This is a genomic window from Rahnella sp. RcJ3 (genome assembly GCF_009498575.1).
Lineage (GTDB): Bacteria > Pseudomonadota > Gammaproteobacteria > Enterobacterales > Enterobacteriaceae > Rahnella > Rahnella aceris.
Genome location: NZ_QSNX01000018.1, coordinates 1 through 42,520 on the forward strand (window position 1 = coordinate 1; position 42,520 = coordinate 42,520).

The following is a 42,520-nucleotide window of genomic DNA, read 5'->3' on the forward strand; positions in this document are numbered from 1 at the left end:
AGTGAAACGCCGTAGCGCCGATGGTAGTGTGGGGTCTCCCCATGCGAGAGTAGGGAACTGCCAGGCATCAAATAAGTAAAGTTCGCTTTTACGCGGATTGTTATAAGAATTAGCGTGCTGATATGGCTCAGTTGGTAGAGCGCACCCTTGGTAAGGGTGAGGTCCCCAGTTCGACTCTGGGTATCAGCACCAGTAATAAGCGTAGAGTTCGGTAAATTACAGAATTTGCCTGGCGGCACTAGCGCGGTGGTCCCACCTGACCCCATGCCGAACTCAGAAGTGAAACGCCGTAGCGCCGATGGTAGTGTGGGGTCTCCCCATGCGAGAGTAGGGAACTGCCAGGCATCAAAAAAAGACAAAAGCCCTGCACATTGTGCAGGGCTTTTGTCTTTTTGTTCTACGGATCAGCGATTAAGCACGCAATATTCAAACAAAAGGCCATCCTCAGGATGGCCTTTTCTATTTCTGCGCTCTACTCATTAGTGATTAGAGCTTTGCGAGATCCCGATCCCTGTTTGTGACCGCACAAACTGAGGGTAGAAACGCTCCCTTTCTTTCTGTCCTTCCAGTGAGTTATCTGTAATCGAGAAGAACCAGGTACCGGCAAAAGCAACAATCATCGAGAACAGCGCGGGGTATTCGTAAGGATAAATGGGCTTAGCATGTCCTAAGATCTGGACCCAGATAGTTGGCCCAAGAATCATCAATATGACTGCTGTAAGTAAGCCGAGCCATCCGCCAATCATTGCCCCGCGCGTTGTCAGTTTAGACCAGTACATTGAGAGCAGAATAATGGGGAAATTGCAGCTCGCAGCAATGGAGAACGCTAATCCAACCATGAATGCAATATTCTGTTTTTCAAACAGAATACCCAACGCGATGGCGACGATACCAAGCAGAACAACGGTGATCTTCGAAACCCTTAACTCATCACGTTCTGTTGCTTTACCGTCCTTGATGACGCTCGCATACAGATCATGAGAGACCGCCGAAGCCCCTGCCAGCGTTAAGCCCGCGACCACCGCTAAAATGGTTGCGAAAGCCACGGCAGAGATAAATCCGAGGAAGAAACTTCCACCGACCGCATCCGCTAAATGCACGGCTGCCATATTATTACCGCCGAGTAATATACCGCTGGCATCTTTAAACGCCGGGTTTGAGCTGACCAGAACAATAGCACCGAAACCGATAATGAAGGTCAAAATGTAGAAGTAACCGATAAAGCCAGTAGCATAGAACACGCTTTTCCTGGCTTCTTTGGCATCATTGACGGTGAAGAACCGCATCAGAATATGGGGTAAACCGGCGGTACCGAACATCAGTGCAAGCCCCAGAGACAGAGCGGATATCGGATCTGAAACCAGTCCTCCCGGGCTCATGATTGCAATCCCTTTAGAGTGGACGGCGACCGCCTGAGTAAAGAGGGTATTAAAGTTGAAGCCGACAGATCTCATGACCATAATCGCCATGAATGTCGCACCGGCCAGCAACAGGATAGCTTTGATGATTTGTACCCAGGTCGTCGCCAGCATTCCGCCAAACAACACGTAGAGTACCATCAGGATCCCAACCAGGATCACTGCGACATGATAGTTAAGCCCAAACAATAGCTGGATTAACTTACCGGCACCGACCATTTGTGCGATCAGATAAAGCGCAACAACCACCAGCGAACCGCAGGCTGAAAGCAGCCGGATTGGTTTTTGTTTCAACCGGTATGACGCGACATCTGCGAAGGTATATTTCCCCAAATTACGCAGGCGTTCGGCAATCAGGAACAAAATGATTGGCCAGCCGATCAGGAAACCGATGGAATAGATCAGGCCATCATAACCGGAGGTATAAACCAGTGCGGAGATACCCAGGAAAGAAGCGGCAGACATGAAATCGCCAGCAATTGCCATACCGTTTTGCAGGCCAGTAATGCGGCCGCCAGCTGTATAGTAGTCCTGGCGGGACCGTGTACGCTTTGCTGCCCAATAGGTGATATATAAAGTCGCGCCAACAAACAGCACGAACATTACGATAGCTTCAATATTAAGAGGCTGACGTTTAACTTCCCCGGCGATGCCCTCCGCAGCAAGCAAACTGAACGGGAAGGCGAGGGATAGCATCAGTAAAAGAAGAGAGCCGCGACGTGCGATCATGGCTGCACCTCGCGGATAATATCTGCCGTCAGGCGGTCAAACTCGCCGTTCGCGCGAATGACGTAAATTCCTGTCAGCACGAAGGAAATCACGATCAGCCCCACGCCCACGGGAATGCCGCGGGTGATGGTGGCACCGTCATAGAGAGGTGTTCCCAGCCACTGTGGATCGAACGCAATCAGTAAAATGAAAGCGACATACAGAACCAGCGTGATGCCTGACAGCAGCCAGGCAAAACGACTGCGTTTTTGCACCAGTTCCCTGAAGCGCGGATTACTTACAACTCTCTGATAAATGAGATCATTCATCTCAGTGACTCCTGTGAGGCATTGATAGAGTTCACCGCGCCAGGGCGGTGAAAAATTACGACGGCACTTTCATTGATTGTTTTTCTTCCAGCAATTTATCGACTACGCCCGGATCCGCCAGCGTAGAGGTATCTCCCAGATTGCTTGTGTCTCCGGCTGCAATTTTGCGCAGAATACGACGCATAATTTTGCCGGAACGGGTTTTTGGCAACGAATCAGTCCAGTGAAGAATGTCAGGCGTGGCAATGGACCCTATCTCTTTACGCACCCAGTTGCGTACTTCGGTATAGAGTTCCGGTGACGGTTCTTCGCCGTGATTCAGTGTGATGTAGGCGTAAATAGCCTGACCTTTAATGTTATGCGGAATACCCACAACGGCAGCTTCTGCAATTTTAGGGTGAGAAACTAATGCTGATTCAATTTCAGCCGTCCCAAGGCGATGGCCGGAAATATTGAGCACGTCATCAACACGGCCTGTTATCCAGTAATAACCGTCTTCGTCACGACGCGCACCGTCACCGCTAAAGTACATATTTTTAAACGTGGAGAAATAGGTCTGCTCGAAACGTTCATGGTCACCAAACAGTGTACGCGCCTGACCCGGCCAAGAATCGGTGATGACCAGATTGCCTTCGCATGCTCCTTCCTGAGGAACGCCTTCGTTGTCTACCAGAGCAGGCTGAACACCGAAGAACGGCCGCGTTGCCGAACCCGCTTTCAGCTCAGTGGCACCCGGCAGCGGGGTTATCATGAAACCGCCGGTTTCGGTTTGCCACCAGGTATCGACAATCGGGCACTGGCTGTTACCAATAGTCCTGTAGTACCACTCCCAGGCTTCCGGGTTAATCGGTTCGCCAACTGACCCCATGATCCGCAGTGAAGCACGGCTGGTGCCCTCAATGGCTTTATCCCCTTCAGCCATCAGTGCGCGGATCGCCGTAGGTGCGGTATAGAGGATATTTACCTTGTGTTTATCAATAACCTGCGCCATACGGGCCGGTGTCGGATAATTTGGTACACCTTCAAACATCAGGCTGATGGCTCCGCACGCCAGCGGGCCGTAGAGCAAATAGCTGTGGCCCGTTACCCAGCCGACATCGGCCGTACACCAGTAGATATCGCCATCATGATAGTCAAAGGTGTATTTGAAGGTCAGGGCCGCATAGACCAGATAACCGCCCGTGGTATGCAATACGCCTTTCGGTTTACCCGTGGAGCCGGAGGTATAAAGGATGAAAAGCGGATCTTCTGCTTTCATTTCTTCGGGCGGACAATCTGCAGAAATGCCTTCAATTGCATCATGCCACCAGATGTCACGACCCTCTTTCCATTCCCCCTGTTTGCCGGTGCGTTTGAAAATGATGGAATGTGTGATGCTGGTGACCGACGGGTTTTTCAGCGCATCATCCACATTTTGTTTCAGCGGAATGGTACGTCCGGCGCGCAGACCTTCGTCGGCGGTAATCACCAGTCTGGCATTGGAATCGATAATGCGACCGGCAACAGCTTCCGGGGAGAAACCGGCGAAGATAACGGAATGCACAGCACCGATACGGGCACAGGCCAGCATCGCGACAGCCGCTTCCGGTACCATAGGCATGTAAATAGCGACAACATCCCCTTTCTTAACGCCCAGGCCCTTTAAGACGTTAGCAAACTGACAAACATCATGATGAAGCTGTTTGTAGGTGACATGTTTATTCTCGGCTTTCGGGTCATCACCTTCCCAAATCAGCGCGGTCTGATCGCCTTTGTCGCTTAAATGACGATCCAGACAGTTAGCTGCAAGATTCAGAGTGCCATCCTCAAACCAGCGAATATCGACATTCCCCGGCGCAAATGAAGTGTTTTTCACTTTTGTGAAAGGCTTAATCCAGTCGAGCACTTTGGCCTGTTCACCCCAAAATGCGTCAGGATCTTCGACAGACTGTTGATAATACTGCTGATATTTCTCAGGTGTGATCAGGGTACGCTCTGCTATGGAGGCAGGAATAGGGTGCTTATAAACATGGCTCATGGTTTTTCTCCTTTAATTTGTTAATGATATGTCAATAAAAGGTTGGGTGTAGTTTGCGGTATGCCTTTGTTTGTTTTCTGGGGGACAGATCACGCAAGCGGAGAAAAAACAGCAGGATATATTCATTCGTCATGCGGAGCAGTCCACATAAGTCTGGGAAGTTCAGGAGAGAGTGGGAAAGAGATAAAGTTAAAAAATATGATTCTTAATGTGATTATTTGGTTAAAGAAAGCTTAACTCAGGGTTTGGTGTGGAAATTTTCTTATCTATTACGGAACATTTAATATCAGATATTTTAACCTCTGAGTTAATTTCCTTTCATAAATCGCATGTTTAAAGATTAATCTGAGAGTAAAACTCTTAATATTTGCAATTGGCAAATTATTATAACGTTAAATTTAAAATATCAGTATATTGATCTGGCAAGAGAGGGGTGCTCTCTTCGGTACAGCGAAAAATATCGCTTAATAGCTGCTTAATGCTTAATAGCTACCGTTAAATCTCAAGGACTTATTATGTTTAACGCCAAAAGAAAGACACTGGTTATTGCTTTATCTGCCTTTATTTCTGCATCAGCTTTTGCAGATGATACAACGCCTCCGACAGGAGCTGATCAAGGTTCAGGCCGTATTCATTTCACCGGGACGGTTATTAACGCACCTTGCTCAATTGCCGCAGGTGATGAAGACATTAATGTAAACATGGGGCAGGTCGCGAATAAGGTGCTCGAAAGCGGCAATAAATACTCTCAAAACGTGAATTACACCATTCATTTGCAAGATTGTGACCTGACCGCACAGACGGCGGGCACTGTTCAATATCCGGCTATGTCCAAAGTCGCCGTTTCTTTTGCGGGTACGCCTGACAGCAGCGCCGCTGAACTACTGGCCAACACCGGCAGCGCGAAAGGCGCAGGCATCCGCCTGATTGACGCCAACGGTGACCTGCTGAAAGTGGGAGACACCTCTAAAGATATTAACCTGGTCACAGGGAATAATGAGCTGGTATTCGCCGCACGCGTGGAAGCCAATTCTCAGCCTGTTTCAACCGGTACGATCGTTTCTCAGGCAACTTATGCCCTGAACTACAAATAAATATCGCTGCTATTTAGGGGAGTTTTCTCCCCTTTATTTTTTGGCTGTGCCAGCGCCAGGGATTGGTGTGGATTACTATTTTAGTAAGAAGTGATTTTATTATGTCGTTTGCGATGAATAGAACATCGGCTGAAATCAAGAATGTCCTGTGGTTTATTTTTCTTCTGTCAGGATGCTTTATTTCAGTCAGAAGCTTCGCAGTAGAATTTAACGTTAACTTCATTGATTCTGCCGATCGCAATAATGTCGATCTGTCACGATTTCAGGTAGCCGATTATATCGCGCCCGGTGAATACCTGCTGGATGTGGTGCTCAATGGCCGCACGTTCGGCGAACAAAGCGTGATTCACTATATTCCCACTGCGGATAAGAAAAATAGCCGCCTGTGTTTACCGCCGGTGCTGGTGGATAAATTCGAACTCACTAAAGACGCGCGCGAAAAGCTGACTTTGTGGCATCGCGGTGAATGCACATCTCTCGATCAGCAGCAGGAAGTCACCGCACGTTACGATCAGGAAAAACAAACGCTGAATATCAGCATTCCCCAGGCCTGGCTGACCTTTCACGATCAAAACTGGGTGCCGCCCTCACAGTGGGATGATGGCGTCAACGGTGCATTGCTCGACTACAACCTGCTCGGCAGCCGATACATGCCGCAGTCCGGCGACAGCACCACCAGTTTCAGCAGTTACGGCACCACCGGTTTTAACCTCGGGCCGTGGCGCGCCCGTGCCGATTATCAGTATTCTTCGTCGCGCACGTCCGGCGCGCCCGCCAGTGATAAATTCACCTGGACGCAAACCTATCTGTATCGTGCGCTGCCTTCTGTGGGCGCACGCCTGACCGGCGGGCAGACCTATTTAAGCTCAGATATTTTCGATTCATTCCGTTTTCTCGGTGTTTCACTCAACAGCGATCAGCGCATGTTGCCTCCGTCGCTGCGAGGTTATGCGCCGCAAGTCACCGGCATCGCCAAAACCAATGCCAAAGTGAGTATCAGTCAGAACGGGCGGGTGATTTATCAGACCAACGTGTCACCGGGCCCATTTGTGGTTCAGGATCTGACCGAAGCGGTACAGGGCGCACTGGATGTCAAAATCGAAGAAGAAAACGGCAGCGTGACGACTTATCAGGTGACCACCGCGACCATTCCGTTCCTGACCCGCAAAGGCCAGGTGCGTTTCAAAACCGCAATGGGCAAACCGACCACCGGCAGCAGCAATCACGTCTTGCAGCCGGGTTTTTACAGCGGCGAAATGTCCTGGGGTGCGCTGAATGATTTCTCGCTTTACGGCGGTCTGATCAGCACCACCGGTAACTATCAGGCGCAGGCCATCGGCGTCGGGCAAAACCTGCAAAAACTCGGTGCCGTATCTTTTGATGTCACGCGTTCCTCGGCGACCGTACCGGTGGCAGGGAAACAAACCGGGCTGAGTTACCGCGCCAACTACTCCAAGCGGTTTGACTCGACCGGCAGTCAGATTACGTTTGCCGGATACCGCTTCTCGGAAAAAACGTTTATGTCGTTCAGCCAGTACCTCGACAAGGTGAACGGCGACGGTTATTCCCGCGATGACAAACAAACCTACACCGTGACGGCAAATCAGTACCTGCCGTGGCCGGCGATCACGCTCTATCTCTCTGCTACCCACAAGGTCTACTGGAATGAGAGTGCGAGTAACAATTACAGCGTGTCGGTCAGCAAGGTTTTCGATATCGGCCGCTTTACCGGCATTTCTGCGACGTTTTCCGCCAGCAAGCTGAACTACCGCGATACCGATGAAAATCAGATGTTTCTGTCGCTCAGTTTGCCGTTGTCTTCCGGGCAACAGATCAGCTACGACGCGCAGCAGGATTCGCAAAGTGGTTACTCGCAAACGGCGTCGTATTACAACAGCCAGGATCCGAACAATAGCTGGCGCGTGGGCGCGGGCGGGAGCAGCCCGGATCTGCAAAAAGGTAACGGTGTGTTCCGCGCCAACTATCAGCATATGTCGCCGTACGGTCAGTTCGGTGCGAACGGCAGCGTGAAAAATAACGATTACCGCTCAGTGAATGCCAACTGGTACGGATCGTTTACTGCGACAGCGGCAGGCGCAGCATTGCATCAGAGCAGCGCCGGCAGCGAGCCACGCATGATGGTATCAACCGGCGTGAAAGGCATTCCGATCAGCGACGGTGCGTCAGTGACCAACGATTACGGCATTGCTGTTGTGAATGGTGTGTCCAGCTACCAGACCTCCGATATCCGCGTTGATGTGAATAATTTGCCGGATGACGTGGAAGTTTACAGCTCGGTGGTCAGCAAAACCCTGACGGAAGGCGCAATAGGCTTTCGCAAAATCCGCGCCATTAAAGGTGAACGTCTGATGGCGGTAATACGCCTCGCTGATGGCAGCCACCCGCCGCTGGGCGCCGCCGTTACCGACAACAGTTCCGGGTTTGAAGCGGGCCTGATTGGCGACAGTGGTCTGGCGTACCTGGCCGGAGTATCCGGCGAGAAATCCCTGACTGTTCGCTGGGGAGACGGGCAGCAATGTCAGATCCAGGTGCCACCTCAGCCCGTGACATATTCAGGGCAGGTATTGCTGCCCTGCACTTAATAATTTAAACGCTTTCAACAAAGCAGATCAGGAAAGGAATAATCCGATGAACAGGTATTTTTTGCGTTTTGGGGCAGCATTACTGCTGATGATTGGCATGACTTATCCGACTTTCGCCGCCGTCAATCTGGACCGGACACGCATCATCTATAACGCCAGTGATAAATCCGTCAGCGTGATGCTGGAAAACCAGAGCAAAGATCTACCGTATCTTGCGCAGGTCTGGCTGGAGAACGAGCAGGGCGAAAAAATCACCTCTCCGCTGGTGGCGTTGCCGCCGATGCAGCGCATTGATGCTGGCCAGAAAAGCCAGATCCGCATTTTGCAGTTACCCGAAACCGCCGGTCTGCCGAAAGATCGCGAATCGCTGTTTTACTTTAACGTGCGTGAAGTGCCGCCAAAAAGTGACATGGCGAACGTGATGCAGGTGGCGATCCAAAGCCGCGTGAAGCTGTTTTTCCGTCCGGTGGAGCTCAGGAAGCTGGTGAAAGGTCACTGGCAGGAACAGCTTCAGGTTGCCCGTCTCAGTGATGGGCTAAAACTGACCAATCCGACACCGTTTTATATCACTGTCGGCTATCTGGGCAAAGACAACAAAGGCAATATCCCTGGTTTTGACAGCGTGATGCTCGCACCGTTCGCCAGCGAAAATCTCACCGGCAAGCAGTACGTTAGCCAGCAATACAGTCTGGGTTACATGGATGATTACGGCGGTTTGCAGGTGAACGAGTACAACTGCCAGACACAACAATGTCAGCGCATCAGCAAAGACGCAAAACGCTAAGGAGTGGTGATGGCTGGTATTGACAGATTTCAGGCGGGTCGGATGGTATTTCTCCTGCTGCTGTTGTTTTTTTCCCGCAGTGCACTGGCGCTCGATTGTGTCGAAAAAGGTACCGGTATTGTGGACAAACCGGCTATTCCCGTCGGGCAACTGGCGATCCCGGCGAACGTGCCAGCAGGCACGAAAGTCTGGGAATCCAATGACATCAATGTCACGGCCTATTGCGACAATGTGCTGGGTTCGATCATTGATGTGGTGCATTTCTACTTTAATCCCAAATCACAGTCGATTGGTGAAGGGTTGCTGCTGGGCGTCAGTTACAACGGGCAGGATCTGGAGCAGAACGAACAGCGTCTGAGTACCAACAGTACGCCGATCAAAAAAGGTCAGAATGTGACGGTGAATGTCACGTTCCGTCTGTATATCAAAGTCAGCGGAAATGCGCCTTCCAGCGGACATTATCAGGGGGCCGACCAGTTTACGGTTTTCCAGCTTGACGGCAGCCGCGGGATTAACAAAACGCCGGGCGCAAAAAATCTTAAATACAACCTTTCAGGATTACAGGGGATCCGCTTTCTGGCCTGTGGCTCTGACCTGAAAGTCTATCCTGAGTCTCAGATTGTCGATTTTGGTGCGATTCAAAGTACCACGTTGTCCCGATCGTCCGGCGTTTCACTGCCGTTTGCCATTAAAGCGGTAAAACAAGGGTGCCTTGACAACTTCTCGCTGCAGGCGGAGTTTTCCACCGCCAGCCCACTGCTGGACAACACCGCGATTGACCTGTCCAACGGCGCGAAGCTGATGCTCTATAACGACCAGGATAAAGCCATCACTTTCAACCGCTATGATGACTTTGCTGAGCTGAACAATGTGAATGAAGTCACCAAAAACTTTACGGCAAAACTGAGTGCGATTCCGGGGAAAACGCTTTCTCTCGGGCAGTTTGACGCATCCGTGATCGTCAAGATCAACTACTACTGACGACGGCTTAAGGAAAGGAGGAAGGCTATGCTAAGAACGGCAAAATTGCGGGCGCAGGCGCTCGAGGAACCGGTTTATAAGGTCCAGGCACCGGAGCTCATCGCAGAGACTCACATTCATGCCCTGCTGCAAACCCTGCGTGAAGATGCTGGACTGAGTAAGACAGAACTGGCCAGACGGCTGGGCATCACGCCACCAGCGATTACCCGTCTTGAGAAGCGGCCGGCTCAGGCCAGTTTTTGTACCTTGTCGCGTTACGCCCAGGCTTGCGGGTTTCATCTGTACCTCTACTATAAATAAGTGAGTTGCTAAATGTATTTGTATTCAAAGACTTTTTTTGAATACACACAATGCAATCGGAGACTGGTTGCTTTCAATCAACAGGGTGCTGTTATCGTATTTCTTCAGTACCAGCGTGTCAGTATGGCCGGTCAGAAAAAAACTGTTTATCAGCAGGAGAGACGAAATCTGCCAGTCCATATTGTCTACACTGTCGATATTAATCTGACTGCTGGTGAGCGAATACGTACTGGAGTTTGTGCTAACGTGAATATAGTCATAATAAATGTTTCTCAGCAATGTTTTCCGTTGAATAACAATCCCATTTTTGTCATACAAATAACCCGTTCCACTGAGTGAAACTAAAATTTTGTGGTTGTCAAGAAAACTGAAGTAGAGTGCGGCCACCAGTTTTGCGGTTTGATTATCATATTGTGCTTCTATGATCATATTTCCACGGCAAGGTATATTAACAGGGAATGCTTCCCGGTTCTTTTGGACGAAAAAACCATACAGGGTAAAGAGTAATATAAATACAGCCGGGATGAACGGGAGGAGGATGCTCTTCTTTCCCTGAAAAATACGTTTTCTATCACTGAACATGCGTGGTCCTGTCATTTGTATAATAGCTTATGCAAATGTTAGCTTTATAATTATCATCGGTAATGCACTGCGCCATAAAATCACGTACTGAGCCAGTATTGATGGGCGAGGTAAAACGCTCACTTTGGAATATGAAAATATCTCCTGGTTTGCAGGTAATATTATTTTTTTGCAGAAATGTCTCGGCCAGTTGAATAAATTCGCGCTTACGGGACGAAATGACGGGCGCGGTTGAATACAAATCACAGGCACCCAGCCTGGCAATTTTCAGCTCTGTTTTCGGATCCTGTAAATCGTTGTACATAATGAAAAATGCCCACACAGTCAAGACTGCCGCCACAAGCAGGCTTATCATAAAGCCAGAGGGGCGATTTTTTATCCTCTTTTCAGGTTGCGTTTTTAGCTGAAGTGATGCTGCCGTCGGCGCGATGATCTCTTCCTTTTGCTCTGTTTCAGTCAGCCGGTTTTCCGGTGTTTTGTTGACCTGCACGTTGTGAACCTGAATTTTCTCCTCAGGAGGTTCATGCATGAGGTAAGGTTCAATAATGATTTCTTTACGGATAGTAAAACCGACCTTGGGCACGGTAACGATAAATTCATCAGGGTAACCCAAAGTGACCACTACTTTGCGTAATTTGCTGACGCAGTGATTAAGATTATTATTACTTGCTATCAGTCCGTAGTCATCCCAAACTTTTTTAAAAAATATTTCACGCTCAACAACGATACCCTGTTGTTCTATTAACAATAATAATATCCTGCGCGCAGGATTAGAAATGGCGATCTTGTTTTCTGAATCACCCGCTAATGAAAGTGTGTTATCTTCAGGGTTGAAGACTATTAGATTTTCAATCAGATAATTCATGTGCATTTCACGCCTCCCTGTTAAGAATATCCTGCCTCCACACATGCTTCATGCAATGAGAACAATGCGCACCCGGCGCGCATTCTTGATTTATATCTCACGCATCAGGTCAGTCAGTATAAACCGTTCTATTTCAAAAACAGATTTCTGTCGTAAATGTTTACAGAGCAGTCGTTCGAAATGTAATGGCGGAAAGCGTGGGGGGAAAAGCATATAAATCACGTACGGATTTTTAGTAGTACGTGATTTTTGATTTATTGCTGCAGATACGGGCCGACAATGTCGATGTGCTGCTGAGAGAAGTCGACAGCAATACGGGCACCCAGAGGAAGCGTTAACATCGGATGGGTATGGCAGCAGTCGAAGCCATCAACCAGCGGAATGTCTTGTCCGTTCAGCACTTCCAGCAGCACATCCGCCGGTTGCCTTCCTGTCCCCGCATTATCGAACAATTCGTGTTTGCCGAGCAGAATAGCGCTCACACGGTCGAAAATTCCGTTCAGTTTCAGCATTGAGAAAGAGCGCTCGATGGTCGCGATATTGTGCAAGCTGTCTTCGATAAACAAAATATCGCCCTGACGGATTTCCGGCATATAAGGGCTGCCCCAGATGCCAGACAACGTATTCAGATTTCCGCCGATGACGCGCCCCTCGATGCGTCCCTTGCCGTGAAAACGGCAGGTATTGGCGTACAACGTTTTCGCCCTGACCGGCGTGACATCATTCCAGTTGAGCTTTTCATCCGTCCAGTGCTGCGGTAAAGCGTAGCGATAAGGCTCAGAGCGGCGGGTCATCAGGATGTCAGCGAAAGACGCGTAGGTTTCATCAACCAGCGGCGGAAATTCGCCAAAAGAAGCCACCAGCGCCGGACCGTAAAAGGTGATCAATCCTGTTTGCGCATAAATCCCGGCCAGCAATGCGGTCGTGTCGGAATACCCGATGATGATTTTCGGATCAGTACGCAGCGCATCGTAATCCAGATAAGGCAGCAGAGAGTTAGTGTTGTTACCGCCAATCGACGACATTACACAACGCACCTGCGGATCACGGATCAACTGATTCAGTTCTTCGGCACGTGCCTGAATGGAGCCGGAGCGATAGTGATCATATTGTCCGGTCATTGTGCCGGCTTTCAGCACAAATCCTTTATCTTCAAGGAATTTCTTCCCGCGCAGATAACGGTTAGGGGCGGTGGCAGTCACCGGTGATGACGCAGAGAAAAAACCAATGGTATCGCCGGTTTTCAATGCAGGGGGAAACAGCGAAAGTTCTGACGAGGGCATTTTACATCCTATAAATCTGCTCAATGTTCAACCTGCAATGTATCAATTCAATTGCAGGTTGAACAGGGGCCTTACAGGATACACCGGAGGATTAATGACCGGCGGCGATTTCTTCCGCTGGCGCTTTTTTGCCAAACAATTCATTCACTTTGTTCTGGCGTACCAGAATAGCCATTGCAATCACACCGACGACCGCCAGGCCACTTGAGAGGATGAAGGCTGACTGATATCCCCCGCCGTACTGGATTAAAAATCCGGTAATGCTCGGGGATAAAATCCCGGCCAGATTCGCCAGTAAATGCACGAAACCGCCTGCGGTCCCGATACGGTGCGCCGGAACGATATCCTGCAACAATGACCAGCACGCCTGTGGCGTCATATAAGCAAAAATACTGGCGACGGTAATCAGCGCCACGGCGCCTGCGGTGTTGCGGGTATAAGCCGTCATCAGCACACAACCGGCAGCAATAATCAGACCGGCGAAAATCACCGCTTTGCGTGAGAAGAGGAAATTACCGCTACGACGGTAGAGAATATCGGCGACAATCCCGCCACCGATGAAACCCGCAGTCGCGCCCAGCCAGGGCAGAATACCGATAATGCTCATGCTCTTAATGTCGAGATGCTGGAAGTCAGTGAGATAGCTTGGCAGCCATGACAGGAAGAAATACTGAATGTAGTTGAAGCAGAAAAAGGCTGCAGCCACCCCCAGCACCGGTTTGGATAAAACGTAATACCACAAGCTGTGCGCATCATTTTCTCTGGCGCCGTTTGTCACCGGTGTCGCCGGGCGGTCGCTGGCAATCAGACGTTTTTCTTCCTCTGAGACCCGCGGATGCTGCTCTGGCTTATCGCGGAAAAAGGTCATCCATGCCGCCAGCCAGACAAAGCCCAGTGCAGCAATCACCACGAAGGCGATGCGCCAGCCGAAATGCAACCCGACCAGCCCGACAATCGGCGCGGCGATGGCGGCCCCCAGTGGCTGCCCCGCATTGGTGAAGCCGACCGCGCGGCCGACTTCCTTGCGCGGAAACCAGTTGGAAATTGATTTGTTGGTGGTGGTGCCCATCGGGCCTTCGCCGATACCAAACATGACGCGCACGACCAGTAAATGCGCGAAACCGGTGACCAGTGCTGTTGCGCCGCAAAATACGGACCAGAACGCAGCAGCGAAGGCGAAGACTTTTCGCGGGCCAAACTTGTCTGCACTCCACCCGCCAATAAAGCAAAACAGGCAGTAGCCAATAAAGAAGGCGCTGAACAAAATCCCCATCTGGGCATCATTGATATGCAGGTCGCCTTTGATCAGTGGCGCCATCACCGATAACGCCGCGCGGTCGAGATAATTGAGCATGCCGGCAAAGAACAGCAGCAGGGCGATGACCACCCGATAATTGGATTTACGCATGTGCGGCCTCCGCGGTCAGAGAAAGGGTTTTCGAGCTGATGAGGTACTTCTGGATGATGGAAAGTGATGGCTCAAAACCTAGCCCCGGCGTATCCGGCAACAGCATATGCGGTTCAAAATTCAGTTGTGAATAAAGCGTTTCCTGCCACTGAATGTAAGGCACTTCCAGACTCACGCTGTCGTCGAGCGTAGCGACCAGTTGGGCGGTGGCCATCAGGCCGGCACCGTAATAAAAACAGTGCGGAACAACGCGGATGTGGTATTGCTTCGCCAGCGCAAACACTTTCAGCATGGCGGTGATCCCGCCGACTTTACTGACGCTGGGCTGTGCGACGTCAATCGCGCCGTGTTCGAAATGCTCCACAAAGCCCTGAACGCCTGCTGCATTCTCGCCTGCGGCAATACGGGTTCCTTGTTTTCGCACTTCCGCCAGACCGGCTAAATCATCCGGTGGCCAGACCGGTTCTTCCAGCCATCCCAGATTCAGAGAACGTAAAGCCTGCGCCTGTTGCGAGGCTTCTGCCACGTTCCACGGACAGTTCACATCAACCATCAGTTCAGCATCGGCAGGCAGTATTTCTCTGGCGGCGGCAATGGCCGGATAAGCCGTTTCATGCAATTTTATGGCGCGGAATCCCGCCTGCCAGGTACTCAGCACTTTTGCTGCCACACGTTCCGGATGATTGCCATAACTGACCAGGCTGGCGTAAACCCCGATTTTCTGACGTTTCGCCCCCAGCAATTGCCAAAGCGGCTGCTTCCATGCTTTCGCCAGCAAATCCCATAGCGCAATATCCACAGCTGAAAGGGCAAACATCACGGGACCGGTGCGCCCGAAAGCATGAAAGTTCACCTCGGCCTGCTGCATCAGTGCAGCAATTTCCTCAGGACTTTCCGGGCAGGTTTGGCCGAGAAAAAATCGCCCGACTAAACCGTTCATCGCGGTTTCGGTGAGCGGATTACAAAGATGACCGAAACCTTCCCCCCAGCCGTGTAAGCCGCTGTCGGTCGTGATTTTGATCAGTAATGTTTCCATTCTGGTGAGTTCGGGAGATGCCGCGTTATAGGCATCCGTCTGTATCTCTGGTGTTTTATCCCTGTCGCTGCTGAATGGAATCGCAACGCGCAATACCTCAATTTTGGTTATTTTCATGAGACATTCCTGTTTTATAGGGCCTTGAGGAAACTGATCAGGCTAAGGAATCAGTCTAAAACGCAGGGATATGACCGTTAACGGACGTTGGCCTAACTTTTAAGCAGAATTGAACGGGAGTTTTGTGCAAATGAATGAAGGGATGAGAAGTGAATCACGAAAGGGTAAATACGTAAGATTTAAAAAGCAAAAAACCCGCCATAGGCGGGTTTCTTTAAATATGGTGCCCGGACTCGGAATCGAACCAAGGACACAGGGATTTTCAATCCCTTGCTCTACCGACTGAGCTATCCGGGCAACGGGGCGCATTAAACCGTATTGGGCCTGAGCCGTCAACGGGTTTGTTATCTAAAATACATAAAAGCCGTTTGTTTGCTGCCTTTTCATTCAAAAAGGATGAAATCGCCGGGCAGCAATGGGGGGAAGTCAGGAAAGTGCACCATGTTCACGGCAGCGGGCGATGTTCAGCACATCCTCTGCCAGACGGCGTGCGACTTCCACATCGTTCAGTTGGCGTTTAACGAGCAGTTTACTCAGGCAGCCTTCGAGGATCAGTTCCATCTGCTGAGCGACCATTTCCGGGTCATCCGAGCCCATTTCCTGCAAAAGCGACAAGGTGTAGTCGTAGGAGGCCCGTTTCTGCTGTTGAGCCAGCTGATGAATGGGCGCCTCGCTGTCAGGGAAAAACGTGCAAGCTGCGATAAACAGACATCCAGGATAGCGCTGCTGCCGCACCTGCTCATCCAGCACTTTATAGCGCGCCAGCAATTTCTGTGGCGCTGAAAGAGACTCATCCAGCATCAGCTGACGACGCCAGATATCAATCTGTTCGCCGTGATAACGCAGACTGTCATACAGCAGGGCTTCGGCATCCGGCCAGAAACGGCGTAATTCACTGAGCGGGACATCGACCAGTTCGGCGACCGTTTCCAGTGACAATGTTGCAAGGCCACGTTGTTCCAGGAAATTAAGGGTTTTATCGAGAACTTGTTCACGTAGCACGTTTGCCTCCTCACAATTCGCGTACTTCAAAGTGTAGTGTCGTTTAAGGGTGAGTTTTCTGCAAATGCGCGCTGAACTCCGCTGCATCCATAAAACCCGTCACCCGTGACTGTGGCAACTCATGACCATCAGGCCCGAAGAACAAAATTGTCGGCAGGCCCAGAACATTCAGACGTTCTAATAACGCTTTCTGCTCAGGGGAATTCTGGGTGACATCTGCCTGCAGCAATAAGGTATCCGTCAGTTCATTCTGCACGTCTGGCGCTGAGAAGGTATATTTTTCGAACTCTTTACACGCCACGCACCAGTCAGCGTACAAATCCAGCATAACGCGTTTGCCCTGCGCGCCCTGCAGGGCAGCGTTCAGTTCACCGACATTATGGATTTTCTGGAAATTAAGTGCGTGTACCTGTGTTGTCGTGTTAGCGGCTGGCGCAAATGCCCAGTCCTGCAAAGGACGGCTGACGATCAGCGCCGCGGCCAGGAAAAGTAATTGCAGCGTCCGCACCATGCCGCGCTGGCTTTTCAGGCTGAGCAGGAATGCCCAGCCGAAGAACGCCATGCCGAGCAGGCTCCATAAACGCAGCCCCCAGATATCGCCAATCACACGTTCGAGTAAAAATACCGGCAGTGCCAGAATGACAAAGCCAAATCCTTCTTTGACGTATTGCATCCACGGCCCGCTGCGGGGCAGTAATTTGTTGCCGAACATCGTCACAATAATCAGCGGAATGCCCATCCCCAGCGCATACAGATACAGCGTGCCAGCCCCCGCCAGCAGATTCCCGCTCTGGGCGATATACAGCAGGATCGCGCTGAGCGGCGCGGTGGTGCAGGGAGAACAAATCAACCCGGCCAGTGCGCCCATAATAAAGACGCCGGGCAGCGAGCCGCCTTTTTGCTCGTTACTCCATAAAGCCAGCCGGGTCTGGACGGCAGAAGGAAGTTGCAGGCTGAACGTGCCAAACATCGACAGCGCCAGAACAATGAACATCACCGAAAGCACAATCAGTACCCACGGACTTTGCAACGCCGCCTGGAACTGCAAGCCTGCCGCAGCGACCACCATACCAAGCAGTGTGTAAGTCAGCGCCATGCCCTGAACGTAAACCAGCGCCAGCAGGAAAATTCGCTTCATGCTGTGAGGGCGCTGATGCCCGAGAATAATGCCGGAAATCAGCGGATACATCGGCAGTACGCAAGGCGTAAAGGCAATACCGATGCCGATCAGCAAGGCCCACAGTGGAGAAAACGGCAGTGGTGTTGATGGCTTTTCAGGCGTCGCGATAACCGGTGCGGATGCTGTATCCGTAGCTGGCGTGCTGACTCGCGTCGGTTCCGTGACGGCACTCAGCGGCACGTCACGAGTTTCCGGCGGATAGCAGAATCCTGCGGCGGCACATCCCTGATAGGTCACCCGAAGGGTTGCATCCGCGCTGGCCTGACGGAGAGGGATCGTCAGATGCAGGGCATTCTCATAAACTTCGCTGTCACCGAAAAACTCATCATGATGATCACGGCCTTTGGGCATCAGAAACGCCGCGAGCTGAGCATTCTTCGGTTCCAGCTCAATCTTGCTGCGATATAAATAATAGCCGTCACGGATTTGCCAGTTCAGTTTGAGGTCGTGACCTTGCTGCTGGAAATCAAAACTGAATGCCTGATCGACGGGGACAAACTGTGGCGCGGCGGGTTTGCCAAATAAAGAGGCATTCGCCTGAAACGGCAAAAGACTCAGGCTGCACAGCAGGAAGAAAATTCGAAGAATGCGGTGATCCATGCGGAGTAAAGTTCTCTTTGTCGCGGCAGATGAACAGCCACTGAGTGAATCGACAGAAGATGCGCACGGCGTCATGCCATAGCGCGTTAATGAATTGTGAGTATACCCTGAGCAATCCCTGAGCAGAAAGCCCCGAGTGCTTAACGGGGGCCGCAGCCCCCGGAAAACTGTCAGAGAATAATACTGCCGAAACCAAATCCAAAAACTACAGACAGGAACACGCCAATCGTGCCGGGAATAAAGAATGGATGGTTGAAGACGAAGCGCCCGATGCGGGTGGTGCCGGTGTCATCCATCTGCACAGCGGCAACCAGCGTCGGATACGTCGGCAGAATGAATAAACCGGAAACAGCGGCAAAAGAACCCACGGCGGTCAGCGGCGATACGCTCAGTGCCAGCGCCATTGGCAGCAGGGCTTTGGTCGTGGCGGCCTGCGAATACAACAGCGCAGAGCTGAAGAAGAAAATCACTGCCAGCAGCCACGGGTGCGCCTGGATCAGGCCACCCGCGGTTTCTTTGATCCAGCCGAGATTGGCCTGCACAAAAGTGTCACCCAGCCAGGCCACGCCGAGGATACAAATACAGGCGCTCATGCCGGATTTGAACGTGCTGGAGGTCAGAATGGCGTCGGTATCAATGCTGCACAGCAAGGTGATTAACGTGGCGACACTGAGCATGATAATCAGGATGGCGCTGTTGGTGGTCATCACCGGTTGCGCAACCCAGCCCAGACTCGGGCTGTTAATAACCGCATAAGCGACAACCGTCAGTACGCCGAGCAGGAACAGCAACACCGAGAGTTTGGCGCCGCGTTTGATTTCCAGCACTTTATCGCCACGCAGTTGGATCAAACCTTCTTCATACCGTTTGAGATAAACCGGGTCATTGGAAAGCTTTGCGTCAAAGCACCAGCTGACAATCAGCGACATCAGGATCACTGCAGCCAGTGTGGACGGGATCATCACCATCAGCAGATGAAGATAACTGACGCCGTGGCCTTCCATGGTGGATGCCATGTACACCACTGCGGCAGAAATCGGTGAGGCGGTAATGGCTATCTGCGCGGCAACCACGGCGGTGGAAAGCGGGCGGCAGGGTTTAATCCCTTGCTCTTTGGCGACTTCAGAAATAACCGGTAATGCCGACAGTGAAATGTTGCCAGTGCCCGCCATAATCGTCAGGAAATAGGTGACGATGGGTGCGAGGAGGGTGATGTGTTTGGGATTACGGCGCAGCAGCTTTTCAGTTTGTTGCACCAGATAATCCATCCCGCCTGCTACCTGCATGGTCGAAATCGCGGCGATCACCGCCATGATGATAGAGATTACGTCAAAAGGGATGGTTCCCGGTTTAACGCCTATCAGGGCGAGCACCAGAACGCCAAGCCCGCCCGCGAAACCAATGCCGATGCCGCCTAAGCGCGCGCCGAGGAAAATCGCCGCCAGTACAATAATAAATTCGATAATTAACATGGTTGTCCGTCCATATTCCCAGCACTCCTTAAGGAATTGATAATTAATTGTTGTGTAATTGTTGTGTTGTACAAAGTAAAAAGGCCCGCTGTTCTGCAGAACAACGAGCCTTTAAAAGGTCAGTATTTGAGTCTGTTACTGTTCATTTTCATCGGTATAGCGTTTTGCTTTGTAAGCCGGATGTTTCAGGTTTTCGATGGAGAAAATGTCGTCCAGCTCCGCCTCAGTCAGCAGGCCGCGCTCGAGCACCACTTCCCTGACACTCTTACCGGTTTCAGCACAAATCTTGCCGACGATATCGCCATTGTGGTGGCCGATGAACGGATTAAGGTAGGTGACGATGCCGATAGAGTTGAAAACGTAGAACTCACATACTTCTTTGTTCGCTGTAATGCCGTTGATGCATTTTTCGAGCAGATTGTAGCAGGCGTTAGTCAGGATATGCACTGACTCAAACATCGCCTGACCAATTACCGGTTCCATGACGTTCAGTTGAAGCTGGCCCGCTTCTGCCGCCATCGTCACGCAGACGTCGTTACCGATGACTTTGAAGCACACCTGGTTCACGACTTCCGGGATAACCGGGTTCACTTTGGCTGGCATGATAGAAGAACCCGCCTGTAATTCCGGCAGGTTGATTTCATTCAGGCCAGCGCGAGGACCGGAAGAGAGCAGACGCAGGTCGTTACAGATTTTAGAAAGCTTCACGGCCAGACGTTTCAGCGAGCTGTGAACCATCACGTATGCGCCACAGTCGGACGTTGCTTCAATCAGGTCTTCAGCGGGTACACAGGCCAGATTGCTGACTTCTGCCAGTTTTTCTACCGCCAGTTGCTGATAACCTTCCGGCGTATTCAGGCGGGTACCGATTGCTGTCGCCCCTAGGTTCACTTCCAGCAGTAATTCGCCGGTACGCAACAGATTGCGGGTTTCCTCTTTGAGCAACACGTTGAACGCGTGGAATTCCTGACCGAGCGTCATCGGAACGGCGTCCTGCAACTGTGTACGGCCCATCTTGATGATGTTTTCGAATTCCTTCGCTTTACGCTCAAAACCGTCGCCCAGCTGGGAAATAGCATCAACCAGTTTCAGCAAGGACGCGTACACGGCGATACGAAAACCAGTAGGGTAGGCATCATTGGTGGACTGGCATTTGTTCAGATGATCATTTGGATTGAGGAACTGGTAATCGCCTTTCTGGTGTCCCATCAGTTCCAGACCGATGTTCGCCAGCACTTCATTCGTGTTCATATTTACCGAGGTTCCCGCACCGCCCTGATAGACGTCGATAGGGAACTGGTCCATGCATTTGCCTTTATCAAGCACTTCGTCGCACGCCTGAATAATGATATCCGCAATGTGACGTGGAATGGTGCGCAGCTCTTTGTTAGCAAGAGCTGCCGCCTTTTTCACCATCACCATGCCGCGAACAAACTCAGGAACATCACTGATCTTGGTGTTGCTGATATAGAAGTTTTCAATCGCCCGCAGGGTGTGAATGCCGTAATAAGCTTCTGCCGGTACTTCGCGCGTGCCCAGCAGGTCTTCCTCGATACGAATGGTGTTTGACATGAGAACCTTCTCTTCGGTACTGAATGCGTTATGCGATGTTTAAAATTATGTTACTGGCCGTAGTAAATTTAAAACGATCAACCGTTGTTTGAGCAACGGAGGCGATCATATGCTGCTTCAGACGAATTGCACGTACTAAGATCACTATCCTGCCCTATTATCGTGCATGTTTTTAGTATCTGTGAGAATTCTCACAATTCATTTACCTGCTCAATTAAATCAGGTCTGGTGGTTGAAATCATGATGAGTGATCACCATCTCAGTGTAGTCAGCCTGCATTTCTTTGATAGCGAAGATCTCAAGCAGGCACTTATTCAGGGTTTGGAATGCCGCTGCGACAGCGCTTCCGGAGCCAAATTACAAGGAGAATGCGGTGCGCTGGTTACCGTTATTACTGTTATTCCTGCTGGCTTACATTGAAATCACCTTATTTATCAAGGTGGCTGCGGTGGTTGGCGTGGCAACAACGTTATTGCTGGTTGTTTTCACCTCTTGCGTAGGTGTCTCTCTGGTGAAGAATCAGGGCATGAAGACGTTTATGCAGTTGCAGCAAAAACTGGCGGTTGGGGAAAGCCCGGCAGCCGAGATGGTTAAAAGTGTTTCGCTGGTGATCGCCGGATTCCTGCTGCTGGTACCGGGCTTCTTTACTGATTTCCTCGGTTTGCTGCTTTTGCTGCCACCCATCCAGAAACGACTGACGCTAAAACTGATGCCGCATTTGAACATTGTGCGTTCCGGCGGTAACTGGGGGAGCAGCGCGCCAACGGGGAATACCTTTGATGGCGAGTTCCAGCGGACGGATGAAACGCAGGAACGTCTGGTTACACCTAAAAAAGATGACGACACAGAGCACCGCGATCGCTAATCTCTGTGGCCTCAATTGTTAAAAGATTGTTGGGAAGCACTGCGAAGGTCGATTTTCGTCAACAGAGCAGCGAAAGAAAAAGAGAAAATTTTTCTGTTCTTCCCCTTGAAGGGCTGCGTATCGCCCCCATTAAACAAACCACGAGGCCGGGCAGGACTTTGCCAGGCATTCAACCCTAAAAATAGATATGGACCCGCTCACAGGAGAGTTATCAATGAAAATTCGTCCATTGCATGACCGCGTTATCGTCAAGCGTAAAGAAGTAGAATCTAAATCCGCTGGCGGCATCGTTCTGACTGGCTCCGCTGCCGGTAAATCTACCCGTGGCGAAATCCTGGCTGTCGGCCATGGTCGCATTCTGGAAAATGGTGAAGTTAAAGCGCTGGACGTGAAAGTTGGCGACATCGTCATTTTCAACGACGGTTACGGCGTGAAAGCTGAGAAGATCGACAATGAAGAAGTGTTGATCATGTCTGAGAGTGACATTCTGGCAATCGTAGAAGCCTGATTGTCCCCCGATCCACTTTTTTCTGAACAGAACGAATTTAAGGGAAATTAACAATGGCAGCTAAAGAAGTAAAATTCGGTAACGACGCCCGTGTGAAAATGCTGCGTGGCGTAAACATCCTTGCTGATGCAGTAAAAGTGACCTTGGGCCCTAAAGGCCGTAACGTGGTTTTGGACAAATCTTTCGGCGCACCAACCATCACTAAAGACGGCGTGTCCGTTGCACGTGAAATCGAACTGGAAGACAAGTTCGAAAACATGGGCGCACAGATGGTGAAAGAAGTCGCGTCCAAAGCGAACGATGCAGCGGGTGACGGTACCACTACCGCAACCGTTCTGGCTCAAGCCATCATCACTGAAGGCCTGAAAGCTGTTGCCGCGGGCATGAACCCGATGGATCTGAAACGTGGTATCGACAAAGCTGTCGTTGCTGCGGTTGAAGAACTGAAAAAATTATCTGTCCCTTGCTCTGACTCTAAAGCCATTGCACAGGTTGGTACCATCTCTGCTAACTCCGATGAAACTGTCGGTAAACTGATCGCTGAAGCGATGGAAAAAGTGGGCAAAGAAGGCGTCATCACTGTTGAAGAAGGCACTGGCCTGCAAGATGAGCTGGACGTTGTTGAAGGTATGCAGTTCGACCGTGGTTATCTGTCTCCTTACTTCATCAACAAACCAGAAACCGGTTCAATCGAACTGGAAAGCCCGTTCATCCTGCTGGCTGACAAGAAAATTTCTAACATCCGCGAAATGCTGCCAGTACTGGAAGCCGTTGCGAAAGCCGGTAAACCACTGCTGATCATTGCTGAAGACGTTGAAGGCGAAGCCCTGGCGACTCTGGTTGTGAATACCATGCGTGGCATCGTGAAAGTGGCTGCGGTTAAAGCACCAGGCTTCGGCGACCGTCGTAAAGCTATGCTGCAGGACATCGCAACCCTGACTGGCGGTACCGTTATCTCTGAAGAGATCGGTCTGGAACTGGAAAAAGCCACTCTGGAAGATATGGGTCAGGCTAAACGTGTTGTTATCAACAAAGACACCACCATCATCATCGATGGCGTTGGCGAAGAAGCAACCATCCAGGGCCGTGTTTCTCAGATCCGTCAGCAGATTGAAGAAGCGACTTCTGATTATGACCGTGAAAAACTGCAAGAGCGTGTGGCTAAACTGGCAGGCGGCGTAGCCGTTCTGAAAGTGGGCGCAGCGACTGAAGTTGAAATGAAAGAGAAGAAAGCTCGCGTTGAAGATGCCCTGCACGCAACCCGTGCTGCGGTAGAAGAAGGCGTGGTTGCTGGTGGTGGCGTGGCGCTGGTTCGCGTTGCTCACACTCTGGCTAACCTGACCGGCGACAACGACGACCAGAACGTGGGTATCCGCGTTGCTCTGCGCGCAATGGAATCTCCACTGCGTCAGATCGTTGTGAACGCTGGCGAAGAAGCCTCTGTTATCGCAAACAAAGTGAAAGCGGGCGAAGGCAGCTTCGGCTACAACGCTTACACCGAAGAATACGGCGACATGATCGCAATGGGTATCCTTGATCCAACTAAAGTCACCCGTTCTGCTCTGCAGTACGCGTCTTCTGTAGCTGGCCTGATGATCACCACTGAGTGCATGATCACCGACCTGCCTAAAGACGATAAAGTCGATATGGGCGGCGCTGGCGGTATGGGTGGAATGGGCGGCATGGGCGGCATGATGTAATCATCATCCCCCTGCGTTCATCCGCAGGTACGTAAAATCAGCGGGCTTTTTTGCTCACTGAGGCAACGTACTGAAGAAACCCGGTCTGTAAAGGCCGGGTTTTTTTATTTGACCCTTTTTTATCAGGTTCAGTAAGATAACTCTCATTGTCTCCGGCCTTTAACGTGTAGACTTGTTTCTGCGTGGATTTCGGATTTTTACCGATAGCACAAACTTGGGTATGCGTGGCAACGGATGCCTAAGAGAGCCAGGTGTTTTCTGATAGGCTTTATGTGATTACAAAAACAAATGGGGAAAGTGATGCGGATTAAAATGTTACTGGGCCTGTCAGCTATCGCGCTGCTTGCCGGGTGCAGTACCACTCATCAACTGGATGCAGCGGGCCAGCAGGTGAAATTCACGGACGACAAACCAGGCGCAAATTGTCAGTTGCTTGGCGAAGTCACCGGTGCCCAAAGCAACTGGTTCTCCGGTACCGGCGGTGACGGCAGCTCCATGCGTGGCGCAGCCAATGACCTGCGTAACAAAGCGGCAGCGATGGGCGGCAACACCATTTATGGTGCCAACAGCCCGTCCCAGAACTTCCTGTCCAGCTTTGCACCGGTTGACAGCAAAATGGTCGGTCAGGTTTATAAGTGCCCATAGTCGCGTGAAGGCTATAAATACTAAAGGGATGCCAATGGCATCCCTTTTTGCGTTCCCCCTTCATACTTCAAGCCGCAGGTGCGTTGGCTACGTTCAGTCCCCCGAATCACTTACCTGAGTAAGCTCATCGGGACTCCATCACTTGCCGCCTTCCTGCAACTTGAATTATTTGGGGTTGGAAGAACGTGTTAAGACTGCTTCAGCCGCAGATCCAGAATGGTTTTGCTCGGCTCGCCGCCAATTTCACGGGTCAGTTTCGGTACCATATAACCTGACACTTTACTCATCAGCCCTTTCATAATGACGCGCGCTTCGTCGTCGTTCACCATGAAATGCGCCGCACCCTGTACTTTATCCAGCACGTGGATGTAGTAAGGCAAAATACCCGCGTCAAACAGCGCGTTGCTCAGTGTCGCCAGCACATCAGCAGAATCATTTACGCCCCGCAACAACACGCTCTGATTGAGCAGCGTCACGCCATGGCTTTTCAGCTTCGCCATGCTGGCGCGCAATGCATTATCAATCTCATTGGCGTGATTGATATGCGTCACCATCAGCACCTGAAGACGTGATTTTTCAAGGCGCTGGCAGAAGGCATCCGTGATACGTGCAGGGATAACCACCGGCAAACGGGTATGAATACGCAGCCGCTTAATGTGCGGGATCCCTTCGAGTTCACCGATCAACCAGTCGAGTTCATGATCCTTGGCCATCAGCGGATCACCACCGGAGAAAATAATTTCATCGAGTTCCGGGCGAGTGCGGATATAATCCAGCGCCTGAACCCAGTTAGCCTTATTTCCCTGGTTGTCCTGATACGGGAAATGACGACGGAAACAGTAGCGGCAATTTACCGCACATCCGCCTTTCACCAGTAACAGGGCGCGATTGCTATACTTGTGCAACAGACCCGGAACAACGCTGCGTTGTTCATCAAGCGGGTCAGTGGTAAAGCCCGGCGCGGCAATAAATTCCTCGCGTGCGGTCAATACCTGAAGCAATAAAGGATCCTGTGGATCGCCCGGCTGCATACGTGCCACAAAGGCGCGGGGCACGCGAAGCGGGAACAAACGACGGGCTTCACGCCCACTTTGCAGTTCTGCATTGTCGTTAAGTGCCAGAAGAGTAAGCAGTTCATCCGGGTCAGTGATAACATCGCCGAGTTGATACAACCAATCTTCTCTAAATGGCGTGTTTAGGGTTACAATGTTTGCCATTTTTTTGGCTAATACCAGTTTAAAATTAGAGGGCCATCATGGCGACTTATTCTAGCAACGATTTCCGTCCGGGTCTTAAAATCATGTTCGAGGGCGAGCCTTACGCTATCGAATCCAGTGAATTCGTAAAACCAGGCAAAGGCCAGGCTTTCGCACGCGTTAAAATGCGTCGTCTGCTGACCGGTTCCCGTGTAGAAAAAACCTTCAAATCTACTGACTCATGCGAAGGCGCTGATGTTGTAGATACCAACATGAACTACCTCTACAACGACGGTGAGTTCTACCACTTCATGCACCCTGAGACTTTCGAACAGCATCAGGTTGAAGAGAAAACTGTTTCTGACGCCTCTAAATGGCTGCAGGACAACGCAGAATGTATCGTGACGCTGTGGGATGGCCGTCCTATCGCTGTTCAGCCACCAAACTTCATCGAAGCTGAAGTTGTGGACACTGATCCTGGCCTGAAAGGTGATACCGCAGGTACCGGCGGTAAGCCAGCGACCCTGAGCACCGGCGCTGTGGTTAAAGTGCCATTATTCGTGCAGATCGGCGAAATCGTCCGTTGTGACACCCGCTCTGGCGAATACGTTTCCCGCGTTAAATAAGTTCTCAATACTTATTACGCCGGATGAAAGCTGCCACAGGTGAATGCCTGTCGCAGCTTTCCAGCCCCAACTTGTTGAATGGGATTATGTTTACCATGTTGAAGAAGATGATGTTTATCGTGGTTTCAGTGATGCTGCTGGCTTCGTTATCCGGCTGCAACACGGTTCATGGTTTCGGTGAAGACATCCAGCATCTGGGTGGCGCAATTTCCAAAGCAGGCTGATCCCTTCAGCCTCGTTTTACCAAATGTCTTAAAATCCTGCCTGTTCCCTTCTATATCCAGAAAATTAGCTACACTAAAAGTGTCGTACTTTACATTCTCTTATAGGAAGGAGATTTATATGCTGAAGAAAAGTATCCTCGCTATCTTGTCTGTTCTTATCTTGTCTTCTGCCTTAACAGCCTGCAACACCACGCGTGGCGTAGGTGAAGATGTGTCTGCCGGTGGGGAAGCCATTCAGAAAAGCGCGCAATAGCGAGCGAATAACGTTAAGTAAACTGATGTCTGCCTGCACGTTGATGCAGGCAGTGTTGTTTTTATGGCGCGAGTTTTATGGTGTAAGCATCAAGGCTGTTTCACCCACACCAGTTTGCTGGTATCAAATCCGTACTGCTGCGCCGTTTGCAGAAGTTGCTGCTTCACGCTGTCATCCAGCGTTGGCGTACGGGACAGGATCCACAGATAGCTTTTATCCGGTCCGCAGACCAGCGCGTAACGATAATCTTTATCCAGTTCTATGACGTTATAACCGCCATAGAACGGACCGAAGAATGACACTTTCAGCGCCGCGCGCGCAGGTGATCCGGTGAAGTAACCTTTGCCCTCACTTTCCTGCCATTTATTCTTCTGCGGATTAAACCCGCGATTAATCACTTTTACGCCGCCATCATCGCGCAGGCTGTAATTGGCGGTGACGCGTTCCAGTCCGCTTTCAAAACTATGGTCCAGTCTGGCGACTTCATACCAGGTACCGAGATAGCGGGTGAGTTCGAAATTATTGACGACTTTGACGTCAGCAGGCGGCGTTACGCTGCACGCGACTGACATAAGTGCTGTGATGATAACGCTGAGTTTTGACCAGATACGCATGGAGTTTCCTTCCTTAGTATGTTCTCTAAGTGTAGGTAACAAAAAAGAAAAAGGGAAAACCTGCGGATAAAGAATGAAAACAGCGGCCAGAGAGATGGCCGCTGGAAAGTCAGATCTTTGCGGATCAGAGGCGGATCAGCACGATAAGGGTGACGATACTTAAGATCGTCGCCAGCCCGTAGAACACCCATTTTCCGGCCGGAACGTGGACCTTCAGGTCGTGCATGCAGTGATGGATCCGGTGCAGACCGCACCACAGAGGCAGCACGATCATCAGCAGCAGGAACAGACGCCCGATCCCGCTTTGCGCAAATGCCAGCACGCGTGGATAGCTCAGTGCGTCGCCGGGGAAAAAGCCCAGCGGCAGCAGGAAGCACACCAGCAGAATCATCACCGGCGCAAAAATTGCGCTCCACATACCGCCCGCACCAAACAATCCCCAGAACACCGGCTCGTCTGAACGTTTAGGAAGAGTATTTTTCATGTCGCCTCCTTAAAGAAACAGTGCGATGACGAGAACAACCAGCGTCACAACGATCGTCACGCCCCAGAAACCGGCAATCACCGGTTCAGGTCCCATCTTTTTACCTTTCACCACCAGGATGGAGGCTTTCGGTGCCAGTTCGAACCAGGTTTTGGTATGCAACAGGGCCGCAAGCAGGGCGATCAGGTTAATCAGCAAGACCACCGGATTTTGCAGAAAATTCACAAAACCCGCCCAGCTTTCAGGCCCGTTACGTAACGAGCAAACCCCTGCCAGCAGTAAGAGACTGAACCATACTGCCGGAACCGCCGTGCCCTCACGCAGCATATAAAAACGGTAGAACGGTAAATTTTTCCACCAGCTGGCTTTCATCTCACGCACGTAGGGTTTACGTTTGCTGCCCGTACTTTGAGTCGTCATATTTTCCTCCCTCATTGCGGTCTCAGCCTCGCGATCATGAAGTCTTTCGAACTTTCGACTTTGCCTTGCTGAATGGCGGCGGCAGGGTCGACGTGCTTCGGACAGACTTCGGAGCAATAACCGACGAACGTACAACTCCAGACACCATTCTGACTGTTGAGCTGTGGCATACGTTGTGCTTTGCCGTGGTCACGGTTATCGAGGTTGTAACGATGCGCCAGCGTGATAGCTGCCGGGCCGATGAATTCAGGATTCAGTCCAAACTGCGGGCAGGCGGCATAACATAAACCACAGTTGATACAGCCGGAGAACTGGTGATATTTCTCCATTTGCGCCGGAGTTTGCTTGCCCGGGCCTTCGCCGACCGTGCGGGTATTGCCGATAATGTAAGGTTTGATGGCTTCGAGGCTTTCGATAAAGTGGGTCATATCGACCACCAGATCACGTTCCACCGGGAAGTTCCCCAGCGCCTCAATCTGCATACCGTCCGGATATTCCCGCAGGAAGGTTTTGCACGCCAGCTTCGGCACCCTATTCACCATCATGCCGCACGAGCCGCAGATTGCCATACGGCACGACCAGCGATAGGAAAGGTCAGCGGCCAGATGATCTTTGATGTAGCCCAGAGCATCGAGCAGTGACGTTGTTTCATCGAAAGGCACGTCATACACCACCGGATGCGGCGCGCTGTCCGTTTCCGGGTTGTAGCGCATGATCTCAACCTTCAGGCTGCGCATTTTAGCCACGTGATTGCTCCTTATCTTTTTTATCGTGAGTCTCAGATTCCCCGCCGTACACGCGTTTTGCCGGTGGCAGCGTGGTAATTTTCACGTCGCCATATTCGAGACGCGGGGCGGAATCTGGCTGATAAAAGGCCAGAGTATGTTTGAGGAAATTCACGTCATCGCGTTCGGTACAGCCTTCATCGAGACGCTGATGGGCGCCGCGTGATTCGCGACGATTGATGGCGGAATGCGCCATACATTCTGCTACTTCCAGGCCATGACCCAGTTCGATGGTATACAGCAGGTCGGTATTAAAGACACTGGAGGTATCCTGAATTTTCACCCGTTTGAAGCGTTCTTTCAGTTCGGCCAGTTTATCGATGGTTTTTTGCATCAGCTCGGTAGTGCGATAAATCCCGCAACCTTCTTCCATCGCCAGACCCATTTCGTCACGGATGGCGGCCCAGCTTTCGTCGCCTTCCTGTGCCATCAGCGCGGCAACACGGTTTTCGATATCACGCACCTGCGCTTCGAGTGCGGCGCTGTTGCCGGTGTCTTTGGCTTCAACTGCGCGTTCTGCCGCTTTTTCACCGGCCATACGCCCGAACACCACCAGTTCTGCCAGTGAGTTTGAGCCGAGACGGTTGGCGCCGTGCAGACCGACGGACGAACATTCGCCGACCGCAAACAGACCTTTGATGCGGGTTTCACACTGTGCATCGGTTTCAATGCCGCCCATGGTGTAGTGCGCGGTAGGGCGAACAGGGATCGGGTCCGTAATCGGATCGACGCCGACATACGCTTTGGCCAGTTCGCAGATGAACGGCAGACGTTCACGCAGTTTTTTCTCGCCGAGATGGCGTAAATCCAGATATACCACGTCGCCACGCGGCGTTTCGATGGTGCGTCCGGCGCGCCATTCGTGCCAGAACGCTTGTGATACTTTGTCACGCGGGCCGAGTTCCATGTATTTGTTTTTCGGCTCGCCCAGAGGGGTTTCCGGCCCCATGCCGTAATCCTGCAGATAACGGTAACCGTCTTTGTTGACCAGAATGCCGCCTTCACCGCGGCAGCCTTCTGTCATCAGGATGCCGGAACCCGGCAGGCCGGTCGGGTGATATTGCACGAACTCCATGTCGCGCAACGGAATGCCATGGCGGAACGCCATGCCCATGCCATCGCCGGTGACGATACCGCCGTTGGTGTTGTAACGGTAAACACGGCCTGCGCCGCCGGTCGCCATGACCACGGCGTTAGCCCGAATTTGCACGCGTGTGCCTTCCATCATATTGATGGCGACAACGCCGCGTACCTGGCCTTCATCGACCAGAATATCGAGGACGAAATGCTCATCGAATCGTTTGATTTGTGGGTATTTCAGCGAGGTCTGGAACAGGGTGTGCAGCATATGGAAGCCGGTTTTATCCGCGGCAAACCAGGTGCGTTCGATCTTCATTCCGCCGAAGCGGCGAACATTGACGGAACCGTCATCCTTACGGCTCCACGGACAGCCCCACAGTTCAAGCTGGGCCATTTCAGTCGGGCATTGATGAACGAAATGATCCACTACGTCTTGCTCACACAGCCAGTCGCCTCCGGAAACGGTATCCTGGAAGTGAAAATCAAAGCTGTCGTGATCTTGCGTCACAGCGGCAGAACCGCCTTCGGCCGCCACGGTGTGGCTGCGCATTGGGTACACTTTCGAAATCAACGCGATATTCAGGTTGGGATTGGCTTCCGCTGCGGCTATTGCTGCGCGTAAACCCGCCCCACCTGCACCTATAATTGCAATGTCGGCGTTAAAGGTTTGCACTGCATTCCTCCACTATCATCAATGAGATCGGGTTTGAAACACCCGCGAAAAGCTCTTCATAATCGAAGAGTTAGTGAACCCCGATGACATACAGGCGCTGTCCCGGTGGCTGATATTCTTATTGTTTGTAAGAGAATTATTATACCAAAGGGGTAGTCATGGTAATTTGATGTGAATGCAGGTTTAGGCTTTCTCTGCATTGCGCTTCGTAAAATGAGATATTTGTTTGCCTGCGGGGATGCAGGTAGACTGCATGACTTTTCTGAATTCGGAGTAAATCACCATGAGCGAAACAGCAAGCTGGCAACCCAGTGCTCCCGTCGCCAATTTGTTGAAGCGTGCGGCTATCCTCGCTGAGATTCGACGTTTCTTTGCCGATCGCGGCGTACTGGAAGTTGAAACGCCAGCAATGAGCCAGGCCACGGTGACCGACATTCATCTGGTGCCGTTTGAGACGCGTTTTGTCGGGCCGGGTGCGGCTGACGGCATGACGTTGTATCTGATGACCAGCCCGGAATATCACATGAAACGTTTGCTGGCTGCGGGCAGCGGGCCGATTTATCAGATGGGCCGCAGTTTCCGTAATGAAGAAGCCGGGCGTCATCATAATCCGGAATTCACCATGCTCGAATGGTACCGTCCGCGTTATGACATGTACCGTCTGATGAATGAAGTGGATGATTTACTCCAGCAGGTTCTCGATTGCGATAGCGCTGAAACCCTGTCTTATCAGCAGGCGTTTACCCGCCATCTCGGTGTGGATCCGTTATCCGCCGACAAAACGGAACTGCGTGAAGCGGCGGCAAAACTGGATTTATCCAACATTGCTGATACCGAAGAAGACCGTGACACCCTGTTACAGTTGTTGTTTACGATGGGTGTAGAACCGCACATTGGTCGCGACAAACCGACATTCGTCTATCATTTCCCGGCCACGCAGGCCGCTCTGGCAGAAATCAGTACGGAAGATCACCGCGTCGCCGAGCGTTTCGAGGTGTATTACAAAGGCATTGAGCTGGCGAATGGTTTCCGTGAACTGACGGACAGCCGTGAGCAGCGTCAGCGTTTCGAGCAGGATAACCGCAAACGCGCGGCACGCGGCCTGCCGCAGCATCCTGTCGATAACAATCTGCTGGATGCGTTAGAACACGGTATGCCGGAGTGTTCAGGTGTGGCGCTGGGCGTTGACCGCCTGATTATGATTGCGCTGGGTGCTGCCAGCCTGAGTGATGTCCTGGCCTTCCCGGTGACACGCGCCTGATGAGTGCTTAAGCCCTGTTCCCAAGGTCAGGGCTTCCTTCCACGACTTCCCTTTTTTGCCCCTTCATTGTGCAATAAACCCAAAACTGCACTTTTACTGAAACAAAAGTACCTAAATGACGCAGCGCTGATTTTAAAGTTTCAGTGCTGGCCCTTTCTCGCCAAGCGCCATAAACAGGGTCTTCTGCCTGAGTTAAGCGAAATTTTTTGCTGCTGGCCTGATTTATGCATTACCGGATCATCACTTATTATCCGGAAAACTCGTTATGTCAGAATCCAACGACAAAGAACTTCTTTATGGACTGGAAGAGCGCATTGCACCGGCACCGGCATTTTTCACCGCCATCCAGCACGTGCTGGCAAGCGTGGTCGGAATTATCACGCCGCCGCTGATTATCGGCTCGGTTCTCGGGCTGAATGCCTACTTGCCTTATCTGATCAGCATGTCTTTGCTGGCTTCCGGCATCGGGACATTTATTCAGGCGCGCCGGTTTATGTCGGTGGGCGCGGGGATGATTTGTTTGCAAGGTACCAGTTTTGCGTTTCTGGGGGTGATCCTCTCCGGCGGTATGTTGGTGAAAAGCCGCGGTGGCTCTCCTGAAGACATCATGGCGATGATTTTTGGGGTGAACTTTGTGGCGGCGTTTATCCCGCTGCTGGTTAGCCGGTTTATCGGGCAGATGCGCCGCGTGTTTACACCGCTGGTCAGCGGCACCGTAATCGCGCTGATTGGCATCAGCCTGATTAAAGTCAGCATTACCGACTGGGCGGGCGGCCATGGTGCCGCGAATTTCGGCGCACCGGCTAACCTCGGGCTGGGGGCGCTGACGCTGCTGGTGATTGTCGCCTGCAACCGCATCGACGTGCGCTGGCTGCGCCTTTCATCAATAGTTTTAGGCATTGTTGTCGGCTGTATCGCCGCTGCGCTGACCGGCCATCTGACGGTGAAACCTTTGCAGGGCGACTGGTTTGCATTGCCGCAACTGTTCCGTTTTGGTTTTAAGTTTGACTGGATTATTTTCGTGCCGATCGCGCTGGTATCGTTTATCAGCATCCTGGAAGCGGTGGGTGATCTGACCGCTAACTGCATGTTGTCGCAGCAACCGATTGAAGGAGAAAGCTTCCGTAAACGTCTGCAGGGCGGGATTCTGGCTGACGGTATCAGTTGCCTTATCGCCGCAGCCTTCTCGTCATTTCCTAACACAACATTTGCACAGAACAATGGCGTGATCCAGATGACCGGCGTCGCCAGCCGTTTTGTCGGCATGTATATTGGCGCGGTATTACTGGTGCTAGGCCTGTTTCCGTTTATCGGCGAAGTGTTGCAGCAAATTCCTGCGCCGGTGCTGGGTGGCGCAACGCTGGTGATGTTTGGCAGCGTGGTCGCGGCGGGTATCCGAATCATGACACAGTCTCCGGTCGGACGTCGTGAAATGCTGATAATTGCCATCGCCTTTGGCATCGGTCTGGGCATTGAAGCTGTGCCAGATGTGCTTGGTCAGTTCCCACCCATCGTTGGCAATATCTTCGGGCATGCCGTGACCAGCGGTGGCGTTATCGCTATTCTGCTCAATTTACTGATGCCTGCAGAACGCACCAGCGTGGTCGCGGAGGAGATCAAGGTTCACTGAAATTCTGCGCGTTGCGCCCCTGGATCAGCAGACAGGGCATAACTGAGCTGACTCACTTTTTGAATTTAATGTGACCTTAAAAAGGAAGTCAGACATGTCAGAGCAACGCACGTGGATCAAAAATCCGCTGGCGGTTTTTACCGCCAACTCACTGGATGCCCGTGGCGGCATCGTCACTGAAGGGCAGAAAATTGCTGAGTTGCTGACCGCGGGTCAGCCACCTTCGCAGCCGGTAGATCATATTTATGATGCCTCCGAGTCTGTACTGCTGCCGGGGCTGATTAACACTCATCATCATTTTTATCAGACGCTGACCCGGGCCTGGGCGCCCGTGGTCAACGTGCCGTTATTCCCGTGGCTGAAAAAACTTTATCCCGTCTGGGCGCGTTTAGGGCCGGAGGCGCTGGGTCTGGCAAGCCGCGTCGCAATGGCTGAACTGTTGCTCTCCGGTTGCACTACCACCACTGACCACCATTATCTTTTCCCGCAGGGCATGGAGGAGGCGATCGATGTGCAGGTGGGCGTCGTGCGTGAGCTGGGCATGCGTGCGTTACTGACGCGCGGCTCGATGAGTCTCGGCGAGGAGCAGGGCGGTTTGCCGCCGGAACAGACGGTCCAGTCGGGCGAGGTGATTTTGCAGGACAGCCAGCGCCTGATTGACCGCTATCATCAGCGCGGCGAGGGCGCGTGGATGCAGATTGCACTGGCACCTTGCTCGCCGTTTTCGGTCACCACCGAAATTATGCGTGAGAGCGCCAGACTGGCGCAGCGGGAAGATGTCCGGCTGCATACGCATCTGGCGGAAACGCTGGATGAAGAACAGTTTTGCCTGAAAATGTTTGGTCTGCGTACAGTCGATTATCTGGAAAGCGTTGGCTGGCTGAGTGACCGGACATGGCTGGCACACGGTATTCACTTTAACGACGACGAAATCCGCCGTCTGGGCGCGGCGGGCACCGGTATCTGTCATTGTCCGGTGTCGAATATGCGGCTGGCTTCCGGTATGTGCCCGACGCGGGATCTGGAGGCCGCTGGCGTGCCGATTGGTCTGGGCGTTGACGGTTCGGCGTCGAATGACGCATCAAACCTGATGTATGAAGCGCGACAGGCGCTGTATCTGCAACGTCTGAAATACGGGGCGGAATATGTCACGCCGGAGCGAGTGCTGGGCTGGGCGACGCGCGGTTCGGCGAAGCTTATCGGTCGCGATGATATCGGGCAGATTGCCGTGGGCAAACAGGCTGATCTGGCGCTGTTTAAACTCGATGAATTACGTTTCAGCGGCAGTCATGATCCGGTTGCCGCGCTGCTATTGTGTGGTGCGGAAAAAGCCGATCGGGTGATGATCGGCGGGAAATGGCGGGTGACTGACGGTGAAATTGTCGGCATGGATATCAAATCGCTGATCTCTTTGCACCGCAACGCTGCTGCAGCGCTAATCGCGGATCTGTAAACTCCATCAGCCAATGTGCTTAAAAAAGGGCAGAAGAATCTGCCCTTTTGCTGTTCTCTTTTCTCTTACAAATCGCCCGGTGAGCGCGAACTGTTTCCGCTGCGGCCACTTCCGCTGCTGCTGGTAAAGGTCGCGTTATTGCCATTTTGCGCGCGGTGCAGTGTTTCCATACGCACCTGGAATGGCGGGAATGGCAGTGTAATGCCGTGCTCGCGGAATCCAGCCAGGATCAGTTGGTGAATTTCATGGCGAAGCGGCATACGGTGCGCCATTTCAGCGGCATGCATACGCAGCTCGAAAATCTGAATCCCCTGCTGGAGATCCACCAGATAGGCTTCCGGCGCAGGCATATCCAGCACCAGCGAACAGCGATGCGCAGCGTTGAGCAGAATTTCTGTCACTTCTTCACTGTTGGCCTCCGACGGTGCAGGCACGGTTAGCACCACACGCGTGACGGAATCCGACAGCGACCAGTTGATGAACTGCTCGGTGATAAAGGCCTTGTTCGGCACGATAATCTCCTTGCGGTCCCAGTCAGCGATCGTCGTGGCACGGGTGTTGATCCTGGTGATACTGCCGGTCAGGTTGCGGATCGTTACGGTATCGCCGATACGGATCGGTTTTTCAAACAGGATAATCAGGCCGGAAATAAAGTTAGCGAAGATCTCCTGCAAACCGAAGCCGAGACCGACACCGAGTGCCGCCACCAGCCATTGCAGTTTTGCCCACTCGATCCCGATCAGCGAGAAACCGGTCAGGCCGCCAATCAGCAGCAATACGTATTTGGTGACGGTCAGTACGGCATAGCCGGTACCCGGCGTCAGATCCAGGTGTTGCAGCAGCGCCAGTTCCAGCAATGCGGGCAGATTACGCACCAGTTGCGTGGTGATAATCAGCACCAGAATGGCGATCAGCACCGATCCGAGGGTGATCGGCTGCATGCTTTCCACCCCCTGAACCGTAGACGCAACCTGCCAGAGATGAATATTTTCCAGGAAAGAGAAGGCCGAGTGAATTTCAGACCACAGGAAGATCACCGAGATCAGCGCGATCAACGTCAGCAGAGAACGCACCAGCCGCAGCGACTGGGCAGAGATGGCATCCAGATCCACCACCGGTTCCTCAATCTCGACCGTGCCTTCATTGCTGGTGCTGATCTGATGGCCATCTTCCTCACCACGGGCGCGTTGATTCAGCATTTCCGCACGGCGCTGCTTGGCGCGTTCGAAGGCGATACGACGTCGCTGAATCAGCATCCAGCGGCGGATAATGTGATAAATCACCAGCAACACGAACCAGATGGCGACCGAGGTTTCCAGGCGGGCCAGCAGCGCCTGTGAGGTCGCGAGGTAGCCCATCAGTGAAGCCAGCGCAGCGACAATCGGTGCGCCCAGCAGCATCCACCACAGCGTCTTGTTAATGATGTTTTCGCTGTTGCCTTTTTTATCGTGATACAGCGGAATGCCCGCGCGTTTCAGGCTATTGGTGACCAGTGCGACCACCAGACACAGAATCACGAAGCACAGACGTCCCAGCGTATTAGAGAACTCGCGATCGTTGAGATTATCGAAGGTAATCAGCGCCATAATGAGCGGCACCAGCACCCAGATCGACAGCGCGTAATAGCGCAGTGCCCTTGACACCGCACGCTGCGGCCAGCCGAAGTGTGCCACAAACAATCCCTGAGGATGTGCCAGCGCGGCACTGACCATAAACGCCCACAGGATTGGCAACGTCGCGGTGACGCCATCGCCGATCGCCACCGCAATCGGATACGGCCAGGCACTTTGCAGCCCGAATCCCAGCGCGGCCCACAGCACAGGTAACGGCATCGCCACCAGAATTGACCAGAACACGGTACGCAGGGTCAGCGAGAAATGATCCTGCGTGACTTTGCCGACTTTACTGTTGGCACGTTCCAGAAATGCATAATAGTGCTTGCGGGAACTGATGCTGATAATCACCAGAATCAGTGCGCCAAACAGCGGCAACAGTGTTTCTTTGCTGGTGACCATCATCATCGACGCGCCGCCAAGCTGGCTGAGCGAATCCAGCGAGACCAGCCGTTTCAGGTCATGCGCGACCTGCACCGGGTAAGAAATGCCGATGGCGCTGACGTCTGCCACCCAGAACAGATAACGGTGGGCGGCGTCATGTACGTCATTCAGCGCCTCCACCAGTTGGCTGTTTGCCACTTTCAGCTTGGTCAGTTCAAGAATTTGGGTATCGCAACCCGAGAGCAGGGAATTGAGCAAATCACGTTGCGTCCGCAACTGCGCATCCAGAATTTTTTGCTGATCTGTGGTGAGCGGTTTGCCATCGTCCTGCCGCGCCTGACGGTAAATAGCCTGCTTATCCAGCAAATCTTCATAGTGCAGACGCTGAACGCGCAACTGGCCCATATCGCGGTCAAGCTGTTGCGGTTTTGGCATATCCGGCAGACGCGCAACCTGCGCCCTCAGGGTTTCGCCAAGTAAATTAGACGCGCCAAGCCACTGCGCCTGTTCGCGAATGGTATTAATCGCCTGACGTACCTGCTGAGTCTGTGCAGCGGCCTGACGTTGTTGAGAGGAAATCAGGTCCATCCGCTGCGCCTGCTGATTCAGCGCCAGCGACAACTCGCGGTTTGCCTGTAACTGCTGACTGATCGAGTGTGGCAACTCGCCACTCTGTTCGGCCAGCAGCTCGGTTTTTTCCAGCGCCTGTTCGGCTTCCTGCTGACGTTGATTATTCAGCGTGTTGCGTAAAACCTGTAATTGCTGATCAAGAAAATCGGCGCGCTTTTTGTAGAGATCGGTGCGCATCCGCGACAGTTCCTGCCGGTTATTGGCAGAAAGCTGAGCCAGTTCCAGTTCATCCACCTTCGCTTTGCGCGCTGCGGATTCGGCCTGAAGCGCGCTGAGTTGCGCCTGCGCCAGGGGTGAGGAGGTGGCCGCCGCTGTCGCCGCCTGTATGCGCTGATCGATGTCGCTCAGCGCGTTGCGGGCTTCGGATTGCTGTTGCGGGATCAGACTTAGTGAGTCGCTGATGTCGCGGGAACGATCCTGCTCCTGACGTAACTGGCGGGTTTCTTCCAGTTGCTGGCTGCTGACTTGCAGAATTTGCTGCTCGAGCTGAGCGGCTGAGATGCTGTTATCCAGCGCGGGTGGCTTGTCAGGCTGATTTCGCAATTCCTGGCGCAGGGCCTGCGTCAGTTTTGGAAAGTCATCAATGACCTTTTGATATTCCGCCGTGCGCCCGGCTGAAACACTGGCTTCATTCAGCCAGTTGAGTGCGCTTTGCAGCGCCTCAACCACCTGCGTCTGATTGGCCATTTCTTTGTTGGCTTCCGCCTGTTTCAGCTCCTGTTTGAGCTGATCTTCAGTCGGGGCTGCACCCGCCATCAATGGCAGGGACAGCAGTAAACTCATCAGCAGGGCGGGGATCAGGCGCACTCGGTCACATCCTTTTTCTCAGTTCTTTTCGTCTGTTCAGGGCGAACTTAATAATCTTTCGGGACTTGTGGTTCAGCCGTTGCCACACCAGCAGGTGTTTCTGTTGCTACAGGTACTTCTGTTGCTGGTGCTTGCGCGTCAGTTGTTGCGGGTGCCGCTTCACGCAGCGCTTCAGCGAACGGTTCGCCCATGCGGGTCACGGTGCCATTGCTCAGATTCGGCATGAAGCGAATTTGTTTAGCGGCAAACAGGTTGATCACCGTAGAACCCAGTTTGAAACGGCCCATTTCCTGACCTTTTTCCAGCGCGATGGCACCTTCTTCGCCCGCCGCCGGATAGGTCCAGCGTTTGATAATGCCTTCGCGTGGTGGTGTGACACCGCCGGCCCAGACGGTTTCAATGCTGCCGACAATCGTTGCGCCGACCAGAATCTGCACCATCGGCCCGAATTCAGTATCAAAGACGCAGATGACGCGTTCGTTACGGGCGAACAGATTTGGCACATTCGCGGCGGTCAGCGGGTTGACGGAGAACAAATCACCCGGCACATAAATCATTTCGCGCAGCACGCCGTCACACGGCATATGCACGCGGTGATAATCCCGTGGTGCCAGATAAATGGTGGCGAACTGGCCGTCTTTGAACTGCTCAGCCAGCAGATAGTTACCCGCCAGCAGCGCTTCTAAACTGTAGAAATGACCTTTAGCCTGGAACAGCTTGCCATCGGTAATTGCCCCTAACTGGCTAACTGCGCCGTCGGCTGGCAGGCAAAGCATATCCAGACCGCTGACGACCGGACGTGCGCCATCGCGCAGCGGACGCACGAAGAATTCGTTAAATGTGGCGTAAGATTTGAGATCCGGGTTTTGCGCTTCTTTCATGTCGACGTTATAAAAACGCGCAAACGCTTTGATCACCCAATGGGTCAGCGTGGCCGCACGTTTGTCCGCGCCCCAGCCAGCAAGACGGGTCAGTCCTTGTTTAGGAAGTAAGTATTGCAGTTTGATTTTGATACTGTCCAGCACGGGGAAAACCTCTTGGATGGTATGAATGACCGGCGTTACCGGTCATTTTGCAGGAGACCCTGAAATCAGTTCAGGGTCACGCAGTGTTGTATGGCGGAGGATTGTAACGGGGTGAAATCAACGGTTCAACTTCCGTTAACCTCACCCGTTTGCCATTAACATGTTAATTCAATTAATTAGCATTACAGCGTGTCGAAGTTTTTACGTGTTTTTACGTCTTCCATGCTTTCCAGAATGCGGTGGTAGTTGTCGAAACGTTCTTCGGCTATTTCACCCCGGTCTACGGCGTCACGGATTGCACAGCCCGGATCACTGCCGTGTTTGCAGTCACGGAATTTGCAGTAGCCAAGGAAAGGACGGAATTCGACAAAGCCCTGGGTGATTTGCTCTGGCGCAAGGTGCCATAAGCCGAATTCACGCACGCCCGGGGAGTCGATGACGTCGCCGCCATGCTGGAAGTGATACAGACGCGCTGCGGTGGTGGTGTGCTGACCCAGGCCTGAGTTATCAGAGACTTCATTCACCAGAATTTGTTTTTCATCCGGTGGCAGCAGGGCGTTCAGCAGGCTGGATTTGCCTACGCCTGACTGGCCGGCAAAAATACTGATGCGGTCAGTCAGCGCCTTTTCAAACGCAGGCATGCCTTCGCCGGTTTGGCTCGACACTTCGAGTACGCGATAATTGATATTGCGGTAGATATCCATCATGCCCTGAACGAATTTACGGCCTTCGTCGTCGAGCAGATCGATTTTATTGAGCACAATCAGCGGCTCAACTTCAACGGTTTCGCACGCCACCAGATAACGGTCAATAATATTGAGCGACAGCTCCGGCAGAATGGCGGAGACAATGACGATCTGGTCAATGTTTGCGGCAATGGGTTTGACGCCATCATAGAAATCAGGGCGTGTCAGAACGGAAGTTCGTTCGTGAACCGCCTCGACGATACCTTTCACACTGGTATTTTCCCCGGCGCGCCATACAACGCGGTCACCGGTGACCAGAGAACGGATGGTACGGCGGATATTGCAACGGTGCTGGCTGCCGTCGGCCGCTTCAACGTCCGCATGCATCCCGAAACGGCTGATGACAACGCCGTCCTGCGGTTCGCCATGCAGAGAATCGTCCAGCTCTTTTCGTTTGTCGGTCTGTGTCAGACGACGCTGATGGTTAGTCTGAACGCGACGTTGTTGCCCTTTAGACAGTTTTGACTTAGTCACTGCGCCTCACTTGACTGGCTTTAATCGCTCGGTGCGACCAAAACGACTATGATACCAGCTATTTTATAGTAATTGCCCGAATGACGGAGATCTCCGTCAACTCTCTACTTTGTAACAGGACACATCATGGCTGCAAATGACTCGAACTTAATTTGGATCGACCTGGAAATGACCGGTCTGGATCCTGAACGTGACCGCATTATTGAGATTGCCACGCTGGTGACGGACGCGCATCTGAACATTCTGGCCGAAGGGCCGGTGATGGCGGTGCATCAGTCTGATGCTCAGCTGGCGCTGATGGATGACTGGAATGTGCGTACGCACACCGGCAGCGGTCTGGTGGATCGCGTCAAAGCCAGCCCGTTTGATGACAATGCAGCACAGCAAAAAACTATCGAGTTCCTGCGCGAGTGGGTTCCGGCGGGGAAATCGCCGATTTGCGGCAACAGCGTCGGGCAGGACCGACGTTTCCTGTTTAAGTATATGCCGGAGCTGGAAGAGTATTTCCATTACCGTTACCTGGATGTCAGCACGCTGAAAGAACTGGCGCGTCGCTGGAAGCCGGAAGTGCTGGCCGGTTTTAAAAAGCAAAATACCCATCAGGCCCTGGATGATATCCGTGAATCCGTCGCTGAATTAGCCTACTACCGCGAACATTTTATTAATCTCCAGAATAACTGAAATCTTTTTTATTGCGCTGCGGAGCACGAAATCACCGTGTTTCGCTGATTAATTCATCTCTTTGATGTTTTAATCGACACTTGAACGAAAAATTCATTTTTTTGCTTTCAGGGGCTTGCGGCTAAAAGGATTTCTCGTATAATGCGCACCCCGTACCGATGAAGAATTTCGTTGAGTGCGCAGAGCGGGAATAGCTCAGTTGGTAGAGCACGACCTTGCCAAGGTCGGGGTCGCGAGTTCGAGTCTCGTTTCCCGCTCCAAATTTTTAAGTTACGTAGATTCAAAGATTTAAGCCGTAAAAGCAGTGCCATGCGACGCGGGAATAGCTCAGTTGGTAGAGCACGACCTTGCCAAGGTCGGGGTCGCGAGTTCGAGTCTCGTTTCCCGCTCCA

The 42,520-nt window shown here is 52.2% G+C and carries 37 protein-coding genes, 4 tRNA genes and 1 rRNA gene; 20 read left to right on the forward strand and 22 right to left on the reverse strand.

Features of this window, described 5'->3' with window-relative positions; genetic code table 11:
- Positions 1–116 precede the first annotated feature (116 nt).
- Together DXU84_RS19890 and rrf are read left to right on the forward strand one after the other, a co-directional pair.
- A tRNA-Thr gene (locus tag DXU84_RS19890) sits at positions 117–192 on the forward strand.
- A 36-nt stretch (positions 193–228) separates the two neighbouring features.
- Positions 229–344, forward strand: a 5S ribosomal RNA gene (gene rrf, locus DXU84_RS19895).
- A 135-nt stretch (positions 345–479) separates the two neighbouring features.
- Here the strand turns inward: rrf and actP are convergent.
- The 3 genes from actP to acs are packed head-to-tail and all read right to left on the reverse strand — an operon-like array spanning position 480 to position 4,472.
- A complete protein-coding gene (gene actP / locus DXU84_RS19900) occupies positions 480–2,114 on the reverse strand; it encodes a cation/acetate symporter ActP (protein ID WP_370447459.1) in 1,635 nt (544 codons plus the stop codon).
- 29 nt (positions 2,115–2,143) lie between these two features.
- Positions 2,144–2,455 carry a DUF485 domain-containing protein gene (locus tag DXU84_RS19905; protein ID WP_013573722.1) on the reverse strand — a complete coding sequence of 104 codons (312 nt, stop codon included), beginning with the start codon at positions 2,453–2,455 and terminating at the stop codon, positions 2,144–2,146.
- A 55-nt stretch (positions 2,456–2,510) separates the two neighbouring features.
- Complete coding sequence (acs, locus tag DXU84_RS19910) at positions 2,511–4,472, reverse strand: acetate--CoA ligase (RefSeq protein WP_037034316.1); 1,962 nt, start codon at positions 4,470–4,472, stop codon at positions 2,511–2,513.
- A gap of 515 nt (positions 4,473–4,987) precedes the next feature.
- Between acs and DXU84_RS19915 the strand changes: the two genes are divergently transcribed.
- From DXU84_RS19915 to DXU84_RS19935, 5 genes are all read left to right on the forward strand, one after another.
- Entirely contained in the window at positions 4,988–5,566 is a 579-nt protein-coding gene (locus tag DXU84_RS19915; protein WP_013573724.1) for a fimbrial protein, read from the forward strand.
- 101 nt (positions 5,567–5,667) lie between these two features.
- Positions 5,668–8,169: a fimbria/pilus outer membrane usher protein gene (locus tag DXU84_RS19920; protein WP_153376571.1), complete on the forward strand. Its 2,502-nt coding sequence runs from the start codon at positions 5,668–5,670 to the stop codon at positions 8,167–8,169.
- Between the two features lie 46 nt (positions 8,170–8,215).
- Entirely contained in the window at positions 8,216–8,953 is a 738-nt protein-coding gene (locus tag DXU84_RS19925; RefSeq protein WP_014411545.1) for a molecular chaperone, read from the forward strand.
- 9 nt (positions 8,954–8,962) lie between these two features.
- Positions 8,963–9,934 carry a fimbrial protein gene (locus tag DXU84_RS19930; protein ID WP_013573727.1) on the forward strand — a complete coding sequence of 324 codons (972 nt, stop codon included), beginning with the start codon at positions 8,963–8,965 and terminating at the stop codon, positions 9,932–9,934.
- A gap of 27 nt (positions 9,935–9,961) precedes the next feature.
- Positions 9,962–10,234 (forward strand): helix-turn-helix domain-containing protein, encoded by a 273-nt coding sequence (locus tag DXU84_RS19935; RefSeq protein ID WP_013573728.1) that lies wholly within the window; start codon positions 9,962–9,964, stop codon positions 10,232–10,234.
- A 24-nt stretch (positions 10,235–10,258) separates the two neighbouring features.
- Here DXU84_RS19935 and DXU84_RS19940 read toward each other — a convergent pair whose 3' ends face one another.
- The 10 genes from DXU84_RS19940 to aspA all read right to left on the reverse strand — a co-directional run bounded on the left by DXU84_RS19940 (position 10,259) and on the right by aspA (position 21,351).
- A complete protein-coding gene (locus DXU84_RS19940; RefSeq protein WP_013573729.1) occupies positions 10,259–10,816 on the reverse strand; it encodes a FidL-like protein in 558 nt (185 codons plus the stop codon).
- Positions 10,806–11,681: a winged helix-turn-helix domain-containing protein gene (locus DXU84_RS19945; RefSeq protein WP_228389038.1), complete on the reverse strand. Its 876-nt coding sequence runs from the start codon at positions 11,679–11,681 to the stop codon at positions 10,806–10,808. Before DXU84_RS19945 ends, DXU84_RS19940 begins: the two co-directional genes overlap by 11 nt.
- 254 nt (positions 11,682–11,935) lie before the next feature.
- Positions 11,936–12,964 (reverse strand): S66 peptidase family protein, encoded by a 1,029-nt coding sequence (locus DXU84_RS19950; RefSeq protein WP_013573731.1) that lies wholly within the window; start codon positions 12,962–12,964, stop codon positions 11,936–11,938.
- Positions 12,965–13,055: 91 nt separating this feature from the next.
- Positions 13,056–14,372: an MFS transporter gene (locus DXU84_RS19955; protein ID WP_013573732.1), complete on the reverse strand. Its 1,317-nt coding sequence runs from the start codon at positions 14,370–14,372 to the stop codon at positions 13,056–13,058.
- The gene (locus DXU84_RS19960) at positions 14,365–15,525 is read right to left on the reverse strand and encodes a mandelate racemase/muconate lactonizing enzyme family protein (RefSeq protein ID WP_112197560.1); all 1,161 of its coding nucleotides are present in this window, start codon (positions 15,523–15,525) and stop codon (positions 14,365–14,367) included. The genes DXU84_RS19955 and DXU84_RS19960 overlap by 8 nt, the downstream gene beginning before the upstream one ends.
- Positions 15,526–15,746: 221 nt before the next feature.
- Positions 15,747–15,822 (reverse strand) — tRNA-Phe (locus DXU84_RS19965).
- A 129-nt stretch (positions 15,823–15,951) separates the two neighbouring features.
- Positions 15,952–16,527: a transcriptional regulator gene (locus DXU84_RS19970; RefSeq protein WP_014411550.1), complete on the reverse strand. Its 576-nt coding sequence runs from the start codon at positions 16,525–16,527 to the stop codon at positions 15,952–15,954.
- A gap of 43 nt (positions 16,528–16,570) precedes the next feature.
- A complete protein-coding gene (locus DXU84_RS19975) occupies positions 16,571–18,307 on the reverse strand; it encodes a protein-disulfide reductase DsbD (RefSeq protein ID WP_153376573.1) in 1,737 nt (578 codons plus the stop codon).
- 170 nt (positions 18,308–18,477) lie between these two features.
- Positions 18,478–19,779, reverse strand: coding sequence for an anaerobic C4-dicarboxylate transporter (locus DXU84_RS19980; RefSeq protein WP_014411551.1), 1,302 nt, complete (start codon positions 19,777–19,779; stop codon positions 18,478–18,480).
- A gap of 135 nt (positions 19,780–19,914) precedes the next feature.
- The gene (gene aspA, locus DXU84_RS19985; RefSeq protein ID WP_013573737.1) at positions 19,915–21,351 is read right to left on the reverse strand and encodes an aspartate ammonia-lyase; all 1,437 of its coding nucleotides are present in this window, start codon (positions 21,349–21,351) and stop codon (positions 19,915–19,917) included.
- Between the two features lie 373 nt (positions 21,352–21,724).
- Here aspA and DXU84_RS19990 point away from each other — a divergent pair, with 373 nt between their 5' ends.
- The 4 genes from DXU84_RS19990 to DXU84_RS20005 all read left to right on the forward strand — a co-directional run bounded on the left by DXU84_RS19990 (position 21,725) and on the right by DXU84_RS20005 (position 25,069).
- Positions 21,725–22,216, forward strand: a complete 492-nt coding sequence (locus tag DXU84_RS19990; RefSeq protein WP_013573738.1) for an FxsA family protein — start codon at positions 21,725–21,727, stop codon at positions 22,214–22,216.
- A 214-nt stretch (positions 22,217–22,430) separates the two neighbouring features.
- Entirely contained in the window at positions 22,431–22,724 is a 294-nt protein-coding gene (locus DXU84_RS19995; RefSeq protein ID WP_009636718.1) for a co-chaperone GroES, read from the forward strand.
- A 53-nt stretch (positions 22,725–22,777) separates the two neighbouring features.
- A complete protein-coding gene (gene groL, locus DXU84_RS20000; RefSeq protein ID WP_013573739.1) occupies positions 22,778–24,424 on the forward strand; it encodes a chaperonin GroEL in 1,647 nt (548 codons plus the stop codon).
- A gap of 300 nt (positions 24,425–24,724) precedes the next feature.
- Positions 24,725–25,069, forward strand: a complete 345-nt coding sequence (locus tag DXU84_RS20005) for a DUF4156 domain-containing protein (RefSeq protein ID WP_014333641.1) — start codon at positions 24,725–24,727, stop codon at positions 25,067–25,069.
- Between the two features lie 188 nt (positions 25,070–25,257).
- On the opposite strand, the gene epmB is transcribed toward DXU84_RS20005, so the two are convergent.
- Positions 25,258–26,286, reverse strand: coding sequence for an EF-P beta-lysylation protein EpmB (epmB, locus tag DXU84_RS20010; RefSeq protein WP_153376574.1), 1,029 nt, complete (start codon positions 26,284–26,286; stop codon positions 25,258–25,260).
- A gap of 38 nt (positions 26,287–26,324) precedes the next feature.
- On the opposite strand from epmB, the gene efp reads away from it, so the two are divergent.
- From efp to DXU84_RS20025, 3 genes are all read left to right on the forward strand, one after another.
- The gene (gene efp, locus DXU84_RS20015) at positions 26,325–26,891 is read left to right on the forward strand and encodes an elongation factor P (RefSeq protein WP_013573742.1); all 567 of its coding nucleotides are present in this window, start codon (positions 26,325–26,327) and stop codon (positions 26,889–26,891) included.
- Between the two features lie 95 nt (positions 26,892–26,986).
- Positions 26,987–27,115 (forward strand): entericidin A/B family lipoprotein, encoded by a 129-nt coding sequence (locus DXU84_RS20020; RefSeq protein ID WP_013573743.1) that lies wholly within the window; start codon positions 26,987–26,989, stop codon positions 27,113–27,115.
- A 118-nt stretch (positions 27,116–27,233) separates the two neighbouring features.
- The gene (locus DXU84_RS20025) at positions 27,234–27,368 is read left to right on the forward strand and encodes an entericidin A/B family lipoprotein (protein ID WP_013573744.1); all 135 of its coding nucleotides are present in this window, start codon (positions 27,234–27,236) and stop codon (positions 27,366–27,368) included.
- Between the two features lie 89 nt (positions 27,369–27,457).
- On the opposite strand, the gene blc is transcribed toward DXU84_RS20025, so the two are convergent.
- The 5 genes from blc to frdA form a co-directional block, all read right to left on the reverse strand.
- Complete coding sequence (gene blc, locus DXU84_RS20030; RefSeq protein WP_013573745.1) at positions 27,458–27,982, reverse strand: outer membrane lipoprotein Blc; 525 nt, start codon at positions 27,980–27,982, stop codon at positions 27,458–27,460.
- Positions 27,983–28,106: 124 nt separating this feature from the next.
- On the reverse strand, positions 28,107–28,466 hold the full coding sequence (gene frdD / locus DXU84_RS20035) for a fumarate reductase subunit FrdD (RefSeq protein WP_013573746.1): 360 nt from the start codon (positions 28,464–28,466) through the stop codon (positions 28,107–28,109).
- 9 nt (positions 28,467–28,475) lie between these two features.
- Positions 28,476–28,886 carry a fumarate reductase subunit FrdC gene (frdC, locus tag DXU84_RS20040; RefSeq protein ID WP_037034293.1) on the reverse strand — a complete coding sequence of 137 codons (411 nt, stop codon included), beginning with the start codon at positions 28,884–28,886 and terminating at the stop codon, positions 28,476–28,478.
- Positions 28,887–28,897: 11 nt separating this feature from the next.
- A complete protein-coding gene (locus tag DXU84_RS20045; RefSeq protein ID WP_153376587.1) occupies positions 28,898–29,623 on the reverse strand; it encodes a succinate dehydrogenase/fumarate reductase iron-sulfur subunit in 726 nt (241 codons plus the stop codon).
- Position 29,624: 1 nt separating this feature from the next.
- Positions 29,625–31,424, reverse strand: coding sequence for a fumarate reductase (quinol) flavoprotein subunit (gene frdA / locus DXU84_RS20050; protein ID WP_014411553.1), 1,800 nt, complete (start codon positions 31,422–31,424; stop codon positions 29,625–29,627).
- 283 nt (positions 31,425–31,707) lie between these two features.
- Here frdA and epmA point away from each other — a divergent pair, with 283 nt between their 5' ends.
- The 3 genes from epmA to DXU84_RS20065 all read left to right on the forward strand — a co-directional run bounded on the left by epmA (position 31,708) and on the right by DXU84_RS20065 (position 35,768).
- Positions 31,708–32,685: an elongation factor P--(R)-beta-lysine ligase gene (gene epmA / locus DXU84_RS20055; RefSeq protein ID WP_013573750.1), complete on the forward strand. Its 978-nt coding sequence runs from the start codon at positions 31,708–31,710 to the stop codon at positions 32,683–32,685.
- 265 nt (positions 32,686–32,950) lie between these two features.
- Positions 32,951–34,315: a uracil-xanthine permease family protein gene (locus DXU84_RS20060; RefSeq protein ID WP_013573751.1), complete on the forward strand. Its 1,365-nt coding sequence runs from the start codon at positions 32,951–32,953 to the stop codon at positions 34,313–34,315.
- A 94-nt stretch (positions 34,316–34,409) separates the two neighbouring features.
- Complete coding sequence (locus DXU84_RS20065) at positions 34,410–35,768, forward strand: 8-oxoguanine deaminase (RefSeq protein ID WP_153376575.1); 1,359 nt, start codon at positions 34,410–34,412, stop codon at positions 35,766–35,768.
- 65 nt (positions 35,769–35,833) lie between these two features.
- Here DXU84_RS20065 and mscM read toward each other — a convergent pair whose 3' ends face one another.
- From mscM to rsgA, 3 genes are all read right to left on the reverse strand, one after another.
- Positions 35,834–39,202, reverse strand: coding sequence for a miniconductance mechanosensitive channel MscM (mscM, locus tag DXU84_RS20070; protein ID WP_217243718.1), 3,369 nt, complete (start codon positions 39,200–39,202; stop codon positions 35,834–35,836).
- A 47-nt stretch (positions 39,203–39,249) separates the two neighbouring features.
- Positions 39,250–40,227, reverse strand: coding sequence for an archaetidylserine decarboxylase (gene asd / locus DXU84_RS20075; RefSeq protein ID WP_014411557.1), 978 nt, complete (start codon positions 40,225–40,227; stop codon positions 39,250–39,252).
- A gap of 182 nt (positions 40,228–40,409) precedes the next feature.
- Entirely contained in the window at positions 40,410–41,447 is a 1,038-nt protein-coding gene (rsgA, locus tag DXU84_RS20080) for a small ribosomal subunit biogenesis GTPase RsgA (protein ID WP_013573755.1), read from the reverse strand.
- A 126-nt stretch (positions 41,448–41,573) separates the two neighbouring features.
- On the opposite strand from rsgA, the gene orn reads away from it, so the two are divergent.
- The 3 genes from orn (at position 41,574) to DXU84_RS20095 (ending at position 42,520) form a co-directional block, all read left to right on the forward strand.
- Positions 41,574–42,128 carry an oligoribonuclease gene (orn, locus tag DXU84_RS20085; protein ID WP_014411558.1) on the forward strand — a complete coding sequence of 185 codons (555 nt, stop codon included), beginning with the start codon at positions 41,574–41,576 and terminating at the stop codon, positions 42,126–42,128.
- Positions 42,129–42,312: 184 nt separating this feature from the next.
- Positions 42,313–42,388 (forward strand) — tRNA-Gly (locus DXU84_RS20090).
- A gap of 56 nt (positions 42,389–42,444) precedes the next feature.
- A tRNA-Gly gene (locus DXU84_RS20095) sits at positions 42,445–42,520 on the forward strand.

What these genes read in the sequence shown, in the direction of transcription:
- DXU84_RS20020 (WP_013573743.1), top strand. Translation starts at nt 26,987, where the DNA reads ATGTTGAAGAAGATGATGTTTATCGTGGTTTCAGTGATGCTGCTGGCT.
- DXU84_RS19920 (WP_153376571.1), top strand. Translation starts at nt 5,668, where the DNA reads ATGTCGTTTGCGATGAATAGAACATCGGCTGAAATCAAGAATGTCCTG.
- DXU84_RS20025 (WP_013573744.1), top strand. Translation starts at nt 27,234, where the DNA reads ATGCTGAAGAAAAGTATCCTCGCTATCTTGTCTGTTCTTATCTTGTCT.
- aspA (WP_013573737.1), bottom strand. Translation starts at nt 21,351, where the DNA reads ATGTCAAACACCATTCGTATCGAGGAAGACCTGCTGGGCACGCGCGAA.
- frdC (WP_037034293.1), bottom strand. Translation starts at nt 28,886, where the DNA reads ATGACGACTCAAAGTACGGGCAGCAAACGTAAACCCTACGTGCGTGAG.
- DXU84_RS19980 (WP_014411551.1), bottom strand. Translation starts at nt 19,779, where the DNA reads ATGTTAATTATCGAATTTATTATTGTACTGGCGGCGATTTTCCTCGGC.
- DXU84_RS19925 (WP_014411545.1), top strand. Translation starts at nt 8,216, where the DNA reads ATGAACAGGTATTTTTTGCGTTTTGGGGCAGCATTACTGCTGATGATT.
- DXU84_RS19930 (WP_013573727.1), top strand. Translation starts at nt 8,963, where the DNA reads ATGGCTGGTATTGACAGATTTCAGGCGGGTCGGATGGTATTTCTCCTG.
- DXU84_RS19915 (WP_013573724.1), top strand. Translation starts at nt 4,988, where the DNA reads ATGTTTAACGCCAAAAGAAAGACACTGGTTATTGCTTTATCTGCCTTT.
- DXU84_RS19975 (WP_153376573.1), bottom strand. Translation starts at nt 18,307, where the DNA reads ATGGATCACCGCATTCTTCGAATTTTCTTCCTGCTGTGCAGCCTGAGT.
- DXU84_RS19945 (WP_228389038.1), bottom strand. Translation starts at nt 11,681, where the DNA reads ATGAATTATCTGATTGAAAATCTAATAGTCTTCAACCCTGAAGATAAC.
- epmB (WP_153376574.1), bottom strand. Translation starts at nt 26,286, where the DNA reads ATGGCAAACATTGTAACCCTAAACACGCCATTTAGAGAAGATTGGTTG.
- DXU84_RS19960 (WP_112197560.1), bottom strand. Translation starts at nt 15,525, where the DNA reads ATGAAAATAACCAAAATTGAGGTATTGCGCGTTGCGATTCCATTCAGC.
- blc (WP_013573745.1), bottom strand. Translation starts at nt 27,982, where the DNA reads ATGCGTATCTGGTCAAAACTCAGCGTTATCATCACAGCACTTATGTCA.
- orn (WP_014411558.1), top strand. Translation starts at nt 41,574, where the DNA reads ATGGCTGCAAATGACTCGAACTTAATTTGGATCGACCTGGAAATGACC.
- frdD (WP_013573746.1), bottom strand. Translation starts at nt 28,466, where the DNA reads ATGAAAAATACTCTTCCTAAACGTTCAGACGAGCCGGTGTTCTGGGGA.
- DXU84_RS20005 (WP_014333641.1), top strand. Translation starts at nt 24,725, where the DNA reads ATGCGGATTAAAATGTTACTGGGCCTGTCAGCTATCGCGCTGCTTGCC.
- DXU84_RS19950 (WP_013573731.1), bottom strand. Translation starts at nt 12,964, where the DNA reads ATGCCCTCGTCAGAACTTTCGCTGTTTCCCCCTGCATTGAAAACCGGC.
- DXU84_RS19935 (WP_013573728.1), top strand. Translation starts at nt 9,962, where the DNA reads ATGCTAAGAACGGCAAAATTGCGGGCGCAGGCGCTCGAGGAACCGGTT.
- acs (WP_037034316.1), bottom strand. Translation starts at nt 4,472, where the DNA reads ATGAGCCATGTTTATAAGCACCCTATTCCTGCCTCCATAGCAGAGCGT.
- actP (WP_370447459.1), bottom strand. Translation starts at nt 2,114, where the DNA reads ATGCTATCCCTCGCCTTCCCGTTCAGTTTGCTTGCTGCGGAGGGCATC.
- groL (WP_013573739.1), top strand. Translation starts at nt 22,778, where the DNA reads ATGGCAGCTAAAGAAGTAAAATTCGGTAACGACGCCCGTGTGAAAATG.
- DXU84_RS19905 (WP_013573722.1), bottom strand. Translation starts at nt 2,455, where the DNA reads ATGAATGATCTCATTTATCAGAGAGTTGTAAGTAATCCGCGCTTCAGG.
- DXU84_RS19955 (WP_013573732.1), bottom strand. Translation starts at nt 14,372, where the DNA reads ATGCGTAAATCCAATTATCGGGTGGTCATCGCCCTGCTGCTGTTCTTT.
- DXU84_RS20065 (WP_153376575.1), top strand. Translation starts at nt 34,410, where the DNA reads ATGTCAGAGCAACGCACGTGGATCAAAAATCCGCTGGCGGTTTTTACC.
- DXU84_RS19995 (WP_009636718.1), top strand. Translation starts at nt 22,431, where the DNA reads ATGAAAATTCGTCCATTGCATGACCGCGTTATCGTCAAGCGTAAAGAA.
- DXU84_RS20045 (WP_153376587.1), bottom strand. Translation starts at nt 29,623, where the DNA reads ATGCGCAGCCTGAAGGTTGAGATCATGCGCTACAACCCGGAAACGGAC.
- DXU84_RS20060 (WP_013573751.1), top strand. Translation starts at nt 32,951, where the DNA reads ATGTCAGAATCCAACGACAAAGAACTTCTTTATGGACTGGAAGAGCGC.
- epmA (WP_013573750.1), top strand. Translation starts at nt 31,708, where the DNA reads ATGAGCGAAACAGCAAGCTGGCAACCCAGTGCTCCCGTCGCCAATTTG.
- DXU84_RS19940 (WP_013573729.1), bottom strand. Translation starts at nt 10,816, where the DNA reads ATGTTCAGTGATAGAAAACGTATTTTTCAGGGAAAGAAGAGCATCCTC.
- efp (WP_013573742.1), top strand. Translation starts at nt 26,325, where the DNA reads ATGGCGACTTATTCTAGCAACGATTTCCGTCCGGGTCTTAAAATCATG.